The organism is Streptomyces sp. NPDC003036, assembly GCF_040611175.1.
Taxonomy (GTDB): domain Bacteria; phylum Actinomycetota; class Actinomycetes; order Streptomycetales; family Streptomycetaceae; genus Streptomyces.
Window position 1 is genome coordinate 1 of record NZ_JBEXNO010000054.1, and the last position, 41,725, is coordinate 41,725.

A 41,725-nucleotide genomic window follows, 5' to 3' on the forward strand; every position below is an offset into this window, starting at 1 on the left:
GCGCGCTTGGCGAACTCGTCGGTGTTGACGATGATCTCGCCGCCGCGCGGTACGTCGCCGATGTTGGCCTTCAACGCGGCGGGGTTCATCGCGACCAGGACGTCCGGGGCGTCGCCCGGGGTGAGGATGTCGTGGTCGGCGAAGTGGAGCTGGAACGACGAGACACCGGGCAGGGTGCCGGCGGGGGCACGGATCTCGGCGGGGAAGTTCGGCAGCGTGGACAGGTCGTTGCCGAACGACGCCGTCTCCGAGGTGAACCGGTCACCCGTCAACTGCATCCCGTCACCCGAGTCACCCGCGAACCGGATGATCACCCGATCCAGACGACGTACCTGCTTCTCACCGTCGTGCCGCGCCGTCGTGCCGCGCTGTTCCCCGACGACAGCCTCGTCGGCTTCGCCGGCCTCGTCCGCCCGCTCGGCCGGGCTACTGACCTGGCTGGTCACTGAACTGGACCTCCCTCGAGACAAGGGGCCTCCCCGCCGTCGGCGGGGGAACGCTCGGAAGACCGCCTGGTGGCCGGTGCTCCCAAGGCCCACCCTACGTCCGTAAGGGTCGCCTTCCCTGGATCGCTCAAATGTTGGACGTTATTTTGGAACGTCCTTACACCCGGACTCATCATGCTTTGTCTCCCCCCGACTCCTGCGTGAACGACGCTCCCGGCCGGTCCTCCGGTTCTGGGCCGGGCGTCTGTGGCGCCTCGGCTTTCGGTCGCGACAGCTGTTCGGACGCCTCAGCTGTTCAGATAGGTGAGCACTGCGAGCACCCGCCGGTGATCACCTTCGCTCGGGGCCAGCCCGAGCTTCAGGAAGATGCTGCTCACGTGCTTCTCCACCGCGCCGTCGCTCACCATGAGCTGCCGTGCGATCGCGGAGTTCGTCCGTCCCTCCGCCATCAGCCCCAGGACCTCCCGCTCACGCGGCGTGAGCCCCGCCAGCACGTCCTGCTTACGGCTCCGCCCCAGCAGCTGAGCCACCACCTCCGGGTCCAGCGCCGTACCACCCCGGGCCACCCGCACCACCGCGTCCACGAACTCGCGGACCTCCGCGACCCGGTCCTTCAGCAGATACCCCACACCCCGGGTGCTGCCGGCCAGCAGCTCGGTGGCGTACCGCTCCTCCACGTACTGCGACAGCACCAGGACACCGATGCCGGGGTGCTCCTTGCGGAGGCGCACCGCCGCCCGCACCCCCTCGTCGGTGTGCGTCGGGGGCATCCGCACATCGGCGACCACCACGTCCGGCACGCCCCCCTGGGCCGCGAGGTCGTCAATTGTCTTGATCAATGCCTCGCCGTCGCCCACCCCCGCCACGACGTCGTGCCCCCGGTCGTTCAGCAGCCGGGTCAGCCCCTCCCGAAGGAGCACGGAGTCCTCGGCGATGACCACCCGTACTCGGTCTTCCACATCTCCCACGATCCTGAGCCCCCACGCATTGATGTGTTCCACGCGTTTGCGCGTCCGGGGGACAGCATTCCAGCATCCGGACCGTCATGGGCTGCCTGTGGATAACCACTTGGGCGAAGTGTGCAGCTGGCGAGGGGTGTGTCAGGGCCGGTCACGCCAGGGCAGCTCGGCGATGATCGCGGTCGGGCCACCGGCCGGTGACTTCACATCCAGGACGCCGTCGACCGCGTCCAGCCGCTCGGCCAGCCCCGCCAGACCGGTACCGCCGTCGAGCCGCGCGCCACCGCGGCCGTTGTCCGTCACCTGGAGCAGCAGCCGGTCCTCCACCCGCCACACGTCGACACCGGCCCGCGTGGCACCGGAGTGCTTGGAGACGTTCTGCAGGAGCTCCGAGACGGTGAAGTAGGCGATGCCCTCGATCGCCGGGGCGGGCCGCTCCGGGAGGTCCACCTCGACCGAGACCGGGACGGTGCAGCGGGAGGCGACGGCGGACAGGGCGGCGTCCAGGCCTCGGTCGGTCAGGACGGCGGGGTGGATTCCGCGCGCCAGGTCGCGCAGTTCCTGCAGTGCGGTCTTCACCTCGCCGTGTGCCTCCTCGACCATGCGTGCCGCGGCCTCGGGGTCTTCGGCCATCTTCTCCTTGGCCAGGCCCAGGTCCATGGCGAGGGCGACGAGCCGGGCCTGGGCGCCGTCGTGCAGGTCGCGCTCGATGCGGCGCAGATCGGCGGCTGCCGTGTCGACGACCACGCCCCGGTCCGACTCCAGCTCCGACACCCGGCTGGCGAGCCGGGACGGGCCGAGCAGTCCCGTGACGAGCAGCCGGTCGATGGTGGCCAGCGCGCGGATCAGCCACGGCGTGAGCATCCAGAGCAGCAGGCCCACCAGGCTCGTCAGCGCCAGCTCGACCGGCGAGTCCAGGTGGATGCTGTGCGTCCCGTCGCCGTACAGCTGCAGCCCGTCGACGCCCGCGTACACCGGGAAGATCCACTGCCACAGCGGATACGTCAGCAGCGCCCAGCCGTACGACCAGAAGGACACCGCCACCGCGAAGGCGAAGACCGCCCAGGGCATGTGGACCACCGCGTAGAGGAAGTGCCGCCAGGACACACCGCTCTTGAGCAGGCTGCCCACCCGGGCCATCAGCCCGCGGCCGGGGCCGCCCCGTACCGGATCCGGGTCGGCGATCTCCACCCCCAGCAGCACACGCGCCCGAGCCCGCTCCACCGCGCCGAACCCGCGGCACACGGCGAGGCCGGCGGCGAGGACGGGTATGCCCAGGAAGGTCACGAGCAGCCCCGCGCCGAGCGAGGCCATCGTGAGCGCGACGGTGAAGTAGAAGACGCTGAGCGGCAGGCCCAGCAGCAGGTAGCCGAACTCGCGCCAGGTGCGCGCCTCCAACGGCGCACGCAGCGCCGCGGGAACGCGGTGGTGCCGGGTGGTGCCCGAGCCGTATGCCATGGCCATCGGTGTCTGTCCGTTTCTGCGAGTCGCGGTCGCGCCGTGCGCGCCCGTGCGTCATGTATCCAGGCTGCCGGGCCCGGGCCGCGCCCACCATGAGGGCGGTCTCCGTCTTCACCGGGGGTTTCCCCTACTCCCGAGGCGGGTGGGGTCCCCCCGGCGGGCCGCTAGCGTGCGGCCGGGCGGGAGGTCTCCCGGGGGCGCCAGGGCAGCTCGGCGGTGACGGTGGTCGGGCCGCCCGCCGGTGACTCCACCGTGAACAGCCCGTCGACCGCGCCCAGGCGTTCCTCCAGGCCGGGCAGGCCGGTCCCGCCGTCCAGCCGGGCACCGCCGTGGCCGTCGTCCGTCACCTGTATGAGCAGCCGGCCGTCCGCCCGCCACACGTCGACGGCCGCCGAGCGCGCCCCCGCATGCTTGGACACGTTCTGCAGCAGCTCGGAGACCGTGAAGTAGGCGATGCCCTCGATCGCCTCGGCCGGCCGCTCCGGCAGGTCGACGGACACCTTGACCGGGACGGTGCAGCGGGAGGCGACGGCGGACAGGGCGGCGTCCAGGCCTCGGTCGGTCAGGACCGCGGGGTGGATTCCGCGCGCCAGGTCGCGGAGCTCCTGCAGTGCGGTCTTCACCTCGCCGTGCGCCTCCTCGACCATGCGCGCCGCGGCCTCGGGGTCTTCGGCCATCTTCTCCTTGGCCAGGCCCAGGTCCATGGCGAGGGCGACGAGCCGGGCCTGGGCGCCGTCGTGCAGGTCGCGCTCGATGCGGCGCAGATCGGCGGCTGCCGTGTCGACGACCACGCCCCGGTCCGACTCCAGCTCCGCGATCCGCCGCTCCAACTCGTCGGAAGGCGACAGCAGGCCGCGCGCCACCGCCCCGTCCACGGCCGCCATGCCCCGCACGATGTAGCCGAGGACCGGCCACAGCACGAGGAGACCCACCAGCGTCACGGCGAAGGTGAGCACGCTCCACGGCAGCCGGACGAACGCGTACAGCATCGTCCGCCAGGCCACCGGGTCCTTCAGCACCGTCCACAGCCAGGGGAAGAAGCCGGCGCCGCGCCGGTGCGGCAGCCGGCTCGGCTCGTCGATCCGTATGCCGAGCAGCGCCCGGGCCCGGGCCCGCTCCGTCCGGCCGAGGACCCGCGCCCCGGCAAGGCCGACGGCGAGCAGCGGCAGCCCGACGACGGTCACCGACAGGCCCACGCCGACGCCCACCACCACTGTCACGTAGACGAAGCCGATCACGGCGACCGGGAGGTTGGACAGGAGGTACGCGACCTCCTTCCAGGCCTGCGGGCCGAGGGCGAAGCGCGGTGCGGTGCGTGCGGTCATGCGGATCAGCCTGCCCGGCCGTACACGCCCACGCCATGGGGCTCGTGGGGGGAGTGGAGTAGGGCTAACCCCACCTCAAGGGCCACCGGGGCGCCGCCGAAGTGCGGCACGGCTGATTACCCGCGCTTTGCCAGGGCCTACACTCCCGTGCGTAGAGAACGCATAAACAACAGCCGCAACAGCAGCCGCGTGGCAGGGAGCGAGGAACACGGACGTGCCCGAACCGACCGTGGGGACCGTACTCGCCGTCGACTACTTCCAAAGCTACTCGGTGGTAGGACTACTGGCGCTGCTCGGGGTGCTCTTCGTCGCCGTCGCCTTCGCGGCCGGCCGGCTGCTCCGGCCCGTCGTGCCCACGCAGGAGAAGATGCTCACGTACGAGTGCGGCGTCGACCCGGTGGGCGAGGGCTGGGCCCACACCCAGGTCCGTTATTACGTCTACTCTTTTCTGTACGTCATCTTCGCCGTCGACTCCATCTTCCTCTTCCCGTGGGCGACGGTCTTCGCAGCGCCGGGGTACGGCGCCACGACGCTGGTCGAGATGTTCATCTTCCTCGGCTTCCTCGCCGTAGGACTGCTCTACGCGTACAAGAAGGGCGTCCTGACATGGACGTAACCCCTGTGACTCCCGAGACGTCTGTGGCCTCTGTGGCCCCTGCGAGCCCTGTGGACCTGCCCGAGCCGAAGAGGCTCGGCGTCCTGTCCCGGCTCGCCCCCGAGCCGATGAAGGTGGTCCTGAACTGGGGCCGCCGCTACAGCCTGTGGGTCTTCAACTTCGGACTGGCCTGCTGCGCGATCGAGTTCATCGCCGCGTCGATGGCCCGGCACGACTTCATCCGGCTCGGCGTGATCCCGTTCGCACCCGGCCCGCGCCAGGCCGACCTCATGGTCGTCTCCGGGACCGTCACCGACAAGATGGCCCCGGCGGTGAAGCGGCTGTACGAGCAGATGCCGGAGCCGAAGTACGTCATCTCCTTCGGAGCCTGCTCCAACTGCGGGGGACCGTACTGGGACTCGTACGCCGTGACCAAGGGCGTCGACCAGATCATTCCCGTCGACGTGTACGTGCCGGGCTGCCCGCCGCGCCCCGAGGCGCTGCTTCAGGGCATTCTCAAGCTCCAGGAGAAGATCGCCCGCGAGTCGCTGGGCGAGCGGTACGGCCACGGGCGGCCCTCCTCGGTCGCGCAGCTGCGCAGCGGCCCCGTGCCGCCGCCGTCCCCGGGAGGCTCGGCGTGAACGCGTACGACCGTCTCCCCGAGTCCGTCACCGAGGTCTTCGGCGAGGAGGCCACCGCCGAGCGGGCGTACGACCTGCTGACGGTCGACGTGCCGGCCGGTTCCTGGATCGCCGCGCTGGAAACCGCCCGGGACGAGCTGGGCTGCACCTACTTCGACTGGCTGAGCGCGGTCGACGAACCGGCGACGGGCTTCCGCGTCTGCGCCCACGTCGTCGCCCTGGCCGACGGCGTGGTCCGCCGTCTCCTGCTCCGTACGACCGTGCCGCACGACGCGCCGGTGCTGCCGACCGCCATCGGGGTGTACGCGGGCGCCGCGTGGCACGAGCGCGAGACGTACGAGATGTTCGGCGTCCGCTTCGAGAACCACCCGAACCTGTCGCCGCTCCTCCTGCCCGAGAACTTCCAAGGCCACCCGCTGCGCAAGGACTTCGTCCTGGCCGCGCGGGTGGCGAAGGCGTGGCCGGGCGCCAAGGAGCCGGGCGAATCCGAGCACGGCGGGCCCAAGCGCCGCCAGATGCTGCCGCCCGGCGTGCCCGACCCCAACGAGTGGGGCCCCCTCAAGGGCCAGCTCCCCCCTGCCCCGGCGCGCCCCGCCCGCGAACGCCCGGCCCGCGCCGCCGGCGCAGCCGGTGCCGCTGCGGGCGACCGTCCGGTACGCCGGGCCCGTACGGCCGCCGAGGGCTCCGCGAGCCAGGCGGCCCCCGCGGGCCCGGCGGCTCCGGCTGCCCCGACGGCTCCGGCGACCGGCACGCCCCGCCGCGCGCGCAGCGTGAGCGACGGCTCGGCCAGCCAGCGCACGGAGCCCGCAGCACCGGAGACCACGCCCGCGCCCGAGGCCACGCCCGCGCCGCCGTCCCCGCCGCGCACCCGCAGCACGGACGCGCCCTGGAACAACCCGCGCCCGGCCTTCGACGACGACACCGCCGCCGCGCCCGACGCCGAAGAGCAGCGACGCCCGGAACGACCCGCACGACCCGCACGCCCCGAACGGCCCGCACGCCCGGAACAACCCGAACAACCGGAACGGCCCGCACGACCCGAACAGCCCGAACGACCTGAAGGAGACGCGTGAACGACGTGCTCGATGTCGCCCTCCGGCTGGTCGCCGTCTTCGCCGTGTTCCTCGTCCTGCCGCTGGTGATCGGACAGACGGAGCACAAGGTCATGGCGCACATGCAGGGCCGCCTCGGCCCCATGTACGCCGGCGGCTTCCACGGCTGGGCGCAGCTCGTCGCGGACGGGGTGAAGTTCGCGCAGAAGGAGGACGTGGTCCCGGCCAACGCCGACCGCCGCATCTTCCAGCTCGCCCCCGCCGTCGCCCTCCTTCCGTATCTCCTCGTGCTGGTCGCCATCCCGATCGGCCCGAGCGAGGGCGCCGTCGGCGTCCTGGTCGACGCGGGCGTCTTCTTCGTGCTCGCCGTCATGGGCGTCGGCGTGCTCGGCTCCCTCATGGCGGGCTGGGCCTCCGCCAACAAGTTCTCCCTCCTCGGCGGCCTGCGCACCGCCGCCCAGCTGCTCGCGTACGAGCTGCCCATGCTGCTCGCCGCCGCCTCCGTCGCCATGGCGGCCGGCACCGTCTCCCTCCCCGGCATCGTCAACGCCTTCGAGTGGTGGTGGCTGCCGTGGCAGATCGTCGGCGCGCTGGTCTTCTTCACCGCGGGCCTCGCCGAGCTCCAGCGCCCGCCCTTCGACATGCCGGTCGCCGACTCCGAGATCATCTTCGGTGCGTACACCGAGTACACGGGCCTGCGCTTCGCGCTGTTCCTCCTCGCCGAGTACGCCGGCATCGTCGTGCTCTGCGGTCTGACCACCGTCCTCTTCCTCGGCGGCTGGCACGGCCCCTTCGGCGCCGAGGGGCTCGGCTGGCTCTGGACCCTGCTCAAGACTGCCGTGCTGGCCTTCATCGTGATCTGGCTGCGCGTGAGCTACCCGCGGCTGCGCGAGGACCAGCTGCAGAAGCTCGCCTGGACCACGCTCGTCCCGCTCGCCCTCGCCCAGATCGCCCTCACCGGCATCGTCAAGGTGGTGAACCCCTGATGCCTCCGATTCCCGGATCCGGCCTCGCCAAGGGCCTGGCCGTCACGCTGCGCACGATGACGAAGAAGAGTCACACCGCGCAGTACCCGGACGCCCAGCCCGAGCTGCCGCCCCGTACCCGCGGCGTGATCGGACTGTTCGAGGAGAACTGCACGGTCTGCATGCTCTGCGCCCGCGAGTGCCCCGACTGGTGCATCTACATCGACTCCCACAAGGAGACGATCCCGGCCGCCACGCCGGGCGGGCGCGAGCGCAGCCGCAACGTCCTCGACCGGTTCGCCATCGACTTCGCGCTGTGCATGTACTGCGGTATCTGCATCGAGGTGTGTCCTTTCGACGCGCTGTTCTGGTCGCCGGAGTTCGAGTACGCGGAGACCGACATCCACGACCTCACCCACGAGCGGGACAAGCTCCGCGAGTGGATGTGGACGGTCCCGGAGCCGCCCGCCCTCGATCCGGGCGCCGAGGAGCCGAAGGAGATCGCCGCCGCCCGCAAGGCCGCGGAGAAGCTCGCCGCCGCCCAGGCGGCCGAGGCGGCCCAGGCCGCCGAGCCGGCCGAGGGCACCCAGGCCACCGGGGGCACCGACGCGCCCGGGACCACGGGAGGCAGCGAGTGAGCCTCGCCGCAGCCCACGGCTTCCTGTCGCCCACGGGCGTCGAGATCGCCTTCCTCCTCGTCGGCATCGTCACCCTCGGCGCGGCCGTCGTCACCGTCACCACCAAGCAGCTGGTGCACGCCGCCCTGTGGCTGGTCGTGGCGCTCGGCGGCATCGCCGTCGAGTACCTCCTCCTCACCGCCGAGTTCGTGGCCTGGGTCCAGGTGCTCATCTACGTCGGTTCCGTCGTCGTCCTCCTCCTCTTCGGTCTCATGCTCACCAAGGCACCCATCGGCCGCTCCCCGGACGCGGACTCGGGCAACCGGCCGGCCGCGCTCGTGGTGGCCGGCGCGGCGGCGGCCGCCCTGGTCTGGGTGGTCGTCGACGCGTTCCGCACCACCTGGATCGACCTGGACGGGCCCGTCCAGGGCTCCACCAAGGTGTCCGGCTCGATCCTCTTCCGGCACTGGGTGCTGCCCTTCGAAGCGCTCTCCGTCCTCCTCCTCGCCGCGCTCGTCGGCGCGATCGTCCTGTCCCGCAAGGACCGGGCGACCGACGGCGCCTCGGCCGACCGGACCGGCGGGCGGACCGTCGACCGGACCACCGACCGGGAGGGGCAGCGCTGATGCACCTCGCCTATCCCGCGGTCCTCGCCGTCCTGCTCTTCTGCACGGGGCTGTACGGAGTCCTCGCGCGCCGCAACGCGATCCTGGTCCTGATGTCCGTCGAGCTGATGCTCAACGCGGTCAACCTCAACCTCGTCGCGTTCGACGTCTGGCTCCGCGACACCCTCCACGCCGGCCAGGCGCTCACCCTCTTCACCATCGCCATCGCCGCCGCCGAGATCGGCATCGGCCTGGCGATCGTCCTGATGGTCTACCGCAACCGCGGCACCTCCGACATCGACAAGCTCCGCGACAACGCCGAGACGCCGGGCCCCGACGACGCCCCCGACGAGAAGGCCGAGGCCACCGCGTGACCACCACGACCCTCGCCGTCCTCGTTCCCCTCCTTCCGTTCCTCGGTGCCCTGGCCGGGCTGCTGCTCGGCCGCACCGCGCCCGGCTTCGTCCGCCCGCTGGCCGTCCTGCCGACGCTCGCCGCCCTCGTGGTGGCCGTCCTGGTCGCCGTCCGGCAGGGGGGTGGCCGCGCGATCGACGCGGCCACCCAGCTCACCCCGACCGGCTCGGTCCCCATCGAGCTCGCCCTCGACCTGGACGGCTTCGCCGCCCTCGCCGCCGTCCTGGTGGGCGTGGTCGCGTCGTGCGTGCAGATCTACTCGACGGGCTATCTGCGCGACGACCCGCGCTACCCCTCGTACGCGGCGCTCGTCTCCCTCTTCACCTCCGCGATGCTGCTCGTCGTCTACTCCGGCGACCTGATGGTGCTGCTGGTCGGCTGGGAGATCATGGGCATCTGCTCGTACTTCCTGGTCGGCCACTACTGGGAGACGCCCGAGGCGCGGGCCGCCTCCCTGAAGGCGTTCCTCGTCACCAAGCTCGGCGACGTCCCGTTCCTCATCGGCCTCTTCGCGCTGGCCGCCGACGCCGGCACGTTCCGGATCACCGGGATCCTCGGCGCCGTCGCGGCCGATGGCATCGACCACCCGACACTGGTGGCGCTGCTGCTCCTCGCCGGTGTGGCGGGCAAGTCCGCGCAGTTCCCGCTGCACACCTGGCTGCCCGACGCGATGGCCGGCCCGACGCCGGTCTCCGCGCTGATCCACGCCGCGACCATGGTCGCCGCCGGTATCTACTTCGTGGCCCGCCTCCTCCCGCTCTTCGCCGCCTCCGCGGTTGCCATGACCGTGCTCGCCGTGATGGCCGCGGTCACGATGGTGGGCTCCGGACTGGCCGCCCTCGCCCAGGACGACATCAAGCGCGTGCTCGCGTACTCGACCATCGGCCAGCTCGGCTACATGTCGGGTGCCCTGGCCGTCGGCGACCGTGGCGCCGCCGTCTTCCACCTCCTGTCGCACGGCGCCTTCAAGGCGCTGCTCTTCCTCGCGGCCGGCGTGATCATCCACGCCGCCGGCACCAACTCCCTGGCCGCCATGTCCCGCATGCGGGGCCTCGCCGCGCGCATCCCCGACGCCTACTGGACGATGACGGTCGCGCTGCTCGCGCTCGCCGCGATCCCGCCGTTCGCCGGCTTCTTCTCCAAGGAGGCGGTGCTCGTGGCCGCCGAGCACACCGCGCTCGGCGACCGGGCCGTCGCCCCCGCCGGGGCGGGCTGGATCGTGCTCGTCTCCGGTCTGATCACCGCCCTCCTCACCGCCGCCTACGCGACGCGCCTGTGGCTGCTGGCCTTCCGGGGCCGCGGCACCGAGGCCCCCGACCACGGCCGCCAGCCGCTCGTCATGAACGGCGTCCTGTGGGTGCTCGCCGTCCCGTCCCTCGCCTTCGGCCTCACCGCCGGCTACCTGGGCGACTGGTTCGACGGGCAGGAGCTCACCCCCACCGTCACCACCGCGGTGCTCGGCACGGGCATCGCGCTCGTCGGCGGACTGGTCACCTACGCGGCCTGGCGCGCGGCGGTCCACAGGGAGGCCACCGCGACGGCCCACGGCACCCCGCTGGGCGCGGTCGCCGCCCACCCCCAGGAGCAGCCGGCCGTCTCCGAGGAGGAGGCCATCGCCACCCACACCGCCGCCTACGGCGATATCGCGTCGGCGCCCGACCCCGCCGACCCCGGACGCCTGCTGCTCGGCCCGCTGCACCCCCACGCCGCCGCCGGCTTCCGCCTCGACGCCGTCTACTCCGCCCTCTTCGTACGCCCGGTCCGGGCCGCGGCCTCCCTGGTCAGCTTCCTCGACCGGGAGGTCGTCGAGACCTACGTACGCGGCGCGGGCAGCGGCACGCACCTGCTCGGCCGGGCCGTACGCCGTGCCCAGACCGGCAATGTGCAGACCTACCTCAGCGTCCTGCTGGCCGGCTCCGTCGTCCTGGCGATCGCCGCCGTACTCGTCGCCGCCGGAGCGTGAGCCGTGATCGATATCAGCGAATCCGTGATGCAGTTCCTCCTCGCGTTCATCGTGGTCGGCCCGCTCATCGGCGCGGCCGCGGCGCTCCTCCCCGCCCCGCCCGGGCTGAAGGGGAAGTCCCCGGACCAGGCCGTGCTGCGCCACGGCGTGACCGTGACCGGCGCGGTCCTCGCCGCCGCGATCGTCCTCATGCTGGGCTTCGACCACGACCAGCCGTCGAAGATGCAGGCCACGACGGACATCAGCTGGATCCCCGCGCTCGACGTACGGATCCACCTCGGTACCGACGGCATCTCGCTCCCCCTCCTCGTCCTGACCGCGCTGCTGACCTTCCTCTGCGCGCTGTACAGCTACTTCAAGATGCCCGCGGGCCCGTCCCCGAAGGCCTTCGTCGCCCTGCTGCTCGTCCTCGAGTCCGGCACGCTCGCGACCTTCGCCGTACTCGACCTGCTGCTGTTCTTCCTGGCCTTCGAGATGGTCCTCATCCCGATGTACTTCCTCATCGCCCGCTGGGGCGGCGAGGGCCGGCGCCAGGCCGCCTGGCGGTTCATCCTCTACACGCTGCTCGGTTCGGTCGTCATGCTGCTCGGCCTGCTCCTCGTCGGGCTGAAGGCGGGCACGTTCGACATGGTGGCACTCGCCACTGACAACGGCCGTGACATCACCACATCCGTGCAGGTCATCGCCGTTCTGGCGATCGGCGTCGGCCTCGCGGTGAAGACCCCGATGTGGCCGCTGCACAGCTGGCTGCCGGACGCCCACACCGCCGCCCCGACCGTCGGCTCGGTGCTCCTCGCGGGCGTCCTGCTGAAGATGGGTACGTACGGGTTCGTCCGGATCGTCCTGCCGATCACGCCCGACGGCATGCACGTCCTCGCCCCGTACCTCGCGGCCTTCGCCGTCGCCGGCATCATCTACGGATCGCTCGCCTGCCTCGCCCTGGCCCGCTCCGGCGCCAAGGGCGACCTCAAGCGCCTGATCGCGTACTCCTCCGTCGGCCACATGGGCTTCGTGCTCCTCGGCATCGCCACCATGACCCCCACCGGCGTCAACGGCGCGCTCTTCGCCAACATCGCCCACGGCCTCATCACGGGCCTGCTCTTCTTCCTGGTCGGCGCCCTCAAGGACCGCACCGGCACCACGGACCTCGACGCCCTGGCCCAGCAGACCGGCGCCGCGCTCTACGGCCGCGCGCCGCGCCTCGGCGGCCTGCTGGCCTTCGCCGCCGTCGCCTCTCTCGGCCTGCCCGGCCTCGCCGGGTTCTGGGGCGAGATGCTCGCGCTGTTCGGCGCGTTTCAGCCGGCCGCGGGCCTCAACCGCCCCGCCTTCCTGACGTTCATGGCCATCGGCGCCTTCGGCACGCTGCTCACGGCCGCGTACCTCCTCGTCGTCGTACGCCGCGTCTGCATGGGCGCCCAGCCCGCCGAGGGCCGGCCGCCGATCGCCGACGTCCGGCCGTACGAGTTCGCCGCCTGGACCCCGCTGGCCGTCCTCACCGTCCTCGCCGGCCTCTGGCCCGCGCTCCTCCTCGGCCTCACCGACCCGGCCGTGCAGAAGCTCCTCGCAGGAGGCAAGTCGTGACCGCCGCAGCCGCGAGCACCGCGAACACAGCCCAGCTCGTCCAGTCGGTCGACTGGGCGGCCATCGCGCCGCCCACCATCGCCGCCGTGACCGGCCTGGCCGTGCTCGTCGCCGACCTCTTCGTACCGAAGGACCGCCGCCGCCTCCTCGGCTGGCTGTCGATCGCCGGTCTCGCCGCCGCCCTCGTCGCCCTCGCGCCGCTACGCAAGGGCGACCGCTCCACCTTCTGCCTCACCACCGAGCCGGACGCGTGCAGCTACACCGCCGACCACTTCACCCTCGTCATCCAGCTCCTGGTGCTCGGCGGCGCCCTCCTGACGGCCCTGCTGTCGCTCACGGAGACCGAGGAGAAGCTCCCCGCCGGGGAGTTCTGGTTCCTGCTGCTCTCCTCCGCCGCTGGAGCGGCCCTGCTGCCCGCCTCCCGCGACCTGGCGACCCTGATCGTCGCCCTGGAGGTCGCCTCGCTGCCCGCGTTCGCGCTCGTCGGCCTCAAGCGCGGCGACCGCATGTCCGGCGAGGCGGCGCTGAAGTTCTTCCTCTCCTCCGTCACCGCGACCGCCGTGTCCCTGCTCGGCGTGAGCTTCGTGTACGCCTCGACCGGCACGCTGCACCTGACGGAGATCGCCCAGGGCATCGACGACACCCCGGCCCAGCTCGCCACCCTCGCCAAGGCGGGCGTCGCCCTCACCCTCGTCGGCTTCGCCTTCAAGACGGCCGCCGTGCCGTTCCACTTCTGGGTGCCGGACACCTATGTCGGCGCGCCGCTCCCCGTCGCCGCGTTCCTCTCCGTCGTCGGGAAGGCGGTCGGCTTCACCGGCCTCATCCTGGTGACCGTCGTCGCGTTCCCCTCGTACGCCGACGTCTGGGGCCCGGCCCTGTCCGTGCTGGCCGCCCTGACCATGACCGTCGGGAACGTCGCCGCCCTGCGGCAGGTCTCCACGCGCGCGTGGAGCGCCGTCCGGCTGCTGGCCTGGTCCTCCGTGGCGCAGGCCGGCTACCTCCTGGTACCGATCGCGGCCGCCGCGTACTCCAGCAACGACCAGATCGGCGCCACCGTCTCGTACGCCCTGATGTACGCCGTCGTGAACCTCGGCGCCTTCGCGGTCGCCGCCCTGGTGGCCCGTACGCGGCCGCTCAACCGGATCTCCGACTACCGGGGCCTGTACGCGACCCGGCCCGTCACCGCGCTCGCCATGGGCTTCTTCCTGCTGTGTCTGGCGGGCCTGCCGCCCGGCATCATCGGCCTGTTCGCCAAGGTGACCGTGTTCCAGTCGGTGGTCGACGCGGGCCTGGGCTGGCTCGCCGTCGTCATGGGCGTCAACGTGGTGATCGGTCTCTACTACTACCTCCAGTGGACGGCGGTGCTGTTCCGCGCCCCCGAGGCCGGGACGAAGACGGAGGCGGTGGTGGCCCGCGCGGCCGCCCCCGCGCCGATCACCCTCGCCATCGGCCTCACGGCCTTCGCAGGCGTCCTGCTGTCCGGCTACCCCCAGCTGGTGCTGCGCTTCGCCGCGAGCACCCTGTTCTGATCCCCCCACCACTTTCGGGAGCACGACCGTGCTGAACGGTTTCAAGGACTTCGTCCTGCGCGGAAACGTCATCTCCATGGCGATCGGCCTGGCGGTCGGAGCCGCCTTCACGGCGGTCGTCACGGCCTTCAGCAACGCCTTCATCGTGCCGCTCATCGGCCTCGCCACCGGCTCGATCGGCGACTACAGCAAGGCCACCTTCACGGTGGAGGGCGCGAAGTTCCCGTACGGCCTCTTCGTCAGCGCGATCCTCGCCTTCCTGATCACGGCGGCCGTCCTGTACTTCGGTGTCGTGGTCCCGATGATGAAGATCCAGAGCCGCTTCAAGCGGGACGAGCCCTTCGACATCAAGGCGGCCCTGCGCGACTGCCCCCGCTGCTACTCCGAGATCCCCGCCGTCGCCAGCCGCTGCCGCCACTGCACCAGCGAGGTCGAGCCGCTGCCCGAGGCGCTCGCCAAGGCCGGCCTGATGCCGGCCCCGCGCTGAGTCGCCCGGACGGCCGAGCGCACCGCCCCCCGCGCGCGAGGGAACCCGCCACTCCCGCCTGGCGTTGACCAGTACGGGAGGGTCCACTGGACAGTGGACGAGGACCAGCACCAGCAAGGGTTCCCCTGCCGCACCACTTGGAGGGCGTACCGTGCACCGCCGGCACAACGGGCTGAAGACCGCCGTACTCCTCGGGGGACTGTCCGCACTCATCATCCTCATCGGCAGCCTCTTCGGGCGTACGGGCCTGATCGTCGGGTTGGTCGTTGCGCTCGGCACCAACGGGTACGCGTACTGGAACAGCGACAAGCTGGCCCTGCGCGCCATGCGGGCCCGACCGGTGAGCGAGTTCCAGGCGCCGCAGCTGTACCGGATGGTCCGCGACCTGTCGACGCAGGCCCGCCAGCCGATGCCGCGGCTCTACATCTCTCCGACCATGGCCCCGAACGCCTTCGCCACCGGCCGCAACCCCCGCAACGCCGCGGTCTGCTGCACCGAGGGCATCCTCCAGATCCTCGACGAGCGCGAGCTGCGCGGTGTGATCGGCCACGAGCTCAGCCACGTCTACAACCGCGACATCCTGATCTCGTCCGTGGCCGGCGCCCTCGCCTCGGTGATCATGTTCCTGGTGAACTTCGCCTGGCTCATTCCGATCGGCCGCTCGGACGACGACGAAGGCCCCGGCCTGCTCGGCATGCTGCTGATCATGCTGCTCGGTCCGCTCGCCGCGTCGGTCATCCAACTCACCATCAGCCGCTCGCGGGAGTACGAGGCGGACGCCTCGGGCGCCCAGCTGACCGGCGACCCGCTGGCCCTGGCCAGCGCCCTGCGGAAGCTGGAGGCGGGCGCCAAGCGGCTCCCGCTGCCGCCGGAGCCCAGGATCGAGACCGCCAGCCACATGATGATCGCCAACCCGTTCCGGCCGGGCCAGGGGCTCGCCCGGATGTTCTCCACCCACCCGCCGATGGCGGAACGTATTGCCCGGCTCGAGCAGATGGCAGGTCGCCGCCCGTGAAGACGATCCTCAACCTCGTATGGCTGGTGCTGAGCGGCTTCTGGCTGTTCCTCGGCTACCTCGTGGCCGGCCTGCTGCTCTGCATCACCGTCATCGGCATCCCCTTCGGCGTCGCCGCGTTCCGCATCGGCCTGTACGCCTTGTGGCCCTTCGGCCAGACGGTGGTGGACCGCCGCGACGCGGGCGCGGCGTCCTGCGTCGGGAACGTGCTGTGGCTGGTGCTGGCGGGCTGGTGGCTGGCGATCGGCCACATCGTCACGGGCATCGCCCTGTGCGTCACGATCATCGGGATCCCGCTCGGCATCGCCAACTTCAAGCTGATCCCGGTCTCGCTGCTGCCGCTCGGCAAGGAGATCGTTCCGACGGACCGGCCCTTCGCCGCCCGCTGACGCCCGAGCGTGGCGGTCGCGTCACCGATTGTCAGTGGCGTGGTCCACCATGGCCACATGACGGAACACGAGTACGACCCAGAGGCCTGGGCAACCCGAATATCCCGCGTTTCCCGCGCCGCCCGGACCTACCCGCGCCGGACCGCGTAGATCACCGCGCCCGCCGCCAGTACCGCCGCGCCCGCGAGTACGGACGACACCGGCAGGGCGAACGCCAGCAGCGCGCACCCCGCCAGGCCCGCCACCGCCAGGGCGCGGCCGGTCCCGAGGGTCCACGCCGAGGCGTTGGCGATGGCGTAGTAGGCCAGCACCCCGAACGACGAGAAGCCGATCGCCCCGCGCAGGTCCGCTGTGGCCGCCACCACCGCGACGAGCGCGCCCACCGCCAGCTCCGCGTGGTGCGGCACCTGGAAGCGGCGGTGGACGGCGGCGAGGGCGCGCGGCAGGTGGCCGTCGCGGGCCATCGCCAGCGTCGTCCGGGAGACGCCGAGGATCAGCGCCAGCAGCGAACCGAGCGCGGCCACCGCCGCGCCGACCCGCACCACCGGGACCAGCCAGCCGTGGCCCGCCGCCCGCGCCGCGTCCGCGAGCGGAGCCGCCGACTGGGCCAGCTCCCGCGTGCCCAGCACCGACAGCACGGAGACCGCCACACCCACGTACACCACGAGCGCGATGCCCAGGGCGAGGGGGACCGCCCGCGGGATGGTCCGCGCCGGATCCCTGACCTCCTCGCCGAGGGTGGCGATCCGCGCGTACCCCGCGAAAGCGAAGAACAGCAACCCCGCGGCCTGGAGCACACCGCCCACCGTCGCGTCGCTCCCCAGCTCCAGCCGCCCGAAGTCCGCGGCCCCCGACCCGAGAGAGGAGACCGCCACCGCGGCCAGGACCGCCAGCACCACCGCCACGATCGCGCGCGTCACCCACGTCGACTTCTGCACGCCCCCGTAGTTCACGGCGGTCAGCGCCACCACCGCCGCGACCGCGACCGCGTGCGCCTGCCCCGGCCACACGTACGCGCCGACCGTCAGCGCCATCGCCGCGCACGACGCGGTCTTGCCCACGACGAAGGCCCAGCCCGCCAGGAACCCCCAGAAAGGACCGAGCCGTTCGCGACCGTACACATAGGTGCCACCCGACGCCGGGTAGCGGGCGGCGAGGCGCGCCGACGCCATGGCGTTGCAGTACGCCACGCCCGCGGCCAGCGCGAGCCCCGCCAGCAGCCCGCTGCCGGCCGCTCCGGCCGCCGGTGCCAGCGCCGCGAAGATCCCGGCGCCGACCATGGAGCCCAACCCGATGACGACCGCGTCGAAGACGCCCAGCGACCGCCGCAACTCCCGTGTCATGTGCCGCACCCTACTGACGCCCGCAACCTCCCCGGCCGCCCCCGGCGTCCTTCACGACAACACCGTATGAAAGGCAGGTTCCCGGCATGAGCTTCCTCAGCTGGATCGTCCTCGGGCTGCTGGCCGGAGTCATCGCCAAGATCCTGCTCCCGGGCCGCGACCCGGGCGGCCTGATCGGCACCACCGTCATCGGCGTCGCGGGGGCGTTCGTCGGCGGCTGGCTGTCGGCCCGCCTCCTGGACCGGCCGATCACCAACGAGTTCTACGACGGGGCCACCTGGGCGGCGGCCATCGGCGGCTCGCTGGTGCTGCTGATCGCCTACCGGATCCTGTTCGGCCACTCCCGCTCCCGCTGAGCGCCGCGCCGCGCCGCGCCTTCAGGAGAGCCCGGTCTCCCGCAGGGTGATATTCAGCCGCCCCGAGGCGAGCCCCACCCCCGGGTCGCCCGTGTCCGGGTACACCTTCGGCACGCCGTGGTACGCGAACCGCGACGGCCCGCCGAAGACGAACAGATCGCCCGACGCCAGCTCCACGTCCGTGTAGGGCCGTCCGCGCGTTTCGGTGTTCCCGAACCGGAAGACGCAACGGTCCCCGATGCTCAGCGACACCACCGGAGCGCCGGACCGCTCCTCCCGGTCCCGGTGCATGCCCATCCGGGCCCCGCGCTCGTAGAAGTTGACCAGCGCGGTGTCCGGGGCATAGCCGCCGTGCCCGCCTTCGTCCCCGCCTTTATCCCCGTACGCCGCCACGAGCGCCGCCCGCCCCAACTCCGCCAGCCAGTCGGGGAACTCCGCCACGCGGGCGCCGTTCACGTCGTCGGCGGTGCGGCTGTAGCGGTACGGCTGCCAGTGCCAGCCCACGCACACGGTGCGGACGGACATCAGGCCACCGCCCGGCAGCACCGTGTGCCGCATCGGTACGGGCCCGCGTGCCCACCCCCGGCACGCCTCGACGAGCTGCCGCTGCCGCCGCACCGACAGCCACCCGGGCACGTGCACCGCGCCCGGCGCGACCTCCGTCCGTTCGCGGCGCAGCGGAAACAGGCCGTCGGCCCCGCCCGTCACCGCGCCCGCACGCCTTCCAGACCCAGCAGCCGCTCCTTGCGCTCCAGCCCGGCCGCGTACCCGCGCAGCGCCCCGTCCGCGCCGATGACCCGGTGGCAGGGGCGTACCACCAGCAGCGGGTTGCGCCCGATCGCCGTCCCCACGGCCCGTACCCCGGCCCCCGGCGAGCCGACCCGTGCGGCGATCTCCCCGTACGTCGCGGTCTCGCCGTACGGGATGTCCTCCAGCGCCCGCCACACCCGCCGCTGGAAGGCCGTGCCGGTCCCGTCGGCGTACGGGATGTCGAAGCGCGTCAGCCGGCCCGCGAAGTACGCCGCGAGCTGCGCGGCGATGCCCTCGAACGCCTCCGGCGCGTGCCGCCACCCGTCCTGGACGACCGCGCCGCCCTTCTGCTCCGGCAGCGAGAGCGAGACCAGCGCGGTGCCGGCCCCGGTCGGGGCGGACTCCTCGCCGACCAGCAGCATCGCGCCGAGCGGCCCGTCGACGTACGCGTACACCGTCATGGCTCGGTCTTCCCTTCCTCGCGCTCGGCCCCTTGCGGGGCCCGACCGCCAGTCTGGGCCCGGACCCGCCCCGACCGCTGGCGGAAATCGGACACGAAGGCCAGGCCTCGGCGGCCCCGGCAGCGGCTCAGCGGTAGTTCACGAACTGCAGCGCGAAGTCGAAGTCCTGCTGCTTCAGCAGGGCGATCACGGCCTGCAGATCGTCACGGCTCTTCGAGCTGACCCGCAGCTCCTCGCCCTGCACCTGCGCCTTGACGCCCTTGGGGCCCTCGTCACGGATGATCTTCGCCACCTTCTTGGCGTTCTCCTGGGAGATGCCCTCCTGGATCGACGCGAAGATCTTGTACTCCTTGCCGGACAGCTGCGGCTCACCGGCGTCCAGCGCCTTCAGCGAGATGCCCCGCTTGATCAGCTTGGACTGGAAGACGTCGAGGATGGCGTTGACCCGCTCCTCCGAGTTCGCCTGCATCAGGATCTTGTCGCCGGACCAGGAGATGGAGGCTCCGACGTTCTTGAAGTCATAGCGCTGGGAGATCTCCTTCGCCGCCTGGTTGAGGGCGTTGTCGACCTCCTGCCGATCGACCTTCGAGACGATGTCGAAACTGGAGTCGGCCATGTCCTGTGGCTCCTTGGGTCGGGTGCGTGTCAGTGCCTCAAAGCCTAGTCACCCACACCCGCCCCACCTGCTGATCAAACCGGTGGCCAAGCACCCCCTGGCATCAGGTATTGTTTACGTCGTTGCCACGGAGCACCGCCGAAAGCGGATCTCTCCACGGCGACATCCCATGGCGGTGTGCCCGAGTGGCCAATGGGAGCGGACTGTAAATCCGTCGGCTTAGCCTACCCAGGTTCGAATCCTGGCGCCGCCACGCGATGAGACGGCCCCTGATCTGCGGAAACGTGAGATCGGGGGCCGTTTTTCATGTACCCGGCCAGCGGGGCCCGGGCCGTGCACCCGGGCCGGGCGCTCTCCCACGCAGCGAGACGGTCAGTCCGCCAGGCGGAACGCCAGCTCCGTCTCCCACTTCGCCGGGTCCGGCTCCTCGCGCGGGTCCGTGCGGTACGACTCGATGCGGCAGCCCCACCGTTCCACGCCGTCCACCACCCGCATGTCCCACTCCAGCCCCTGCTCCCGCGCCCACTCCAGCAGGGTCCCGACCGCCGCGAGGAGCCCCTCCGGATGGCCGACGCGGGTGAGGGTCGCGTAACGGCCGGCCGGCAGGAGGGCCACGCCGACGTCGCCCTCCGGTTCCAGGGCCGACGCGACCGGGATGCCTGCCTCCACTTCGCACGCGCCCCCGTCCGGCGCGACCGTGTTGTACCGGAAGAACGGCGCCCCGGCGCGCGGGATGTCCCGCGCGGCCAGCCACCCCACCAGCTCGGGCAGCCGGTCGGCGACCTCGGCGAAGTGGTCCATCGTCACGGAGCGGCGCAGGAAGACGTACGGCTGCTCGGGCCGCTCCTCCACCACCGGCGAGATCCCCGCCGCTCCCGCGCCCCTCACTCGCCCGCGATCGCCTTGACGGCGACCGCCACCGGCACCGACCCGCTCACCAGCTCCAGCGTCAGCCCCGCCGTCGCCGGGGTCTCCACCAGCTCGGCCAGCACCGCCGCCACGTCGTCGCGCGGCACCGGCCCGCGCCCGGTGGACGCCTCCAGCCGGACGAGCCCCGTACCGGCGTCGTTCGTCAGCATGCCGGGCTTGAGGATCGTCCAGTCCAGGCCGCTGCGCGACCGCACGTAGTCGTCCGCCGCGCCCTTCGCCCGCAGGTACGCGTCGAAGACCTCGTCGCCCTGCCGCCGCGCGTCCGCGCCCATCGACGAGACCATCAGGAACCGCCGTACCCCCGCCCGTTCCGCCGCGTCCGCGAAGAGCTCCGCCGCGCCCCGGTCCACGGTGTCCTTGCGTGCGGCGCCACTGCCCGGCCCGGCGCCGGCGGCGAAGACCGCCGCGTCCGCGCCGCGCAGCACCTCCACGACCTCGTCGGCCGACGCCGACTCCAGATCCAGGACGACCGGTTCGGCGCCCGCCTCGCGCAGCGCGTCCGCCTGTTCCGGGTCGCGGATGATCCCCGCGGCCTCGTGCCCGCCGGCCGAGAGCAGCCGCTCCAGCCGCAGGGCGATCTGACCGTGTCCTCCAGCGATGACAATGCGCATGCTCTCGACCGTACGACCCCGGAGCCGAAAGCGCTCAGGGACGGGCGTCCGGCCGTCCCTGGCGCGGCAGTTCGAGCGCCGCCGCCGAGTCGCAGTACTCCCGCACCGCGCTCGTCCGCGCCACCACCCGCCCCCGGTGCACCACGATCCGGCTGTACGCCAGCGACAGCACCCCCGACAGCCGCTCCCCGCGTACCGCCAGCAGCTCCGCCGGAAAGCCCGCCTCCACGCGCACGGCCGGCAGCCCCATCGCCTCCCGCGCGGCCCCGCTCACCGCCGCGTACGCCTCGGCGGCCGCCAGCCCGCCCTGCGAGGCCAGCAGGTACGCCGCCTCCAGCGGATCGCCCCGCCCCACCGGATTGGCCACGTCCCGCAGCGCCCCGCTCCCCGCCGCCAGCCGCACCCCCGCCGCCCGCAGCAGCCGTACGGGCGCCGCGCCGCGCACCTCCGTCCCGGCGCAGCCGCCCTGCGGCAGGCACACGACCGTCACGCCCGCCGCCGCGAGCCGGTCGGCCGCCCGGGCCGCCGCGTCCCGTGGCAGCCATCCCAGGGCCCCGCAGGGGCCGATGGTGACCCCGGGCCGCAGGCCGCCGGCCAGCGCGGCCAGCCGCGCCAGGCGGGCCGGATCGTCGCCGTCGGTGTGCAGGTCCACCGGGCAGCCGTGCTCGGCCGCCACCTCCAGCACCGCCTCCGCGTACCCGATGGGATCCGGGTCCAGGTCCGGGCAGCCCCCGACGACGGAAGCGCCCATCTTCACCGCGTCGCGCAGCATCGCCAGCCCGTCCGCGCCCGCCACGCCGGTCAGCAGCCGCGGCACGGCCACCGCCGTCAGGTCGGCCAGCCCGCGCAGCGAGCGGCGTGCCTGGAGGACCGCCTCCAGCGGCCCGAGGCCCTGCACGTCGCCGATCCGGACGTGGGCGCGCACGGCGGTCGCGCCGTGGCCGAGCTGGAGCAGCGCGGCCTCGGTGGCGCGGCGCTGGACGTCCTCCGTGGCGTACGACACGGGGCCGGGGAAGTCGGCGCTCAGGGCGGTGTCGGCGTGGGCGTGCGGCTCGGCGGGGGCGGGCAGCAGCACGTAGCCGCCGAGGTCGACCCGGGCGGTGCCGGCGGCTGGCAGGCTGCCCGCCGTGCCGACGGCCTCGATACGCCCGCCGGCGAGCCGTACGTCGACGGTCCGGCCGTCGGTGAGGCGGGCGCCGCACAGCAGCAGCGTGGTGGTGTCGGCGGTGGCGCCCTCGGGCGGGTGCGGCTGCTGGCTGTCGGAGGACATCTGGCTCCTCTGGCTCCTGGCGCTCCTGGCGCTCCTGGCGGGGGCTCGGGCGCGACCCGGACATCGGTCGTCAGGGCGCGGGTACGCGCAAGATCACGCAGCGTGAGGCGAGCCTAGGGGCCCTTCCGCGGGGCTTCGAGGAGGAGCGCAATAGTCGTACCGGCGTGGGGCGCGAGTGGCCTACGGGGTGGGGGAGTCGGCAGTCGTCGCGCCGCCCGGAATCGGATTTGGGCGAACGGCGGCCGACCGTGTAATGTCTTCATCGCTCGCCCCAATAGCTCAGTCGGCAGAGCGTCTCCATGGTAAGGAGAAGGTCTACGGTTCGATTCCGTATTGGGGCTCTGGTGTCGGTGATCCTCGCCTTCGGGCGAGGGGATCCAGCATCACAGCGGTGTAGCTCAGTCGGTAGAGCAAGCGGCTCATAATCGCTGTGTCACCGGTTCAAGTCCGGTCACCGCTACTCACACAAAGTAGCCGATTGTAGGGTCGGTCCTTCGATCGGCTACTCTTTCTTGCGTTCACCCGTCCATCCGTCCGTCATAGGAGCACTCACGTGGCTGCCACCGACGTCCGCCCGAAGATCACGCTGGCCTGCGTGGAGTGCAAGGAGCGGAACTACATCACCAAGAAGAACCGGCGCAACAACCCGGACCGTCTTGAGATGAAGAAGCACTGCCCGCGCTGCAACGCGCACACTGCGCACCGCGAAACGCGCTGAATCAGGCTCGTACACGAGGCCGTCCCCACCCGGGGGCGGCCTCGTGTCGTTTGTCACCACGATCATTGCCACAGTCGGCAGGAGCATCAGCAGGAGGTAGCCAGCCCATGGCGCTCGACCAGTCCTTCGTGGGGCGGACCTATCCGCCCACCGCGCCGTACGAGGTCGGCCGGGAAAAGATCCGCGAATTCGCCGAGGCGATCGGTGACGCGAATCCGGCTTACGTCGATACGGAGGCTGCCAAGGCGCTGGGCCACCCCGATGTGATCGCCCCGCCGACTTTTGTGTTCGCCATCACGTTCAAGGCGGCCGGACAGATCATCGAGGACCCGCAGCTGGGCCTCGACTACAGCCGGGTGGTCCACGGCGACCAGAAGTTCGCCTACAGCCGTCCGGTACGCGCGGGGGACCGGCTCTCGGTCACCTCGACCATCGAGGCCATCAAGACGCTCGCGGGCAACGACATCATGGACGTCCGGGGCGAGGTGCACGACGAGGCCGGCGAGCACGTCGTGACGGCGTGGATCAAGCTGGTGGCGCGGGCCGCCGAGGAGGCGTGAGGCGACGATGACGGCGAAGATCGCATACGACGAGGTCGAGGTCGGCACCGAGCTCCCGGCGCAGAGCTTCCCCGTGACGCGCGCCACGCTGGTGCGGTACGCGGGCGCCTCCGGGGACTTCAACCCGATCCACTGGAACGAGAAGTTCGCCAAGGAGGTCGGCCTGCCGGACGTCATCGCGCACGGCATGTTCACCATGGCGGCGGCGATCCGGGTGGTCACGGACTGGGTCGGCGACCCGGCCGCGGTGGTCGAGTACGGCGTGCGCTTCACCAAGCCGGTCGTGGTCCCCAACGACGACCAGGGCGCCGTGATCGACGTCACGGCGAAGGTGGCCGCGAAGCTGGACGACAACCGGGTGCGGGTCGACCTCACCGCGATGAGCGCGGGCCAGAAGGTCCTCGGCATGTCGCGCGCCGTGGTGCGGCTGGCCTGAGGCCCCCGCCCGGCTGCCCCGGCCGCCCCCAGGGGCACCGAGGGGGGCGAGGTGGCTTCGCTGTCGGTCCCCACCCGTAGTCTTGGGGCCGTGCAGGAACTCCACGACGCCCCCCTCGCCCCGCTGACCACCTTCCGGCTCGGCGGGCCCGCCACCCGCCTCGTCACGGCCACGACCGACGCCGAGGTCGTCGCCGCCGTGCGCGAGGCGGACGCCGCCGGGACGCCGCTGCTGATCATCGGCGGCGGCTCCAACCTCGTCATCGGCGACAAGGGCTTCGACGGCACCGCCCTGCGCATCGCCACGCAGGGCTTCTCCCTGGACGGCACGCGGCTGGAGCTCGCCGCCGGCGAGGTCTGGTCGGACGCCGTCGCGCGCACCGTCGAGGCCGGGCTCGCGGGCATCGAGTGCCTCGCCGGCATCCCCGGCTCGGCGGGCGCCACGCCGATCCAGAACGTGGGGGCGTACGGCCAGGAGGTCTCCGCCACCATCACCGAGGTCGTGGCGTACGACCGCCGCGCCGGCGAGACCGTGACCCTTCCGAACGCCGCGTGCGACTTCTCGTACCGCCACAGCCGCTTCAAGGCGCACCCGGACCGGTTCGTGGTGCTGCGCGTCCGCTTCCAGCTGGAGGACGCGCAGGGCATGAGCGCCCCCATCCGGTACGCCGAGACGGCGCGCGCCCTGGGTGTCGAGCCCGGCGACCGCGTCCCGGCCGCCGTCGCGCGCGAGACGGTCCTCAAGCTGCGAGCGGGCAAGGGCATGGTCCTGGACCCCGAGGACCACGACACCTGGTCGGCCGGGTCCTTCTTCACCAACCCGATCCTCGACGAGGCCGCGTACGAGACGTTCCTCACCCGCGTCCGCGACCGCCTCGGCCCCGACGTCACCCCGCCCGCCTTCCCGGCGGGGGAGGGCCGCGTCAAGACCTCGGCGGCCTGGCTGATCGACAAGGCGGGCTTCACCAAGGGCTACGGCTCCGGCCCGGCCCGCATCTCCACGAAGCACACCCTCGCCCTCACCAACCGCGGCGGGGCCACCACCGAGGACCTCCTGGCGCTGGCCCGCGAGGTCGTCGCCGGCGTACGGGACGCCTTCGGCATCACGCTCGTCAACGAGCCGGTGACGGTCGGCGTCAGCCTCTGACCGCCCCACCCCGCCCGGCCCCGCCCGGGCCGGTCAGCAGCACGTCACGCACCCGGGGCGGCCGCCAGCCAGTCGTCGATGCCCGACAGCAGCTTCGCCCGCACGTCCTCCGGCGCCGCCGAGGCCCGTACCGACTGACGGGCCAGCTCGGCGAGCTCCTCGTCGGTGAAACCGTGGTGCACGCGCGCGATCTCGTACTGCGCCGCCAGCCGGGAGCCGAACAGCAGCGGGTCGTCCGCGCCCAGCGCCATCGGCACGCCCGCCTCGAACAGCGTCCGCAGCGGCACGTGCTCGGGCTTCTCGTAGACGCCCAGAGCCACGTTGGACGCCGGGCACACCTCGCAGGCCACGCCCTTCTCGGCCAGCCGCCGCAGCAGCCGCGGGTCCTCCGCGGCCCGCACCCCGTGCCCGATGCGCCGCGCCCCCAGATCGTCCAGGCAGTCCCGTACGGACGCGGGGCCGGTCAGCTCGCCGCCGTGCGGCGCCGCCAGCAGCCCGCCCTCGCGCGCGATCGCGAACGCCCGGTCGAATTCGCGCGCCATGCCGCGCCGCTCGTCGTTCGAGAGCCCGAACCCGACCACACCCCGGTCCGCGTACCGGACGGCGAGCCGCGCCAGCGTGCGGGCGTCCAGTGGATGCCTCATGCGGTTCGCGGCGACGACGACGCGCATTCCGAGGCCGGTCTCGCGCGACGCGCTCTCCACCGCGTCCAGGATGATCTCCAGCGCCGGGATCAGCCCGCCCAGCCTCGGCGCGTACGACGTCGGGTCCACCTGGATCTCCAGCCACCCGGACCCGTCCCTGACGTCCTCCTCCGCGGCCTCGCGCACCAGCCGCCGGATGTCCTCCGGCTCGCGCAGGCACGACCGGGCGAGGTCGTACAACCGCTGGAAGCGGAACCACCCGCGCTCGTCGGTCGCCCGCAGCCTCGGGGGCTCCCCGCCGGTCAGCGCCTCGGGCAGGTGGACGCCGTATTTGTCGGCGAGCTCCAGCAGGGTGGCGGGCCGCATCGACCCGGTGAAGTGCAGGTGCAGATGGGCCTTGGGCAGCAGCCGCAGATCTCGAAGAACGTGCTCCATCTGGGGATCCTGCCAAACCGGTCGACCGCGCGGGAGCCCCCTTTTCGCTCCTTTCACCGATCGGGTGTTTGCGGGAACGGAAAAGCGGGCCCCACAGGGGCCCGCTTTTCGCGTCCGAAAATCCGGAGGTGCCTAGTCGCGCGCCTCCGCCAGCAGCTTCTGCATCCGCGACACGCCCTCCACCAGGTCCTCGTCGCCCAGCGCGTACGACAGCCGCAGGTAGCCCGGCGTACCGAACGCCTCACCCGGGACGACCGCGACCTCGGCCTCGTCCAGGATGAGCGCCGCCAGCTCCACGGAGGTTCCGGGGCGCTTGCCGCGGATCTCCTTGCCGAGCAGGCCCTTGACCGACGGGTACACGTAGAACGCGCCCTCCGGCGTCGGGCAGACCACGCCGTCGATCTCGTTGAGCATCCGCACGATCGTCTGACGGCGCCGGTCGAACGCGACGCGCATCTCGGCGACCGCGTCCAGGCTGCCGGAGACGGCGGCCAGGGCGGCGGCCTGCGCGACGTTGGAGACGTTCGACGTGGCGTGCGACTGGAGGTTCGTCGCGGCCTTCACCACGTCCTTCGGGCCGATGATCCATCCCACGCGCCAGCCGGTCATGGCGTACGTCTTGGCCACGCCGTTGACGACGATGCACTTGTCCCGCAGCTCCGGCAGGAGGGCCGGCAGCGAGGTGAAGGCGGCGTCGCCGTACACCAGGTGCTCGTAGATCTCGTCCGTCAGCACCCACAGGCCGTGCTCGACGGCCCAGCGGCCGATCGCCTCGGCGTCGGCCTTGCTGTAGACGGCGCCGGTCGGGTTCGACGGGGAGACGAACAGGACGACCTTGGTCCGCTCCGTACGGGCCGCCTCCAGCTGCTCCACCGACACCCGGTAGCCGGTGGTCTCGTCGGCGACGACCTCCACCGGGACACCGCCCGCCAGCCGGATCGACTCGGGGTACGTCGTCCAGTACGGCGCCGGGACGATGACCTCGTCGCCCGGGTCGAGGATCGCGGCGAAGGCCTCGTAGATCGCCTGCTTGCCGCCGTTGGTCACCAGGACCTGGGAGGCGTCGATCTCGTAGTCGGAGTCGCGCAGCGTCTTCGCGACGATCGCGGCCTTCAGCTCGGGCAGGCCGCCGGCCGGCGTGTAGCGGTGGTACTTCGGGTTGCGGCAGGCCTCGATCGCGGCCTCGACGATGTAGTCCGGCGTCGGGAAGTCGGGCTCACCCGCGCCGAAGCCGATCACCGGGCGACCGGCGGCCTTCAGGGCCTTGGCCTTGGCGTCGACGGCGAGGGTCGCGGACTCGGAGATCGCGCCGATGCGGGCGGAGACCCGGCGCTCGGTGGGAGGGATTGCAGCGCTCATGCGGCCCATCGTCCCAGACCCCGGAGGGGCCCGGTACACAGGTTTCGCTGTACGGACAAACGGTGCGTCAGCCCCTCCACAGGGGCTTTCGCCGCGACCGGCGGGCCGTGTCCGGGGCTATCTGTTCGACGCGGAGCCGCTGACCACGTACACTCTCTGCTCGTTGGCCCTCACCGACCACTTCCACGGATGCGGTAGGTTGGGGGAGAACGACAAAGGGTCGTAGCTCAATTGGTAGAGCACCGGTCTCCAAAACCGGCGGTTGGGGGTTCAAGTCCCTCCGGCCCTGCTACACACACCGCCAGGATGTGTGCGCAGGTATGTATGTCATTGCACCGCCGTGCGGCTCCACCCGGGCGCGGCACGGCCGACCCGGAATCAGGTGAGAGACGTGACGGACGCCGTAGGCTCCATCGACATGCCTGATGCCGAAGACGAAGCGCCCAAGAAGAACCGCAAGGGCGGCAAGCGCGGCAAGAAGGGCCCGCTGGGTCGTCTCGCGCTCTTCTACCGCCAGATCGTCGCCGAGCTGCGCAAGGTCGTCTGGCCCACGCGCAGCCAGCTGTCGACGTACACGACCGTCGTCATCATTTTCGTCGTCGTCATGATCGGTCTCGTGACCGTGATCGACCTCGGCTTCCAGGAAGCAGTCAAGTACGTCTTCGGCTGATTCCCGCGGAGGGCGCCCACCCCGGCGCCCCTTTTCGCATGTTCCACCCCATCTGTATCCAGGAAGAAGCAGCCACCGTGTCTGACCCGAACCTGAACGAGTCCGCCCAGGACGAGCTCGACGTCGTCGAGGCGGCCGACGAGGACCAGGCGGAAGCTGCGGACGCCGCTGCCGGCGAGGCGGCCGAGGAGGCCGCGCTCCACGTCGAGGACGAGGACGCGGACGAGGCCGTCGAGGACGAGGGCGACGTCGAGGCCGCCGAGGACGCGGACGAGGAGTCCGAGCTCGAGGCCGTCGAGGACGAGGACGAAGAGGCCGCCGAGGAGCCCGAGGCCCCCGTCGACCCGGTCGCCGCCCTGCGCGAGGAGCTGCGCGGCCTGCCCGGCGAGTGGTACGTGATCCACACCTACGCGGGCTACGAGAAGCGCGTGAAGGCGAACCTGGAGCAGCGTGCCGTCTCGCTGAACGTCGAGGACTTCATCTACCAGGCCGAGGTCCCCGAGGAAGAGATCGTCCAGATCAAGAACGGCGAGCGCAAGAACGTCAAGCAGAACAAGCTGCCTGGCTACGTGCTCGTCCGCATGGACCTGACGAACGAGTCCTGGGGCGTCGTCCGCAACACCCCCGGTGTCACCGGCTTCGTGGGCAACGCCTACGACCCGTACCCGCTGACCCTGGACGAGATCGTCAAGATGCTCGCCCCGGAGGCCGAGGCCAAGGCCGCCCGCGAGGCCGCCGAGGCCGAGGGCAAGCCGGCTCCGGCCCGCAAGGTCGAGGTCCAGGTGCTGGACTTCGAGGTCGGCGACTCGGTCACCGTCACCGACGGCCCGTTCGCCACGCTCCAGGCCACGATCAACGAGATCAACGCCGACTCGAAGAAGGTCAAGGGCCTCGTCGAGATCTTCGGCCGCGAGACCCCGGTCGAGCTGAGCTTCGACCAGATCCAGAAGAACTAACCCCACAGGTTTCCGGTCAGGTCAGATCAGCTGTCGCAGCTGCTCTGACCTGCTCGGTTTTTGGCCGCACTGCCATACCCGTTATCGTGGTGCGGTATGCCTCCATCCGGATGATCCGGGCGGAGGCTGGAAAACTCTCACTAGGACCCGGAGAGAGCAATGCCTCCCAAGAAGAAGAAGGTCACGGGGCTTATCAAGCTCCAGATCCAGGCCGGCGCGGCCAACCCGGCTCCGCCGGTCGGCCCCGCGCTGGGTCAGCACGGCGTCAACATCATGGAGTTCTGCAAGGCCTACAACGCCGCGACCGAGTCGCAGCGTGGCATGGTCGTGCCGGTGGAGATCACGGTCTACGAGGACCGTTCCTTCACCTTCGTCACCAAGACTCCGCCGGCCGCCAAGCTGATCCTCAAGGCCGCGGGCGTGGACAAGGGCTCCGGCGAGCCGCACAAGACCAAGGTCGCCAAGCTCACGCGCGACCAGGTCCGTGACATCGCCACCACCAAGATGCCCGACCTGAACGCCAACGACCTGGACGCCGCCGAGAAGATCATCGCCGGCACCGCCCGCTCCATGGGCATCACGGTCGAGGGCTGATCAGCCCCCTTGTGACCTTTGTGGGAGGGCCCGCGCTGGCCCCGACCACAACTCCACACCCGCCACGCGGCGCAGCCGCATGGTGTTACTACGCAGGAGAAGAAGTGAAGCGCAGCAAGGCTCTCCGCGGCGCGGACGCCAAGGTCGACCGGGAGCGCAACTACGCCCCCCTCGAGGCCGTCCGTCTCGCCAAGGACACCGCCGCCACCAAGTTCGACGGCACCGTCGAGGTCGCCTTCCGCCTGGGTGTCGACCCGCGCAAGGCGGACCAGATGGTCCGTGGCACCGTGAACCTTCCGCACGGCACCGGTAAGACCGCCCGGGTCCTGGTCTTCGCGACCGGTGACCGTGCTGCGGCCGCGGAGGCCGCGGGCGCCGACATCGTCGGCTCCGACGAACTGATCGACGAGGTCGCGAAGGGCCGTCTGGACTTCGACGCCGTCGTCGCCACCCCGGACCTCATGGGCAAGGTCGGCCGCCTCGGCCGCGTCCTCGGCCCCCGTGGTCTGATGCCGAACCCGAAGACCGGCACCGTCACGATGGACGTCGCCAAGGCCGTCACCGACATCAAGGGCGGCAAGATCGAGTTCCGTGTCGACAAGCACGCGAACCTGCACTTCATCATCGGCAAGGTCTCCTTCGACGAGACCAAGCTGGTCGAGAACTACGCCGCGGCGCTGGACGAGATCCTCCGTCTGAAGCCGTCGGCCGCCAAGGGCCGCTACATCAAGAAGGCGACCCTGAGCACCACGATGGGCCCCGGCATCCCGCTGGACCCGAACCGCACCCGCAACCTCCTCGTCGAGGAGGACCCGGCCGCCGTCTGATCCTGACGGCCGTCGCGGGTCTCGCGTACGAAGCCGGCCCCCATCGCTCTCCGGAGCGGTGGGGGCCGGTTTTTTCGCGCCCGGAGGCGAAGGGGCCCGTCAGCCGTTCGGCCCGATTTGCTTGACGGGGAACCATTCGCGTAAGCTTCCGAGGAAGCCAAAGACCGCTGGTCGTTGCCGTGCCCTCGCGAGGGGTCCGGTGGCCGAAGGATCCGCTAGCTGCGGACGACCCGCGCAGGTGACTGTGGATGTACTCCCGGATGCCGCTCCTCACGGAGCACAGCCGGTTGAGTCACGCCCCGTGCGCCTGCGCCGGGGCGTTTCGTTTTGCCCAGTCTCCTTCCTTCAGCCCACGCGGTCCGAATCACCCGGAAGGAGGCCGAGGCTCATGGCGAGGCCCGACAAGGCTGCCGCGGTTGCCGAGCTGACGGACAAGTTCCGCAGCTCCAACGCCGCTGTGCTGACCGAGTACCGCGGTCTCACCGTGGCACAGCTCAAGCAGCTGCGCCGTTCGCTCGGTGAGAACGCCCAGTACGCCGTGGTGAAGAACACGCTCACCCTGATTGCGGCCCGTGAGGCCGGGATCACGCTGGAGGACCAGCTCTTCGCTGGCCCGACGGCTGTCGCCTTCGTCACCGGTGACCCGGTGGAGTCGGCGAAGGGTCTTCGTGACTTCGCCAAGGAGAACCCGAACCTCATCATCAAGGGCGGTGTCCTTGACGGCAAGGCGCTGTCCGCCGATGAGATCAAGAAGCTCGCGGACCTCGAGTCCCGCGAGGTTCTGCTCGCCAAGCTGGCGGGCGCCATGAAGGGCAAGCAGTCCCAGGCTGCCGCGCTCTTCCAGGCGCTTCCCTCGAAGCTCGTCCGCACCGTGGACGCGCTCCGTGCCAAGCAGGCCGAGCAGGGCGGTGCCGAGTAATTCGGCTCGCGCATTGATCCGCGCCGCCTGACGCGTCGCGGGTCGTAGCGGGCCCAACGTACGCCCGCCTCACTTGTACACCCGGCACCAGCCGATTTAGTGGAAGGACCGCCATCATGGCGAAGCTGTCTCAGGACGAGCTGCTCGAGCAGTTCGAAGGCATGACCCTCATCGAGCTCGCCGCGTTCGTCTCGGCGTTCGAGGAGAAGTTCGACGTCACCGCCGCCGCTCCGGTCGCCGTTGCCGCCGCCGGCGCCCCGGGCGCCCCGGTCGAGGCCGCCGAGGAGAAGGACGAGTTCGACGTCATCCTCACCGGCGCCGGCGACAAGAAGATCCAGGTCATCAAGGTCGTGCGCGAGCTGACCTCCCTGGGTCTGAAGGAGGCCAAGGACCTCGTCGACGGCACCCCGAAGCCGGTCCTCGAGAAGGTCAACAAGGAGCAGGCCGACAAGGCTGCCGAGTCCCTCAAGGCCGCCGGCGCGGCTGTCGAGGTCAAGTGACCTTGCGGGTCTCCTGACTCGTCTTGACGCCCCTCAGGGGCGTTTCGAAGGGCGATCACCCAACCGGGTGGTCGCCCTTCGGCGTGCTCGGGACGCCTGTCTTGCGCTGAGCCCCACGCGGAGTATGGTGATCTTCGCCGTGCGCCCCGCTCACCCGGGGGCCTTGACGAACCGCACGCCGCGCGCAATTCTCAGGACGCGTCGTCACAACGATCCGCATCCGAGGCATGGATCGACGGGCGAACGGGCAGTATCGATGTGCGCCGACAGCGCGAGGTGCCGGGAGTTGAGAAGAACGAGGGTCGCGATTTACTCGCCCTGGACATCAGTGGGCCAAGTGGCTACACTGACCCTTTGCGCTGCCTGTTAGCTGCTCCCTGCCCGTCACCAGGGGCATACCCTCGCAAGAGCACAGAGTCCGACTGTCCTGACCAGGCCTTTTGGCTGACATCAGGAAAATTCGTCCTCGTGTCCTGTGGGGGACCGGTACGCGCGTAGTGAGTCCGAGCCCTCGGAAGGACCCCCTCTTGGCCGCCTCGCGCAACGCCTCGACCGCGAATACGAACAACGGCGCAAGCACCGCCCCGCTGCGCATCTCCTTTGCAAAGATCAAGGAGCCCCTCGAGGTTCCGAACCTCCTCGCGCTGCAGACCGAGAGCTTTGACTGGCTGCTCGGCAACGCCGCCTGGAAGGCTCGTGTCGAGGCGGCTCTGGAGTCCGGACAGGACGTCCCCACCAAGTCCGGTCTGGAGGAGATCTTCGAGGAGATCTCGCCGATCGAGGACTTCTCCGGGTCGATGTCGCTGACCTTCCGCGACCACCGCTTCGAGCCTCCGAAGAACTCCATCGACGAGTGCAAGGAGCGCGACTTCACGTACGCCGCGCCGCTCTTCGTCACGGCCGAGTTCACCAACAACGAGACCGGCGAGATCAAGTCCCAGACGGTCTTCATGGGCGACTTCCCGCTCATGACCAACAAGGGCACCTTCGTCATCAACGGCACCGAGCGTGTCGTGGTGTCGCAGCTCGTCCGCTCGCCGGGTGTGTACTTCGACTCCTCCATCGACAAGACGTCCGACAAGGACATCTTCTCCGCCAAGATCATCCCGTCCCGGGGTGCCTGGCTGGAGATGGAGATCGACAAGCGCGACATGGTCGGTGTCCGCATCGACCGCAAGCGCAAGCAGTCCGTGACCGTCCTCCTGAAGGCGCTCGGCTGGACCACCGAGCAGATCCTGCAGGAGTTCGGCGAGTACGAGTCCATGCGCGCCACCCTGGAGAAGGACCACACCCAGGGCCAGGACGACGCGCTGCTCGACATCTACCGCAAGCTGCGCCCGGGCGAGCCGCCGACGCGCGAGGCCGCCCAGACGCTTCTGGAGAACCTCTACTTCAACCCGAAGCGTTACGACCTGGCCAAGGTCGGCCGCTACAAGGTCAACAAGAAGCTCGGTGCGGACGAGCCGCTGGACGCCGGGGTCCTGACCGTCGACGACATCATCGCGACGATCAAGTACCTGGTGAAGCTCCACGCGGGCGAGACCGAGACCGTCGGTGAGAACGGCTCGACCATCGTGGTCGAGACGGACGACATCGACCACTTCGGCAACCGTCGTCTGCGCAACGTCGGCGAGCTCATCCAGAACCAGGTCCGCACGGGTCTGGCTCGTATGGAGCGCGTCGTGCGCGAGCGCATGACGACCCAGGACGTCGAGGCGATCACGCCGCAGACCCTGATCAACATCCGGCCGGTCGTCGCCTCCATCAAGGAGTTCTTCGGCACCAGCCAGCTGTCGCAGTTCATGGACCAGAACAACCCGCTGTCCGGGCTGACGCACAAGCGTCGTCTGTCCGCGCTCGGCCCGGGTGGTCTGTCCCGTGAGCGGGCCGGCTTCGAGGTCCGAGACGTGCACCCGTCCCACTACGGACGCATGTGCCCGATCGAGACCCCGGAAGGCCCGAACATCGGTCTGATCGGTTCGCTCGCCTCGTACGGCCGGGTCAACGCCTTCGGCTTCGTCGAGACGCCGTACCGCAAGGTCGTCGAGGGCCAGGTCACCGACGAGGTGGACTACCTGACCGCCGACGAGGAGGACCGCTTCGTCATCGCCCAGGCCAACGCGCCGCTGACCGACGAGCTCCGGTTCGCCGAGGCCCGCGTGCTGGTCCGCCGCCGTGGCGGCGAGGTCGACTACGTCGCGCCCGACGACGTGGACTACATGGACGTCTCGCCGCGCCAGATGGTGTCGGTCGCGACCGCCATGATCCCGTTCCTCGAGCACGACGACGCCAACCGTGCCCTCATGGGCGCGAACATGATGCGCCAGGCCGTTCCGCTCATCAAGGCGGAGGCCCCGCTCGTCGGCACCGGCATGGAGTACCGCTGTGCCACCGACGCCGGCGACGTCGTCAAGGCGGAGAAGGACGGTGTGATCCAGGAGCTCTCCGCGGACTACATCACCGTCGCCAACGACGACGGCACGTACATCACGTACCGACTGGCCAAGTTCGCCCGCTCCAACCAGGGCACCTCGGTCAACCAGAAGGTCGTCGTCTCCGAGGGCGACCGGGTCGTCGAGGGCCAGGTCCTCGCCGACGGTCCGGCCACCGAGAACGGCGAGATGGCGCTGGGCAAGAACCTGCTCGTGGCGTTCATGCCGTGGGAGGGTCACAACTACGAGGACGCGATCATCCTGTCGCAGCGCCTCGTGCAGGACGACGTCCTCTCCTCGATCCACATCGAGGAGCACGAGGTCGACGCCCGTGACACCAAGCTCGGCCCCGAGGAGATCACCCGGGACATCCCGAACGTCTCCGAGGAGGTCCTCGCCGACCTCGACGAGCGCGGCATCATCCGTATCGGTGCCGAGGTCGTCGCCGGCGACATCCTCGTCGGCAAGGTCACGCCCAAGGGTGAGACCGAGCTGACCCCGGAGGAGCGCCTGCTCCGCGCGATCTTCGGCGAGAAGGCCCGTGAGGTCCGCGACACCTCGCTGAAGGTGCCGCACGGCGAGACCGGCAAGGTCATCGGCGTCCGTGTCTTCGACCGCGAGGAGGGCGACGAGCTTCCCCCCGGTGTGAACCAGCTGGTGCGCGTGTACGTCGCGCAGAAGCGCAAGATCACCGACGGTGACAAGCTCGCCGGCCGCCACGGCAACAAGGGTGTCATCTCCAAGATCCTGCCCATCGAGGACATGCCGTTCCTCGAGGACGGAACTCCGGTCGACATCATCCTCAACCCGCTGGGTGTCCCGTCCCGAATGAACCCGGGACAGGTCCTGGAGATCCACCTCGGCTGGCTCGCCAGCCGCGGCTGGGACGTCTCCGGCCTCGCGGACGAGTGGGCGCAGCGCCTCCAGGCCATCGGCGCCGACAAGGTCGAGCCCGGTACCAACGTCGCCACCCCCGTCTTCGACGGTGCGCGTGAGGACGAGCTGGCCGGTCTGCTGCAGCACACCATCCCGAACCGCGACGGGGACCGGATGGTGCTGCCGACCGGTAAGGCCCGGCTGTTCGACGGCCGCTCCGGCGAGCCGTTCCCGGACCCGATCTCGGTCGGGTACATGTACATCCTCAAGCTCCACCACCTGGTCGACGACAAGCTGCACGCGCGTTCGACCGGTCCGTACTCGATGATCACCCAGCAGCCGCTGGGTGGTAAGGCTCAGTTCGGTGGCCAGCGCTTCGGTGAGATGGAGGTGTGGGCGCTGGAGGCTTATGGCGCCGCGTACGCCCTCCAGGAGCTGCTGACCATCAAGTCCGACGACGTCACCGGCCGCGTGAAGGTCTACGAGGCGATCGTCAAGGGCGAGAACATCCCCGAGCCCGGCATCCCGGAGTCCTTCAAGGTGCTCATCAAGGAGATGCAGTCCCTGTGCCTCAACGTGGAGGTGCTGTCCTCGGACGGCATGTCCATCGAGATGCGCGACACCGACGAGGACGTCTTCCGCGCTGCGGAAGAGCTTGGCATCGACCTGTCCCGGCGCGAGCCGAGCAGCGTCGAAGAGGTCTGACGGGTCTGGTCGGGGCCTCCTCGTGAGGCCCCGGCCCTGCCCCGGACCCGTACAGACCATGATTGAGACTCAAACCCTGAGAGGGATTGACGCATAGTGCTCGACGTCAACTTCTTCGACGAGCTGCGGATCGGCCTGGCCACCGCGGACGACATCCGTCAGTGGTCCCACGGCGAGGTCAAGAAGCCGGAGACCATCAACTACCGCACCCTGAAGCCCGAAAAGGACGGACTCTTCTGCGAGAAGATCTTCGGTCCGACCCGGGACTGGGAGTGCTACTGCGGCAAGTACAAGCGCGTTCGCTTCAAGGGCATCATCTGTGAGCGGTGTGGCGTCGAGGTCACCCGCGCCAAGGTGCGCCGTGAGCGGATGGGCCACATCGAGCTGGCCGCTCCCGTTACCCACATCTGGTACTTCAAGGGCGTGCCGTCCCGCCTGGGCTACCTGCTGGACCTCGCCCCGAAGGACCTGGAGAAGGTCATCTACTTCGCGGCGTACATGATCACGTACGTCGACGAGGAGCGCCGCACGCGCGACCTGCCCTCGCTGGAGGCCCACGTCTCCGTCGAGCGCCAGCAGATCGAGCAGCGCCGCGACGCCGACCTCGAGGCCCGCGCCAAGAAGCTCGAGACCGACCTGGCCGAGCTGGAGGCCGAGGGCGCCAAGGCCGACGTGCGCCGCAAGGTGCGCGAGGGTGCCGAGCGCGAGATGAAGCAGCTGCGCGACCGCGCCCAGCGCGAGATCGACCGTCTCGACGAGGTGTGGAACCGCTTCAAGAACCTCAAGGTCCAGGACCTGGAGGGCGACGAGCTGCTCTACCGCGAGCTGCGTGACCGCTTCGGCACGTACTTCGACGGTTCGATGGGTGCCGCGGCGCTGCAGAAGCGCCTGGAGTCCTTCGACCTCGAGGAGGAGGCCGAGCGTCTCCGCGAGATCATCCGTACCGGCAAGGGCCAGAAGAAGACCCGTGCGCTCAAGCGCCTGAAGGTCGTCTCCGCCTTCCTGCAGACCAGCAACAGCCCCAAGGGCATGGTGCTGGACTGCGTGCCGGTCATCCCGCCGGACCTGCGTCCGATGGTGCAGCTGGACGGTGGCCGCTTCGCGACCTCCGACCTGAACGACCTGTACCGCCGCGTCATCAACCGCAACAACCGCCTCAAGCGTCTCCTTGACCTCGGTGCCCCCGAGATCATCGTGAACAACGAGAAGCGGATGCTGCAGGAGGCCGTCGACGCGCTGTTCGACAACGGCCGCCGCGGCCGCCCGGTCACCGGTCCCGGTAACCGCCCGCTGAAGTCCCTCAGCGACATGCTGAAGGGCAAGCAGGGTCGATTCCGACAGAACCTGCTCGGCAAGCGAGTCGACTACTCGGCGCGTTCCGTCATCGTCGTCGGCCCGCAGCTGAAGCTGCACCAGTGCGGTCTGCCCAAGGCCATGGCGCTGGAGCTCTTCAAGCCGTTCGTGATGAAGCGCCTGGTCGACCTGAACCACGCGCAGAACATCAAGTCGGCCAAGCGCATGGTCGAGCGCGGCCGCACCGTCGTGTACGACGTCCTCGAAGAGGTCATCGCCGAGCACCCGGTGCTGCTGAACCGTGCGCCCACGCTGCACCGCCTCGGCATCCAGGCCTTCGAGCCGCAGCTGGTCGAGGGCAAGGCCATCCAGATCCACCCGCTCGTCTGCACCGCGTTCAACGCGGACTTCGACGGTGACCAGATGGCCGTCCACCTGCCGCTCTCCGCGGAGGCGCAGGCCGAGGCCCGCATCCTGATGCTGTCCTCGAACAACATCCTCAAGCCGGCCGACGGCCGTCCGGTCACCATGCCGACCCAGGACATGGTGCTGGGCCTCTTCTTCCTGACCACGGACGAGGAGGAGCGCGAGGTCAAGGGTGAGGGCCGCGCCTTCAACTCCACCGCCGAAGCGATCATGGCCTTCGACATGGGCGAGCTCTCGCTCCAGGCGAAGGTCGACATCCGCTTCCCGATCGGCACCGTCCCGCCGCGTGGCTGGACCCCGCCGGTGGAAGAGGAGGGGGACGACGGCGTCGGGGCAGGGGCGTGGCAGCAGGGTGACTCGTTCCGTCTGCGGACGACCCTGGGCCGCGCGCTCTTCAACGAGCTGCTGCCCGAGGACTACCCCTTCGTCGACTACTCGGTCGGCAAGAAGCAGCTCTCCGAGATCGTCAACGACCTCGCCGAGCGCTACCCCAAGGTCATCGTGGCGGCGACGCTCGACAACCTGAAGGCGGCCGGCTTCTACTGGGCGACCCGTTCCGGCGTCACCGTGGCCATCTCCGACGTCGTCGTTCCCGAGGCGAAGAAGGAGATCGTCAAGGGGTACGAGGAGCAGGACGAGAAGGTCCAGAAGCAGTACGAGCGCGGTCTGATCACCAAGGAAGAGCGCACGCAGGAGCTCATCGCGATCTGGACCAAGGCGACCAACGAGGTCGCCGAGGCGATGAACGCGAACTTCCCCAAGACCAACCCCATCTTCATGATGGTTGACTCGGGTGCCCGAGGAAACATGATGCAGATGCGGCAGATCGCCGGTATGCGTGGTCTGGTGTCGAACGCGAAGAACGAGACCATCCCGCGTCCGATCAAGGCGTCCTTCCGTGAGGGCCTGTCGGTGCTGGAGTACTTCATCTCCACCCACGGTGCCCGTAAGGGTCTGGCCGACACCGCCCTGCGTACCGCCGACTCGGGTTACCTCACCCGTCGTCTGGTGGACGTCTCGCAGGACGTCATCATCCGCGAGGAGGACTGCGGCACCGAGCGCGGTCTCAAGCTGCGGATCGCCGAGCGCGGCGAGGACGGCGTGCTGCGCAAGGCGGACGACGTCGAGACGTCCGTGTACGCGCGGATGCTCGCCGAGGACGTCGTGGTGGACGGCAAGGTCATCGCGCCGGCCAACGTCGACCTGGGTGACGTCCTGATCGACGCGCTGGTCAACGCGGGCGTCGAGGAGGTCAAGACCCGCTCGGTCCTGACCTGTGAGTCCGCGGTCGGCACCTGTGCCTTCTGCTACGGCCGTTCGCTCGCGACCGGCAAGCTGGTCGACATCGGTGAGGCGGTCGGCATCATCGCCGCCCAGTCCATCGGTGAGCCCGGTACCCAGCTGACGATGCGTACCTTCCACACCGGTGGTGTGGCCGGTGACGACATCACCCAGGGTCTGCCCCGTGTCGTCGAGCTCTTCGAGGCCCGTACGCCGAAGGGTGTCGCCCCGATCTCCGAGGCCTCCGGCCGCGTGCGGATCGAGGAGACGGAGAAGACGAAGAAGATCGTCGTCACTCCGGACGACGGCAGCGACGAGACGGCCTACCCGATCTCGAAGCGCGCCAAGGTCCTGGTCTCCGAGGGCGACCACGTCGAGGTGGGCCAGAAGCTCACCGCGGGTGCCACCAACCCGCACGACGTGCTGCGCATCCTGGGTCAGCGTGCCGTCCAGGTCCACCTGGTCGGCGAGGTCCAGAAGGTGTACAACTCGCAGGGCGTGTCGATCCACGACAAGCACATCGAGATCATCATCCGGCAGATGCTGCGCCGTGTGACGATCATCGAGTCCGGCGACGCGGAGCTGCTGCCGGGCGAGCTCGTCGAGCGGTCGAAGTTCGAGTCCGAGAACCGTCGTGTGGTCCAGGAAGGCGGCCACCCGGCCTCCGGCCGTCCGCAGCTGATGGGTATCACCAAGGCGTCGCTGGCGACGGAGTCGTGGCTGTCCGCGGCCTCCTTCCAGGAGACGACCAGGGTCCTGACGGACGCGGCGATCAACGCCAAGTCCGACTCCCTGATCGGCCTCAAGGAGAACGTCATCATCGGTAAGCTCATCCCGGCCGGTACGGGCCTGTCCCGCTACCGCAACATCCGGGTCGAGCCGACCGAGGAGGCCAAGGCCGCGATGTACTCGGCCGTCGGCTACGACGACATCGACTACTCGCCGTTCGGCACCGGCTCCGGCCAGGCCGTTCCGCTGGAGGACTACGACTACGGTCCGTACAACCAGTAAGCGAGTCGCTTGATCGACCGAAGGGCGGCCACCCCGTTGCGTACGGGGTGGCCGCCCTTCGGCGTTTCCCGGTGGCTGCCAGCGGCCGCTACCGGCCCGCCGCCTGCCACAGGGCGAGGGTGAAACCGGCGCCGGCGGTGAGCGCCGTGACGCTGGCCAGGGGCCAGCGGGTGCGTTCCAGCGCGTCGAGCCGTGCCTCGTGGTCGGCGAGCTGCTTGTCGGTCTGGTCGCTGCGCTGGACCAGCAGGGCGAGCGAGCCGTCGGCGCGGGCGAACCCGGCTTCGAGCGTGCCGCGCAGCCGTTCCAGTTCGAGGGCGACCGCGACGGGGTCGTTCCGGTCAGTCTCGGTCATCGGCGGCTCCCGGCGAGGGGCTGCTCAGCCAGGACGGCAGCAGCTGCTGTACGGCCTCCAGGGCCATGACCCGCGCGAGCGCGCCGGCGACGGCGAGGGCGCCGGCGACCCAGGGGAGGGTCGCGGGGACACCGGAGGCGTCCACGATCGCGGGCAGGACGACGGCGATGCCCACGGCGGTCTGGAGGATGGTTCTGGCCGTGCGCTTGGCGGCGTCGGTCATGATCGGGGGACTCCTCAGCGGGTGTAGGGGACCTTCAGAGCGTTCCAGGAGGCGCGGCCCGGCACCCCGTCGGCGTCGGAGCCGGTGAACCCGAGCTTGCGCTGCCACTTCGCGTAACTGCGGCGGTCGGCCTCCGACCAGCGCGGGCCGGGGCCGACGGCGTACGCCGAGCAGCCCTCGGCGACCAGCCGGCGGCCCATGGCGGTGATCACCGGGGAGCTGGTGGCGGAGGTGAAGAACGACGAGCCGGGGAAGGGCTGGTAGCGGGGCGTGGCGGGGGTGCCCGGACGGGACGGCGTGCCCGGGCCGCCGGCCGGCTTCCCGAGCCGCGCGGCGATGCGGGAGCGCATCGTACGCATCTCGAAGCCGCGCGGATCCGTCTTGGTGCGGGTCCACTCCTTGTGGCCGATCACGGAGCCGGCCGACCAGCCGTGGGCGCGGCAGAGGGCGGCGGAGGCCCGCTCGATGGCGTCCAGCTGGGCGGCCGGCCAGGGGTCCTTGCCGTCGCCGAGGTTGACGCACTCGAAGCCGTAGAAGTGGGCGTTGCCGTCGGTGTCCTGGTCGGCCGGCGGCGGCGGGGCGGTCTCCGCCCTGACCGCGCGCAGGACGTCGCCGTCGCCGGTCCCGGCGTGGTTGGCGCGGCCGTTGGCGATCAGGTGGACCGTGCCCTCCTTGTCGATGACGGCCTGGCAGAGCGGGCCGGGCAGGGCGGCGTAGCCGTCGCGGCACAGCGCCACGGAGGCGGCGGAGCCGCTGGAGACGGTGTGGTGCACGATCACGCCGTGCACCGGCCCCCAGGCGCCCTTGTGGTTCCGGTTGCGGGTGCGCCAGCCGGGGTGTTCGACGACGCGGACGCCCTCGGCGCGCAGGGCGGCGAGGAGCCGGTCAGGGGAGAGGGGAGCTGCCATGCTGAGTCTCCTCGTCGTGGTGGAGCGTGGGAGCGGTCGAGCCCGGGTGGCCCGGGGGGCCGGCCGGCCCCCC

42 protein-coding genes and 4 tRNA genes are annotated in these 41,725 nt (G+C 70.7%); 30 read left to right on the plus strand and 16 right to left on the minus strand.

What is annotated here, in order from left to right; translation table 11 throughout:
• The 4 genes from ABZX67_RS29760 to ABZX67_RS29775 form a co-directional block, all read right to left on the minus strand.
• Positions 1-446: 2-oxoacid:acceptor oxidoreductase family protein (locus ABZX67_RS29760; RefSeq protein ID WP_355366621.1), on the minus strand; the 446-nt coding region annotated here is incomplete at its 3' end.
• 287 nt (positions 447-733) lie between these two features.
• Complete coding sequence (locus tag ABZX67_RS29765; RefSeq protein ID WP_355366624.1) at positions 734-1,405, minus strand: response regulator transcription factor; 672 nt, start codon at positions 1,403-1,405, stop codon at positions 734-736.
• Positions 1,406-1,546: 141 nt separating this feature from the next.
• Positions 1,547-2,869 (minus strand): sensor domain-containing protein, encoded by a 1,323-nt coding sequence (locus ABZX67_RS29770; RefSeq protein WP_355366627.1) that lies wholly within the window; start codon positions 2,867-2,869, stop codon positions 1,547-1,549.
• Between the two features lie 161 nt (positions 2,870-3,030).
• Entirely contained in the window at positions 3,031-4,191 is a 1,161-nt protein-coding gene (locus tag ABZX67_RS29775) for a sensor domain-containing protein (protein WP_355366630.1), read from the minus strand.
• 214 nt (positions 4,192-4,405) lie between these two features.
• On the opposite strand from ABZX67_RS29775, the gene ABZX67_RS29780 reads away from it, so the two are divergent.
• The 13 genes from ABZX67_RS29780 (at position 4,406) to ABZX67_RS29840 (ending at position 16,044) form a co-directional block, all read left to right on the plus strand.
• Positions 4,406-4,807 carry an NADH-quinone oxidoreductase subunit A gene (locus ABZX67_RS29780; protein WP_355366633.1) on the plus strand — a complete coding sequence of 134 codons (402 nt, stop codon included), beginning with the start codon at positions 4,406-4,408 and terminating at the stop codon, positions 4,805-4,807.
• Positions 4,798-5,427 (plus strand): NADH-quinone oxidoreductase subunit B family protein, encoded by a 630-nt coding sequence (locus ABZX67_RS29785; protein WP_355366636.1) that lies wholly within the window; start codon positions 4,798-4,800, stop codon positions 5,425-5,427. Before ABZX67_RS29780 ends, ABZX67_RS29785 begins: the two co-directional genes overlap by 10 nt.
• Positions 5,424-6,500, plus strand: a complete 1,077-nt coding sequence (locus tag ABZX67_RS29790; RefSeq protein WP_355366639.1) for an NADH-quinone oxidoreductase subunit C — start codon at positions 5,424-5,426, stop codon at positions 6,498-6,500. The genes ABZX67_RS29785 and ABZX67_RS29790 overlap by 4 nt, the downstream gene beginning before the upstream one ends.
• Entirely contained in the window at positions 6,497-7,465 is a 969-nt protein-coding gene (locus ABZX67_RS29795; protein ID WP_355366642.1) for a complex I subunit 1 family protein, read from the plus strand. The genes ABZX67_RS29790 and ABZX67_RS29795 overlap by 4 nt, the downstream gene beginning before the upstream one ends.
• Entirely contained in the window at positions 7,465-8,082 is a 618-nt protein-coding gene (locus ABZX67_RS29800; RefSeq protein WP_355366645.1) for an NADH-quinone oxidoreductase subunit I, read from the plus strand. The genes ABZX67_RS29795 and ABZX67_RS29800 overlap by 1 nt, the downstream gene beginning before the upstream one ends.
• Complete coding sequence (locus tag ABZX67_RS29805) at positions 8,079-8,687, plus strand: NADH-quinone oxidoreductase subunit J (RefSeq protein WP_355366648.1); 609 nt, start codon at positions 8,079-8,081, stop codon at positions 8,685-8,687. The genes ABZX67_RS29800 and ABZX67_RS29805 overlap by 4 nt, the downstream gene beginning before the upstream one ends.
• Positions 8,687-9,040, plus strand: coding sequence for an NADH-quinone oxidoreductase subunit NuoK (gene nuoK, locus ABZX67_RS29810; protein ID WP_355366651.1), 354 nt, complete (start codon positions 8,687-8,689; stop codon positions 9,038-9,040). The genes ABZX67_RS29805 and nuoK overlap by 1 nt, the downstream gene beginning before the upstream one ends.
• The gene (locus ABZX67_RS29815) at positions 9,037-11,043 is read left to right on the plus strand and encodes an NADH-quinone oxidoreductase subunit L (protein WP_355366654.1); all 2,007 of its coding nucleotides are present in this window, start codon (positions 9,037-9,039) and stop codon (positions 11,041-11,043) included. Before nuoK ends, ABZX67_RS29815 begins: the two co-directional genes overlap by 4 nt.
• Before the next feature lie 3 nt (positions 11,044-11,046).
• Positions 11,047-12,624 carry an NADH-quinone oxidoreductase subunit M gene (locus ABZX67_RS29820; protein ID WP_355366657.1) on the plus strand — a complete coding sequence of 526 codons (1,578 nt, stop codon included), beginning with the start codon at positions 11,047-11,049 and terminating at the stop codon, positions 12,622-12,624.
• Positions 12,621-14,153 (plus strand): NADH-quinone oxidoreductase subunit N, encoded by a 1,533-nt coding sequence (locus ABZX67_RS29825; RefSeq protein ID WP_355366660.1) that lies wholly within the window; start codon positions 12,621-12,623, stop codon positions 14,151-14,153. Before ABZX67_RS29820 ends, ABZX67_RS29825 begins: the two co-directional genes overlap by 4 nt.
• Positions 14,154-14,181: 28 nt before the next feature.
• The gene (mscL, locus tag ABZX67_RS29830) at positions 14,182-14,640 is read left to right on the plus strand and encodes a large conductance mechanosensitive channel protein MscL (protein WP_355366663.1); all 459 of its coding nucleotides are present in this window, start codon (positions 14,182-14,184) and stop codon (positions 14,638-14,640) included.
• A gap of 151 nt (positions 14,641-14,791) precedes the next feature.
• Complete coding sequence (gene htpX / locus ABZX67_RS29835; protein WP_355366666.1) at positions 14,792-15,655, plus strand: zinc metalloprotease HtpX; 864 nt, start codon at positions 14,792-14,794, stop codon at positions 15,653-15,655.
• Entirely contained in the window at positions 15,652-16,044 is a 393-nt protein-coding gene (locus ABZX67_RS29840) for a YccF domain-containing protein (protein WP_355366669.1), read from the plus strand. The genes htpX and ABZX67_RS29840 overlap by 4 nt, the downstream gene beginning before the upstream one ends.
• Before the next feature lie 128 nt (positions 16,045-16,172).
• Here ABZX67_RS29840 and ABZX67_RS29845 read toward each other — a convergent pair whose 3' ends face one another.
• The gene (locus ABZX67_RS29845) at positions 16,173-17,387 is read right to left on the minus strand and encodes an APC family permease (protein ID WP_355366672.1); all 1,215 of its coding nucleotides are present in this window, start codon (positions 17,385-17,387) and stop codon (positions 16,173-16,175) included.
• A gap of 86 nt (positions 17,388-17,473) precedes the next feature.
• On the opposite strand from ABZX67_RS29845, the gene ABZX67_RS29850 reads away from it, so the two are divergent.
• The gene (locus ABZX67_RS29850) at positions 17,474-17,743 is read left to right on the plus strand and encodes a GlsB/YeaQ/YmgE family stress response membrane protein (protein WP_355366675.1); all 270 of its coding nucleotides are present in this window, start codon (positions 17,474-17,476) and stop codon (positions 17,741-17,743) included.
• 21 nt (positions 17,744-17,764) lie between these two features.
• Here the strand turns inward: ABZX67_RS29850 and ABZX67_RS29855 are convergent, their stop codons facing one another.
• From ABZX67_RS29855 to ABZX67_RS29865, 3 genes are all read right to left on the minus strand, one after another.
• Entirely contained in the window at positions 17,765-18,451 is a 687-nt protein-coding gene (locus ABZX67_RS29855; RefSeq protein ID WP_355366678.1) for an alpha-ketoglutarate-dependent dioxygenase AlkB, read from the minus strand.
• The gene (locus tag ABZX67_RS29860) at positions 18,448-18,954 is read right to left on the minus strand and encodes a methylated-DNA--[protein]-cysteine S-methyltransferase (RefSeq protein ID WP_355366681.1); all 507 of its coding nucleotides are present in this window, start codon (positions 18,952-18,954) and stop codon (positions 18,448-18,450) included. Before ABZX67_RS29860 ends, ABZX67_RS29855 begins: the two co-directional genes overlap by 4 nt.
• Positions 18,955-19,081: 127 nt before the next feature.
• On the minus strand, positions 19,082-19,570 hold the full coding sequence (locus ABZX67_RS29865) for a YajQ family cyclic di-GMP-binding protein (protein ID WP_355366684.1): 489 nt from the start codon (positions 19,568-19,570) through the stop codon (positions 19,082-19,084).
• Between the two features lie 171 nt (positions 19,571-19,741).
• Between ABZX67_RS29865 and ABZX67_RS29870 the strand changes: the two genes are divergently transcribed.
• A tRNA-Tyr gene (locus tag ABZX67_RS29870) sits at positions 19,742-19,823 on the plus strand.
• Between the two features lie 119 nt (positions 19,824-19,942).
• On the opposite strand, the gene ABZX67_RS29875 is transcribed toward ABZX67_RS29870, so the two are convergent.
• The 3 genes from ABZX67_RS29875 to ABZX67_RS29885 are packed head-to-tail and all read right to left on the minus strand — an operon-like array spanning position 19,943 to position 22,381.
• Positions 19,943-20,458 (minus strand): GyrI-like domain-containing protein, encoded by a 516-nt coding sequence (locus tag ABZX67_RS29875; RefSeq protein ID WP_355366687.1) that lies wholly within the window; start codon positions 20,456-20,458, stop codon positions 19,943-19,945.
• Positions 20,455-21,111, minus strand: a complete 657-nt coding sequence (locus ABZX67_RS29880) for an SDR family oxidoreductase (RefSeq protein WP_355366690.1) — start codon at positions 21,109-21,111, stop codon at positions 20,455-20,457. The genes ABZX67_RS29875 and ABZX67_RS29880 overlap by 4 nt, the downstream gene beginning before the upstream one ends.
• Positions 21,112-21,145: 34 nt before the next feature.
• Complete coding sequence (locus ABZX67_RS29885; RefSeq protein ID WP_355366693.1) at positions 21,146-22,381, minus strand: amidohydrolase family protein; 1,236 nt, start codon at positions 22,379-22,381, stop codon at positions 21,146-21,148.
• Positions 22,382-22,649: 268 nt separating this feature from the next.
• On the opposite strand from ABZX67_RS29885, the gene ABZX67_RS29890 reads away from it, so the two are divergent.
• From ABZX67_RS29890 to ABZX67_RS29915, 6 genes are all read left to right on the plus strand, one after another.
• A tRNA-Thr gene (locus ABZX67_RS29890) sits at positions 22,650-22,722 on the plus strand.
• A 46-nt stretch (positions 22,723-22,768) separates the two neighbouring features.
• Positions 22,769-22,841, plus strand: a tRNA-Met gene (locus ABZX67_RS29895).
• Between the two features lie 93 nt (positions 22,842-22,934).
• Complete coding sequence (gene rpmG, locus ABZX67_RS29900; protein ID WP_003948671.1) at positions 22,935-23,099, plus strand: 50S ribosomal protein L33; 165 nt, start codon at positions 22,935-22,937, stop codon at positions 23,097-23,099.
• Between the two features lie 107 nt (positions 23,100-23,206).
• Positions 23,207-23,659 carry a MaoC family dehydratase N-terminal domain-containing protein gene (locus ABZX67_RS29905; protein ID WP_355366696.1) on the plus strand — a complete coding sequence of 151 codons (453 nt, stop codon included), beginning with the start codon at positions 23,207-23,209 and terminating at the stop codon, positions 23,657-23,659.
• Between the two features lie 7 nt (positions 23,660-23,666).
• Entirely contained in the window at positions 23,667-24,095 is a 429-nt protein-coding gene (locus tag ABZX67_RS29910; RefSeq protein WP_355366699.1) for a MaoC family dehydratase, read from the plus strand.
• Between the two features lie 90 nt (positions 24,096-24,185).
• The gene (locus ABZX67_RS29915; RefSeq protein WP_355366702.1) at positions 24,186-25,241 is read left to right on the plus strand and encodes a UDP-N-acetylmuramate dehydrogenase; all 1,056 of its coding nucleotides are present in this window, start codon (positions 24,186-24,188) and stop codon (positions 25,239-25,241) included.
• A 44-nt stretch (positions 25,242-25,285) separates the two neighbouring features.
• Here ABZX67_RS29915 and ABZX67_RS29920 read toward each other — a convergent pair whose 3' ends face one another.
• Together ABZX67_RS29920 and ABZX67_RS29925 are read right to left on the minus strand one after the other, a co-directional pair.
• Positions 25,286-26,320 carry an adenosine deaminase gene (locus tag ABZX67_RS29920; RefSeq protein ID WP_355366705.1) on the minus strand — a complete coding sequence of 345 codons (1,035 nt, stop codon included), beginning with the start codon at positions 26,318-26,320 and terminating at the stop codon, positions 25,286-25,288.
• A gap of 132 nt (positions 26,321-26,452) precedes the next feature.
• Positions 26,453-27,679 carry a pyridoxal phosphate-dependent aminotransferase gene (locus tag ABZX67_RS29925; protein ID WP_355366707.1) on the minus strand — a complete coding sequence of 409 codons (1,227 nt, stop codon included), beginning with the start codon at positions 27,677-27,679 and terminating at the stop codon, positions 26,453-26,455.
• A gap of 216 nt (positions 27,680-27,895) precedes the next feature.
• Here ABZX67_RS29925 and ABZX67_RS29930 point away from each other — a divergent pair.
• From ABZX67_RS29930 to ABZX67_RS29970, 9 genes are all read left to right on the plus strand, one after another.
• A tRNA-Trp gene (locus ABZX67_RS29930) sits at positions 27,896-27,968 on the plus strand.
• Positions 27,969-28,070: 102 nt separating this feature from the next.
• Positions 28,071-28,349 (plus strand): preprotein translocase subunit SecE, encoded by a 279-nt coding sequence (gene secE, locus ABZX67_RS29935; RefSeq protein ID WP_355366709.1) that lies wholly within the window; start codon positions 28,071-28,073, stop codon positions 28,347-28,349.
• A 38-nt stretch (positions 28,350-28,387) separates the two neighbouring features.
• Positions 28,388-29,305 (plus strand): transcription termination/antitermination protein NusG, encoded by a 918-nt coding sequence (gene nusG / locus ABZX67_RS29940; protein WP_355366712.1) that lies wholly within the window; start codon positions 28,388-28,390, stop codon positions 29,303-29,305.
• A gap of 159 nt (positions 29,306-29,464) precedes the next feature.
• On the plus strand, positions 29,465-29,899 hold the full coding sequence (gene rplK, locus ABZX67_RS29945; protein ID WP_003956479.1) for a 50S ribosomal protein L11: 435 nt from the start codon (positions 29,465-29,467) through the stop codon (positions 29,897-29,899).
• Positions 29,900-30,003: 104 nt separating this feature from the next.
• Positions 30,004-30,726: a 50S ribosomal protein L1 gene (gene rplA / locus ABZX67_RS29950; RefSeq protein ID WP_355366715.1), complete on the plus strand. Its 723-nt coding sequence runs from the start codon at positions 30,004-30,006 to the stop codon at positions 30,724-30,726.
• 388 nt (positions 30,727-31,114) lie between these two features.
• Positions 31,115-31,645, plus strand: coding sequence for a 50S ribosomal protein L10 (rplJ, locus tag ABZX67_RS29955; protein WP_355366718.1), 531 nt, complete (start codon positions 31,115-31,117; stop codon positions 31,643-31,645).
• 116 nt (positions 31,646-31,761) lie between these two features.
• Positions 31,762-32,145 (plus strand): 50S ribosomal protein L7/L12, encoded by a 384-nt coding sequence (rplL, locus tag ABZX67_RS29960; RefSeq protein ID WP_355366721.1) that lies wholly within the window; start codon positions 31,762-31,764, stop codon positions 32,143-32,145.
• Between the two features lie 527 nt (positions 32,146-32,672).
• Positions 32,673-36,158: a DNA-directed RNA polymerase subunit beta gene (gene rpoB, locus ABZX67_RS29965; protein WP_355366724.1), complete on the plus strand. Its 3,486-nt coding sequence runs from the start codon at positions 32,673-32,675 to the stop codon at positions 36,156-36,158.
• A 96-nt stretch (positions 36,159-36,254) separates the two neighbouring features.
• On the plus strand, positions 36,255-40,169 hold the full coding sequence (locus tag ABZX67_RS29970) for a DNA-directed RNA polymerase subunit beta' (protein WP_355366727.1): 3,915 nt from the start codon (positions 36,255-36,257) through the stop codon (positions 40,167-40,169).
• Positions 40,170-40,257: 88 nt separating this feature from the next.
• Here ABZX67_RS29970 and ABZX67_RS29975 read toward each other — a convergent pair whose 3' ends face one another.
• From ABZX67_RS29975 to ABZX67_RS29985, 3 genes are read right to left on the minus strand one after another with little or no spacing between them, the layout of a single operon-like run.
• Positions 40,258-40,521 (minus strand): hypothetical protein, encoded by a 264-nt coding sequence (locus tag ABZX67_RS29975; protein ID WP_355366730.1) that lies wholly within the window; start codon positions 40,519-40,521, stop codon positions 40,258-40,260.
• Positions 40,508-40,744: a hypothetical protein gene (locus tag ABZX67_RS29980; protein WP_355366733.1), complete on the minus strand. Its 237-nt coding sequence runs from the start codon at positions 40,742-40,744 to the stop codon at positions 40,508-40,510. The genes ABZX67_RS29975 and ABZX67_RS29980 overlap by 14 nt, the downstream gene beginning before the upstream one ends.
• A gap of 14 nt (positions 40,745-40,758) precedes the next feature.
• Entirely contained in the window at positions 40,759-41,652 is an 894-nt protein-coding gene (locus ABZX67_RS29985) for a peptidoglycan-binding protein (protein WP_355366736.1), read from the minus strand.
• Between the last annotated feature and the right edge of the window lie 73 nt (positions 41,653-41,725).

Excerpts from the sequence above, each read along its gene's own strand:
- ABZX67_RS29865 (WP_355366684.1), bottom strand. The coding sequence starts at position 19,570 with ATGGCCGACTCCAGTTTCGACATCGTCTCGAAGGTCGATCGGCAGGAG.
- ABZX67_RS29905 (WP_355366696.1), top strand. The coding sequence starts at position 23,207 with ATGGCGCTCGACCAGTCCTTCGTGGGGCGGACCTATCCGCCCACCGCG.
- ABZX67_RS29800 (WP_355366645.1), top strand. The coding sequence starts at position 7,465 with ATGCCTCCGATTCCCGGATCCGGCCTCGCCAAGGGCCTGGCCGTCACG.
- ABZX67_RS29775 (WP_355366630.1), bottom strand. The coding sequence starts at position 4,191 with ATGACCGCACGCACCGCACCGCGCTTCGCCCTCGGCCCGCAGGCCTGG.
- nusG (WP_355366712.1), top strand. The coding sequence starts at position 28,388 with ATGTTCCACCCCATCTGTATCCAGGAAGAAGCAGCCACCGTGTCTGAC.
- ABZX67_RS29985 (WP_355366736.1), bottom strand. The coding sequence starts at position 41,652 with ATGGCAGCTCCCCTCTCCCCTGACCGGCTCCTCGCCGCCCTGCGCGCC.
- ABZX67_RS29850 (WP_355366675.1), top strand. The coding sequence starts at position 17,474 with ATGAGCTTCCTCAGCTGGATCGTCCTCGGGCTGCTGGCCGGAGTCATC.
- ABZX67_RS29880 (WP_355366690.1), bottom strand. The coding sequence starts at position 21,111 with ATGCGCATTGTCATCGCTGGAGGACACGGTCAGATCGCCCTGCGGCTG.
- ABZX67_RS29845 (WP_355366672.1), bottom strand. The coding sequence starts at position 17,387 with ATGACACGGGAGTTGCGGCGGTCGCTGGGCGTCTTCGACGCGGTCGTC.
- ABZX67_RS29770 (WP_355366627.1), bottom strand. The coding sequence starts at position 2,869 with ATGGCCATGGCATACGGCTCGGGCACCACCCGGCACCACCGCGTTCCC.
- ABZX67_RS29980 (WP_355366733.1), bottom strand. The coding sequence starts at position 40,744 with ATGACCGACGCCGCCAAGCGCACGGCCAGAACCATCCTCCAGACCGCC.
- nuoK (WP_355366651.1), top strand. The coding sequence starts at position 8,687 with ATGCACCTCGCCTATCCCGCGGTCCTCGCCGTCCTGCTCTTCTGCACG.
- rplJ (WP_355366718.1), top strand. The coding sequence starts at position 31,115 with ATGGCGAGGCCCGACAAGGCTGCCGCGGTTGCCGAGCTGACGGACAAG.
- rplK (WP_003956479.1), top strand. The coding sequence starts at position 29,465 with ATGCCTCCCAAGAAGAAGAAGGTCACGGGGCTTATCAAGCTCCAGATC.
- rplL (WP_355366721.1), top strand. The coding sequence starts at position 31,762 with ATGGCGAAGCTGTCTCAGGACGAGCTGCTCGAGCAGTTCGAAGGCATG.
- ABZX67_RS29920 (WP_355366705.1), bottom strand. The coding sequence starts at position 26,320 with ATGGAGCACGTTCTTCGAGATCTGCGGCTGCTGCCCAAGGCCCATCTG.
- ABZX67_RS29885 (WP_355366693.1), bottom strand. The coding sequence starts at position 22,381 with ATGTCCTCCGACAGCCAGCAGCCGCACCCGCCCGAGGGCGCCACCGCC.
- ABZX67_RS29910 (WP_355366699.1), top strand. The coding sequence starts at position 23,667 with ATGACGGCGAAGATCGCATACGACGAGGTCGAGGTCGGCACCGAGCTC.
- ABZX67_RS29975 (WP_355366730.1), bottom strand. The coding sequence starts at position 40,521 with ATGACCGAGACTGACCGGAACGACCCCGTCGCGGTCGCCCTCGAACTG.
- ABZX67_RS29925 (WP_355366707.1), bottom strand. The coding sequence starts at position 27,679 with ATGAGCGCTGCAATCCCTCCCACCGAGCGCCGGGTCTCCGCCCGCATC.
- ABZX67_RS29785 (WP_355366636.1), top strand. The coding sequence starts at position 4,798 with ATGGACGTAACCCCTGTGACTCCCGAGACGTCTGTGGCCTCTGTGGCC.
- ABZX67_RS29860 (WP_355366681.1), bottom strand. The coding sequence starts at position 18,954 with ATGACGGTGTACGCGTACGTCGACGGGCCGCTCGGCGCGATGCTGCTG.